The organism is Terrihabitans rhizophilus (genome assembly GCF_033898525.1).
In the GTDB taxonomy this organism is placed as follows: domain Bacteria; phylum Pseudomonadota; class Alphaproteobacteria; order Rhizobiales; family Methylopilaceae; genus Flaviflagellibacter; species Flaviflagellibacter rhizophilus.
In genome coordinates this window covers 54101-107544 of record NZ_JAXAFJ010000009.1, presented here as the reverse complement: position 1 = coordinate 107544, position 53444 = coordinate 54101, and the positions used below count along the sequence as shown (strand labels likewise).

Genomic DNA, 53444 nt, shown 5'->3' with positions numbered 1-53444 from the left:
CGAGCAGGCGCCGTTCACCGTCGCGCCCCCCGCTTTGCGGCTGCACGGCACCTACGCCGCGCTGCTGCTGTCGGAGCCGTCTCCCGAAGTGCAGGCCCTCGGGGCATCCTGCGTTTCCACTTTCGATGATTTTCGCGCCGCGCTGTCGCCGCAGGAGAGGGCGAAGCGGCTGCACGATGACCTGACCCAGGCGCAGCGCCAGAACCTCGATCGCTGGGGCTACCCCTATGTGTTCAACGCCTTCACCTTCCACATGACGCTTGGGGGTCCCTTGCCTGAAGATGTGGCCGAGACGGTGTGCGCCTCACTCGAGCGCCAGTATGAAGCCTCGGGGGCAAGGCACGCTTTGGCGTTCCGCTCGGTCGCTTTGTACCGGGAGCCGGAGGGCGGTGGCCCGTTGACCCTGATCGCCCGTGCCCCGCTCTCCGGAAAGCCGCCAGAGGCGGATGATCTTTGAGCCGCCCGAAAATCATCGCAAAGCCGGTTCAGTCCACAGCTATGCCCTTCCTTCGCATCCTCGCCTTTCTTCTGCTGGCGCTCGGCGCCGGGCCCGCACTCGCGCATCCCCACGTCTTCGTCACCGTGGTGACGACCGTGGAATACGCGGACGGCCTGCCCACTGGTGTCAGGCACGACTGGCGCTTCGACGACGTGTTCTCGTCCTACGCCGTCCAGGGGCTGGATACCGACGGGGACGGCAAGCTGTCGCGCGAGGAACTTGCGGATCTGGCCGATGTGAATGTGCAGTCGCTCAAGGAGTTCGACTACTTCACCTTCGCAAGGGTGGGCGGCAAGGATGTGCCGCTGGAGCCACCTGCGCCGGGCTACTGGCTCGATCACGACGGCACGGCGCTGACCCTGCATTTCGTTCTGCCGATGCCGAATGTGCCGCCCGAGGCACGAAACGGTCTGCGCATCGAGGTGTTCGACCCGACCTATTTCGTGGCCTTCGATTTCGCGGAGAAGGACCCGGTCCATCTGGCCGGCGCACCGGGCGGCTGCACCGTCACGGCCGAGGCGCCGAAGGAAGAGGCCGCCACCGACGCTTCCGGGCAGTTGACGGAGGACTTCTTCACCAATCTGAACTCCGGCAGCGGGTTTGGTGCCCGTTTCGCCAATCTGGTTCTAGTGCGTTGCGGCACTGGACCAGAGGCGGACGCTGCTGTTGCGGCGCCTCCCGCGGAAACCGGCGGCGGCGTGGGCGAAGTGGTGGCCGAATCACCGGCTCAAACTTCCTCTGACGCGCCCACCGATGTTGCGGCGCGTGTGGGGCAGGCGCAGTCGATCGCGTCAACTGCGCAGGGGGCAAACGATCCCGCAGCGGCGGCGCCTGCGAATGGCGCGCTCGGCGCCTTTGGCGTGGTGCGTCCGGACGGTGCTTCCAATGTCGCGACCACCGGCCTGTTCGGCTGGATCGCCCGTCAGCAATCCGCCTTCTACCAGATGATGTCGGGCGCGCTGTCCGAGTCCAAGCAGGACGGCTCGGCCCTGTTCCTGCTGGCGGGCCTCGCCTTTGCCTACGGGGTGTTCCACGCCGCCGGACCCGGTCACGGCAAGGCGGTGATATCCTCCTACCTCGTCGCCACGGGCGAAACCCTGCGGCGCGGGCTGATGATCTCGTTTGCGTCGGCCTTCGCGCAGGCACTCACAGCCATCCTCGTCGTAGGTGTGCTCGCCGGTGTGCTGGGCGTCACCAGCCGCGAGATGGGAGTTGCCGCCTGGTGGCTCGAACTTGGCAGCTACGTGCTGATCGCAGCCGTAGGTCTCAACCTCGTCGCGCGGCGCGGCCGTGCCTTGCTGGCCAGCCTGCGCGGTGAAACACCCGCGCATGGCGCCGGCTGCGACGATGGCTGCGGCCACCAGCACGCCCCCGGACCGGAAACGCTGTCGGGACCGTTCGACTGGCGGCGTGCGACGACGGCGGTGGTCGCCATCGGACTGCGTCCCTGCACGGGTGCGCTGCTCATCCTGGTCTTCGCCATGGCGCAGGGCATGGTCTGGGCCGGCATCGCCGCAACCTTTGCCATGGCTGTCGGAACGGCGCTGACGGTATCGGCCATCGCCATCTTCTCCGTCTCGGCGAAGGGGCTGGCGCTGCGGCTCGCGGCCGGAACTTCGGGCGAGGGGTCCGTGCTGGCGGCGCGCGGCATAGAGGCGCTGGCCGGTCTGGCGGTCCTTGCATTCGGCCTCCTGCTGATGATGGGACTGCTCTCCTCGGGATCACCTCTCGGCTAGGACGATAGGTCCGCAGCGAAGCAGATGGCGCCGGGCTCGTGAGGGCCCTAGATAGGGGCCAGATCTCCGCATCTTTGCCAGGACCCGATGCCCAAAGACCCGTCGCGCGCCGTTCGCCTGCCCCATGACCACGTGCCGGTGAAAGCCGGCAGGATCGGTGTCCTTGTCGTCAATCTCGGAACGCCGGATGGCACCACCTACTGGCCGATGCGGCGCTACTTGAAGGAGTTCCTGTCGGACCGCCGCGTGATCGAGACGCCGCGCTGGCTGTGGTGGCCGATCCTCAACCTCATCATCCTCACCAAGCGCCCCGGCCCCAAGGGCCGCGACTATGCGAGCATCTGGAACGATGAGCGGGACGAGGGGCCGCTGAAGACCATCACCCGCGCGCAAACCGAAAAGCTGGCAGCGCGGCTGGCGGATCTCGGCGACGACGTCGTTTTCGACTGGGCCATGCGCTACGGCAATCCCAGCATCGCGTCGCGCATCGACGCCCTGCACGCGCAGGGCTGCGAGCGGCTGCTGGTGGTGCCGATGTACCCGCAATATGCGGCGGCGACGACGGCGACGGTCTGCGACAAGGTGTTCGACAAGCTCAAGTCCATGCGCTGGCAGCCGATCCTGCGCGTGGCGCCGCCCTGGCACGACGATCCCGTCTACATCCATGCGGTGAAGGGCGGCATCGAGGAGCATCTGGCAACTTTGGACTGGACGCCCGACGTCATCCTGTCCTCGTTCCACGGCGTGCCGAAGAGCTACCTGCTGAAGGGTGACCCCTACCACTGCCATTGCGCCAAGACGTGGCGGCTGCTGCGCGAGGCCATGGGAATGGACGACAAGCAGTTGCGTTTGGGCTTCCAGTCGCGCTTCGGCACCGAGGAATGGCTGCGGCCCTACACCGACGAGACGGTGAAGGATCTCGCTCGGTCAGGCGTCAAGAACCTGGCAGTGGTCACGCCCGGCTTCACGTCCGATTGCCTTGAGACCATCGAGGAGATCGGCGTCGAGAATGCGGAGTATTTCCACGAGAACGGCGGCGTGAACTTCACCGCCATTCCCTGTCTCAACGACACCGACCGCGGGATGGACGTGCTCGAAACCGTTACGCGCCGCGAGCTGATGGGCTGGGTGTAGCGCCCGGGGCCGCGCGCTCGCTGCCGCGGAACAGCACGCCCTTCTCGGCGATCAGAACAAAGACCAGCGCCCCGATGCCGAACAGCGTGAACCCCACCGTCAGCGGCACGATGGTGCCGTTGAAGTGCTGGCCGACATAGAAGCCGAGCAGGGCGCCGCCGAGGGTCGAGATGAAGCCCTGCACGGAGGATGCGGTGCCTGCCACATGTCCGAGCGGCTGCATCGCCATGGCGCCGAAATTCGACACGACGAGGCCGAAGCAGAACATCGTGAGGGACTGCAGTATCGCGAACGTCCAGAGCGTATCCGCTCCTGCAAGCGCGAGTGCGGCATTCACCCCTGAGAACAGGATGTAGAACAGCAGCGCCGTGTGCGAGACCTTGTGGGTGCCGAAGCGTCCCACGATCTTCGAGTTCAGGAACGAGGACGCCGCCATGAACAGCGCGATCATGGCGAAGATCGTCGTGAATAGCCCTGATGCGTCGAACACGTCGGCGAACACCTGCTGGGCGGAATTGATGAAGCCAAACAGGCCGCCCATGATCATCGTCATGGCCAGATTGTAGCCCATCGCCGTCCGGTTGCTGAGCGACATGCCGAACGCCTGCGTCACGCCCTTGAACGAGATCGGCACCCGCTTCTCGACCGCAAGGGTCTCGGGCAGGCGAAGGACCATCCACGCCAGCACGCCCGCGCCGAACAGGGTCAGCACGCCGAAGATCCAGCGCCACGGCGCCACTAGCATGATCAACTGGCCGAGCGTGGGCGCGATGATTGGCACGGCCAGGAACACGATGAACGACAGCGACATCACCCGCGCCATCTGCCGCCCGGAATAGCAGTCGCGCACGATGGCAACGACGATGACGCGCGTGGATGCCGCGCCGATGCCCTGCACGGCACGGGCGATCATCATCATCTCCAGCGATGTGGAGAAGGACGCGACCACCGACGCGACGACATAGATGGCGATGCCGGTGCCCAGGACGAGCTTTCGTCCGAAACGGTCGGCCAGCGTGCCGTAGAAGATCTGGGCCGAGCCGAAGCCCAGCAGATAGGCGGTCACCACCCATTGCCGGTCGTTCTCGGTCGGGATCCGAAGGGCCTCGCCGATCGCAGGCAGGGCCGGCAGCATGGAATCGATGGCGAGCGCGTTCATCGCCATCAGTGCGGCGATCAAGGTGACGAATTCACGAAAGCCCATGCCGGGATGGGGATCGGGCGCAGAAGGCTGGGTCATGTTGGGCCTGGGCTTGCAGGTACCGGACAGAGCGCCGGCCACCGGGATTGAACCCGTTGGTGGCAGGGCTGACGGTGGCTGGATCGTCCCTTGCTCTACACCAAGCCCGCTCAGACGGAAATGCCTCTTTCTGTGGAGGCTTCGACCCCTGGGTGTCCGGATTCTGGACAATTGGATCGTTCGCGGGAATGGTCTTTTCGCAGGTGTGAAGGCAGTGTTGCACCTCGAGTCGAGGTTCATGTGATCGGTGCGTCTCTTTCATCGAAGGCCAGCGCAGACAGGCGATCGCTCGTTGCCCTGACGCGGTCGCTGGTCTTCGCGGCGTGCGTCGTGATGCTGGGCCTGGAGGCCTGGTGGGCTCTAAGCCAGCGCAACGAGGCCGTGACGCACATCGACGTCTCGATGGCAAACCTCTCGCGCTCACTCGCGCAACATGCCGAAGACACCTTTGAAATGGCGGAACTGGCTCTCACCGGGCTTAGCGACGCGCTTGCGAGCAACGGGAAGACGCCCGAGTTCTACGCGAACCTGACGAAGTCCCTGCGCAATCAGGTCGCCGTTTCGCCGCGCCTCGCCGGGCTGTTCGTATACGGGCCCGACGGATCGTGGCTTGCGAGTTCGGTCCCGCAGATGCCGACGAACGCGAACAACAGCGATCGTGTCTATTTCCGGCACCATCAGGCGAACAACGATGATCGCCTCTATATTGGCGATCCAGTCCAGAGCCGCTCGTCGGGACAGTGGATCATCACACTGACCCGCCGCATCAGCAACCCGGATGGCTCTTTCGGCGGTGTCATCCTTGCCAGCATCAACGCCCGCTTCTTTGCCGATTTCTATCGCGCCTTCGACGTCGGTCGCGGGGGCGCCGTTACGCTGTTCAGCACCGACGGGACAATTCTGTCACGGTCACCCTTCTCGGATGGCTTCGTGGGCATGAACCGGGCGGAGACCGAGCTATTCCGGATCTATCTACCGAACGCACCCGCCGGCTCGTACACCTACACCTCTGCGTTGGATAGCATCGAGCGCGTCAGCGGATATACGCGCGGTAAGCGCTACCCGCTCCTGGTCGTTGCGGCCGTCAGCCGAAGCGAGGCGCTTGCCTTGTGGCGCGAGGCTTTCGCCCTGCGCACCGGGACGGTGCTGATCTTCGTGCTGAGCTTGACCTGGCTCGGCTTCAGGCTGGCCGCTCAGATCGCACGTCGCCAGGAGGCCGAGGAGCGGTTGAAGCACCTTGCCTCCACCGACGCACTCACTGAGCTTGCAAACCGTCGGTCGTTCGATTCCACGCTTCAGAGCGAATGGAGCCGGGCGGCGCGCGAGGGCGGGCCGCTCTCGCTTCTCCTGATCGACGTGGATCATTTCAAGCTGTTCAACGACGGATATGGGCATCAGGCCGGCGATCTTGCTTTGCAGGAGGTTGGCCGGCAGACCCGCCGCGCGGCCCGACGGCCCGCCGATCTTGCCGCTCGATATGGCGGGGAAGAGCTGGCGATCATCTTGCCCCATACCGATGCTCAGGGTGCGGCCCAGGTGGCGGAGTTCGTTCGCAGCGGCGTGGAAGGGCTTGGCATGCCGCACAGCCAGAACCGGCCTTCGGGGGTGGTCACCGTCAGCATCGGATGCGCCACGATCCGTCCGCCGCGGGACAACCCGAACATGACCCACAGCGCTCTGGTCAGCATGGCCGACCGCGCCCTCTACGAGGCTAAGCTCGGCGGCCGGAACCGCGTCGTGGTGTCCAAGCAACTCATGGCGCTTTCCACGCCTGAACATGCGTGACGGCGGCAGGTGGTCGCGATTCAACGGAGAATTGTGGCCGCCGCACGAGGGTTATCAGTCGAGCTCAGTGCGGCGGCCGAATTCTGCCTCAGCCCCCAAGGCAAGACAGCATCTTCAATGTACACGCAGTTTTTGCGTGCTGACCACTACTTTTCCGGAAGAAGTGCGTTGATCGTCACGCCACGGGTGGGTTGCTAGGCTCTTCTATCGGTCTGGAGCCCTCCCGCACATCATGACGCCGGTTCCACGCTCTGGAGCCCGGACCAGCAGGGAGCGCAGGCGCGCTGTGATCAACGGGGACGACCTGAAACGCGAGCTGGCGGCGTTCGACGCATTGGGCATCGCCGGCGCGGACTACCCGCCGGGTGATGGACTTGCGGCGGGAATCCGCTCGTTCGACTGGTCCCGCACCCCGCTCGGACCCATTCAGGGCTGGCCCCAAAGTCTCAAGACGGTGACGAGCATGCTGCTGCTCTCGCCCGTGCCCATCGTGCTGCTCTGGGGCGAGAAGGGCATCATGATCTACAACGATGCCTACTCGGTGTTCGCCGGAGGCCGTCATCCCCGCCTGCTCGGCTCCGAGGTACGGCAGGGCTGGCCCGAAGTCGCCGACTTCAACGATCATGTCATGAAGGTCGGCCTTGCCGGAGGCACGCTGTCCTACAAGAACCAGGAGCTTGAGCTACACCGCAGCGGCGTCCCGGAACGGGTCTGGATGAACCTCGACTATTCGCCGGTGCTGGACGAGAGCGGTTGTCCCGCCGGCGTCATCGCCATCGTGGTGGAAACAACGGAGCACGTGCTGGCCGAGCGGCAGGTGCGGGACGCCGAGGCCAGGTTGCGCTTCCTGGACTTCCTGGGAAAGAGCACCGCAGACAGCGCAGATGCCGACACCATCCTCGCCGTGACGACCCGCCTGCTGGGCGAGCATATGGGTGTCTCCATCTGCGCCTATGCGGACATGGACCGCGAAGGCGACGGTTTCACCATCCGCGGCGACTGGAGCGCGCAGGGCTCCGCCAGCATCGTTGGCCATTACAGTCTGGCGGATTTCGGGGAGCTTGCCGTGTCCCGGCTAAACTCGGGACGTCCTCTCATCGTCAACGACAATCGTCGGGAACTCCCAGCCGAGGCTGCGGCCACGTTCCAGTCCATCGGGGTTACGGCGACGATCTGCATGCCGCTGGTGCGGGATGGCCGGTTGACAGCCCTGATGGCGGTGCATGACCGCGAGGCAAGGGAGTGGACCAACAGCGAACTGGCCCTCGTCACCGAGGTCACGGAGCGCTCTTGGGCGCACATCCAGCGTGCTCGCTCGGAGTCTGAAGTGCGGCTCGGGGAGCAGCGTTTCCGCCAGAAGCTGGAGCAGGAGGTGGCCGAGCGCACCGCAGCTCTGCGGCAGGCGGAGAAAGCGCTTCTTCAGTCGCAGAAGATGGAAGCCATCGGCAATCTGACCGGTGGTATCGCGCACGACTTCAACAACTTGCTGACAGTGGTGCTCGGCAGTCTTGATCTACTGCGCAGGCGCGTGCCGGATGATCCCCGTATCGTGCGCCTGGTGGACAACGCAGCGGAGGGCGCGAAGCGGGGAAGTGCGCTGACCACGCGCATGCTGGCCTTCGCGCGGCGCCAGGATCTGCGCTCGGAGGTGATCCGGCTGCACGATCTGCTCAGCGGCATGAGCAATCTTATGGAGCGTTCGCTCGGACCATCCATCCTGGTGCGCATCGAGGTCCCGCCGGCGGTCAGGCCCGTTGTCGCGGATCCGAACCAGCTCGAATCAGCCTTGCTGAACCTCGCGGTGAACGCGCGCGATGCCATGGACGGAAGCGGCGAGATCATCATCCGAGCGGTGAACGATGACGACCCGCCCGCCAGAACCGGTCTGGCTTGTGGTCGTTATGTGTGCCTCTCCATGACCGACACGGGACACGGCATGGACGATTCAGTTCTCGGCAAGGCGACGGAACCGTTCTTCACGACCAAGGGCGTCGGAAAGGGAACCGGGCTCGGGCTGTCGATGGTGCATGGATTCGCACAGCAATCGGGCGGGGCGCTTGCCCTGCAAAGCAGCCCTGATCGCGGCACCACGGTCGAAATCTGGCTGCCTGCTGCCGACGCCGAACCGGTTCAGCCGGGCGAGTTGGATGACAGCCGGTCAGACACCGCCGAAAAGATCGGGCTCTCGATCCTCGTCGTCGATGACGACGCCATGGTTCTCGCAAGCACGGTCGCCATGCTTGAGGATCTCGGACACCGCATCCGGGCGGTGCCATCGGCAGAACAGGGGCTGAGCGTGCTCGGGGAGGGCAGCTTCGACCTCGTCATCACGGATCATGCAATGCCGGGCATGAGTGGCACCCAGTTCGCTATCGCCATCCGCAACACCTATCCGGATCTTCCGGTGCTTCTGGTGACCGGGTATGCGGAACTCGAACAGGAGCGGCTCGGCGATTTGCCGCGACTGAACAAGCCCTATTCCCGTGATGATCTGCAAAAGGCGGTCGCGGCGGCCATCGGCCAGTAAGACCGCCGCGCCGCTGAGGGAACGACGCGGCGGCCCGCCTGAGACCAAGCCTTCCGCACCACCAAGCCTCAAGGTGCAGACAGGACAGCAGGTCCGCCAGCTATGATGGTGTAGCGGCTGTGTGTTGAGGCGGGCTTGCGGAATTCCGCGCAGTTTTAGCGAGAGGTCGGAAGTCGGACAGCTCGAAGCGCCTCTGGCCTCCTGGGCTCCGTCAGGGCAGGAGCAGGCGCAGTGGAAAACCGTGCGGCCTGTTGTTCAGGGCAATCTTCTGCCGTGGCTTGCTTCCGTGCCGCTGGCGCCCTCGAACCCGAAACGCCTGCGCTGCCAGAAATGGCCCGACTTGCGATAGATCGCGAGGATGTTGCCCTTCACCGAACGCCTCAGGCTGCGTTGCGACCGCGCCATCCGGCGGCCCTCCTCCAGGTGACTGCCACCTGCAAGATCGCCTCGCTCGATGATGGGATTAGGGTCGAGCGAATAGATGCGCAGACCAAGCTCCCAGTAATGCTTGGTGTCCTCGTCGATCTGGCGGAAAATCTGTTTGCGGCTGAGGAAGCGCTCCGCACCTTTCCGGGTGATCAGATAGGCGACCATCCCCGCCGTCGGACTTGCCGGGTTGATGATGTCGAACTCACCCGCATGATAGCGCTCGCGCGCGGGCCGGCCGCTAAAATCGAAAAGCTTCAAGAGATCCCAGGACAAAGGTGCCGCGATCGCGGTGCGGATTTGTTCCGGAAAGAAGGCCGGCTCCAGGATGCCGAAGTCATCTTCAAGGATTAAGCCAAGCGGCGCTCCTGATGCCAGAAACTCTCGCATCGCCCTTCGATGCGAGGCGTAGGCGGCGATTTCGCCGGATGTGAGCGGACGCTTCAGGAGCCAGCTGTTCAAGCGCTCCGAATACAAGGAGGCATGATCGGGGTGCCCCGCGCGCTCGCCGTCGACAAAGCGGAGCGGCCAGTTCAATGCTCCCAGCTGCGCTCTCGCGGAATTACGCCTCGGACCATCTGCGGCATCGATCGTGATGACGAAAGCAGGGGGGAGTTCTGTGGATGCGCGCATAGCGTCACCACGGCACATGCATGATCTGAACGCGCGGCAATCCAATCGGCGTCACGCCGACATCCCGGGCCAACCGCCCGAAAGCCTCTGTCTCGATGAGATCATCATAGGGTTGTTCGGGAAACCGCAGCCCGCCCCTATGCAGCGCGGCATCCACAAGCAGCATGGTCCCGCCCACGCTGTCCAGCGGTACCCGGTCCGAATGGCGAAGGTCGCTGAGGTGCCTGCGATGCCAGTAGTGCGACGGCGGCTGGAACAACCCGTCGTAGATCATGCGGTAATACCTGTAATCCCGGATGACCGGCATTGTCAGGAATGAGTTCTGGTCAAAGCTTGGGCCGTCCGGGATCGTGACGCAGTCCGGAACCACGATACGCGCCTTCGCTTCGAGCAAGGTGGAGACGATATCCTCGGGGAAGCGCCAGACATCCACATCGATCCACAGCGCCCAATCATCTGTATCATCCACCCCGCGGTCGATCAGCGCATTGCGGGCCTTCGCCAGAGCGGCACGCCTCACGCGCTGAACCTTCCGGTGCGACCGGCGCGATCGATCGATCTTGAGACCCGATGGGGACTGGAAGACGATCACGTCGCGAAAGTCCGCCTTCAGCCGCACGGCTGCACTGGAGAGCCTGGCGAAGCTGTCGTCCTTGCTGTCTCCTTCGCAGAAGACGAGCTTGATCCTGTCCTTCGGCCAGTCGAGAGCCTCCACGGATCGAATGAACCGCTCGATGTGCTGGGAGGCGTCGCGAACCGGAACCAGGATCGAGATGTTGTTTCCGGTGGGCAGGTCCCGGCTCAATGCCTCCGCGCAGATTGCCGCTCTGACTTGAGCCGGGTCGACCCCCTTCTTCCCCTCCGTCAATGCGGCCCGGGCGCGGTAAACGCGCTTCAAGACGCTGTTCTTTTTCGTTCCCAGCCAGCTGCGTTTCCCGGGATTCCACCAGGTTCCGGCCCAGTGATGAACGGCGAGGCATGTGGATCGATCTCCATCGCTCCATGCTCCGTGCACATCGACCGGATTGAAGAGCATCGGGCCTTCAACCCTGATGTCGGCTGGACGGGGATAGGCGATCTGACACGCTGTCAGCAGGCAAGGACCCGTCGAATCCAGTACGTCGCGCGCATGCCGCGCATCGCGCATGCGTTCCAGCAGGAAGGGCCAGAACGGATGCCCTGCGGGGCTCGCCATGACACCATTGAAGAGAAAATAGGGCAGCCCTCGCGGCTCGCTGGATGGTTTCCAGTGCGTCCGCGGCTCCTCCGCAAGGACCACGCGGGTCTCAGCTTCGAGAGACGCTAAAGATTGGCGGCATTCGGTGTCGATGTCGGCGTAAAGTCCCCCGAAATGATGCAGCAGCATGTAGCGCGCGGCATCGGCACGCTGGACGCCCTGACTGTAGCTGCAGAACAATTCCAGGAAGCCGGGATATTCCGCAGCCACAAACTCCAGCAGATCGCGGTCACTCCACAGCCGGTACTCCCAGCCCGGATTGAGGTGGCGCCAAGTCTTGGACCACGCCTGGAAGCGTTCCGGAACCTCGTGCGTCTTCCAGGTTTGATGGATAATTCGCGGTATCATGAGCGCGTTTTCTCGACCCCTCGAGTACCCTGATATACGTTGGTCAAGTGTCCCGCACCCTCATCCTTGTGCCCGATCCGATAGATGCGCCGCTGTCAGGATCTGAGTTGCGTAATCGCATGATGGCCGAGTCGGTATCCTCATGCGGCCCGGTTCTTGTCGTCAGCCTGTACGGCAAACCCTCGCTGGCGGGGGGAATTCGCATGGAACCGCTGGGCCGCCGTTCGGCGCAGGAACATTGGGGAAGCCGCCAAGGCGGCATGTTTGCACTGGCCCCGGATGAGCGCGCGCGGCTTTCGGCTCTCGTGGATGAATTCTGTCCCAATACCGTGATTCTCGAGCACGTCGCCCTGGCGGGCCTTCTGGAGGCCGCACCGCCGGCTGGCATGTCCGTCATCTTCGACATGCACAACATCGAGTCGGATCTCGCTCGTCGGATGGCGGAGGCGGAGCCCGTCTGGCGTTTTGGACGCCGGCGGAGAATGCTCGACGTTGCCGGGCGGCTCGCTGCTGCCGAGCAGCGTATCAAGGGCGCGGCAAGCGCCATTTGGGTCTGCTCGCGGCAGGATCAGGATAGATGGAAGGCGCTCACGGGGCAGGATGCGTATGTCGTCCCCAACGCCATTCCGCCACTGGCGGAAGCCATGCCCCTACGGCCTCGGAACGGGACCATAGGCCCAAGCCTGATCTTCGTCGGTCACCTTCGTTACGCGCCAAATCGGAGGGCGGTGCAGGAACTCTGCAGTCAGGTTCTGCCAGCGCTGCGCCGAGCCGGTGCCGATACCCATCTAACGATCGCAGGGCGCGATCCGGGACGCCGCGTGAAGCGGCTCGCGAAACCGGACGTGCGTATCGTGCCCAATGCTACCGAGCTCTCGGCACTTCTTTCCGAGGCGGACATCACCGTTATCCCCCTCCGTGAAGGTGGCGGGACCCGCATCAAGATTTTGGAAGCCATAGCATCCGGCGTCCTCGTGGTGGCCACCGATCTCGCGGTGGAAGGCCTGGAGCTTGAACACGGCCGTCACTTCATCCGAGCCGAGACGGGGCAGCAAATGGCCGACGCTGTGATGGGACTGATTGCAGATCCGGATCGTGCGCAGGACATGCGGGACGAGGCCCGCGCCTTCATCATGCAACGCTACTCGCAAGCAGCTGTGACGAACACGATCAGGAGAGGGCTGGCGGCTGCTTCACGAAGATCGGACGCGCCTGCGCCAGCTTAAGGAAAATGGTGGGCGATACTGGGATTGAACAAGTGACCCCTTCGATGTCAACGAAGGCTCAGTCGGTTTGCCGGGATTAGCTGGGATTTACCGGGATCGGCTCCGCTCTTGGAGAATCAAGGGTTTGAGGCCAATGCGGGCTTTCCGTGGGTTGCGCGTGTTTACCCTAGATTACCCCCGGCTGCTTCCGATATGCTTCCGGAACGAAGCGGAAGCAGGGAATGGCGAGCCTCACCAAGCGCACGATCGACGCGGCGAAAGCCGACACCAAGGAGTACTTCCTGTGGTGCGGCGCCACGCCGGGATTTGGGCTGCGCGTGTATCCGAGTGGCAGCAAGATATTCATCGCCCAGGTGCGGGTAGGTCGCGCCACACGTCGCGTGAAGATTGGGGCGTATGGGCCGTTCACGGTCGATCAAGCTCGGGACCAAGCCAAGGACATCATCCGAGCCGCGGCAGAAGGTCGTGATCCTCAACGAGAGAAGACGGAGGCGAAGCAGGCGCTGACCGTTGGAGAGCTCTGCGACCGCTACCTCGAAGCCGCTCGAGCTGGCCTAGTGATGACGCGCTTTCGGAAGGCGAAGCGCCCCTCGACCATCGCGATCGATGAGGGGCGCGTCTCGCGTCACATCAAGCCGCTCATTGGGACGATTGTTGCCCGAGACCTCAGCTCAGCGGATGTCCAGCGGATGGCTGACGACATCACCAGAGGAAAAACAGCAGGCACGTTCAAGACTGAGGGGCGGGGGAAAGCCGTGGTGGCTGGCGGACCTTCTACGGCGGCACGCGTGGTTGAGCTGCTTGGGGGCATCTACTCCTGGGCCGAAAAGCGGGAGCACGTCTCCGGCATCAAGCCTGTCCGCAACATTGAGACCGCTCGCTCGGATGCGAAAGACAGGGTCTTAAGCGCTGCAGAGTTGAAGGCGCTCGGGCAGGCTGCGGCGCGTGCGGATGCGCTCAACGCGAAGGCTGCGGACGCTCTGCGCCTGATCGCCTTGACGGGTTTACGGCGTGAGGAGGCGTGCGGCTTGAAGTGGTCCGAAGTTGACCTGGCGGGCCAATGTCTTCGTCTGGACGCTACCAAGACGGGAAGGTCCCTGCGGCCTCTAGGGCGAGCTGCGTTAGCAGTTCTCGAGGATTTCAAGAACGGCACCGATTGGGTGTTTCCCAACCGGACCAATTCAGGCAGTGCCGAACTAAAACGCAAAATCGCGGCTATCTTCGATGATGCCGGCCTTGCGGATGCTCGTTCACATGACCTTCGTCGAACCTTCGCCAGCTTCGCAGCGGAGGAGGGATATGGAGACGGGACGATCGGTGAGATGCTCGGCCATGCGCGACGTGGCGTTACGGCCAAGCATTACATCCGTCGACCCGACGCTGCTTTGATTCAGGCGGCCGACAAGATTTCCGCCCGCATTGCTTCGCTGCTCACGTGGGAGCGAGAAGCGGCCAGCATTCGGGAGCTGCGTGGGACTGCAGGTTGATAGCCATTCACTAGACGCGCCTGAACCTCTGAGGCCTTCCAGTACAAACATCAACCGGTTGCTTTTGTCCGTCTGCCGCCGGCACGATCGGCTGCGACATCTGCCCACGTACAATCTCCATCATCTAATTCTCTTCTGAACTCCAACGCCGAACGAGCGGTTCTCCAACCTCGTCCAGTAGAGGCTCCTGATCAAAGATCAACCGCTCGGTGGCTATGTGGGCCCCCATCTCGGTTGGCGACATTGGGGGTGGTGAGACCTTTCTCCCATGTTCGATGTGCAGCACGTTCGGGAAGCTCGTCTCTCCTCCGACATATAGGTGCACTGATAGAACCTGGTCGATGGCTGACCTAATCAGCCTTCGCGTGTCAGCCTCATCCATCTTCCTCTCGGCTGAGAGCTTCTGTGAGTATCGGATCGTAGCCCCAAGGCTGGTGAGAAGATAAACGCTTGCTGGACCTCCAAAAATCTGGCCGAGCAGATCCTCACGATCGAAGCTGCGATTGAGGCGATCCTCGATCTCCTCACTTACAGGACGGTGTGATCCTTGCGCCGCGGCTTCTAAGCGTCCCCGCAAGCTATCCGTCACTCGGAACGTGAAATTCCCGCGTTTTCCCGTCGCTGGGCGCCCACGAGGTCGCTTCGGTGCAGCATCCTTGTCCATCCGATCCCTCTACATCCAATTACCTCGCACGCTATATAACGTGCGATTATTCTTGACAAGGCGAGATGCAGCCCCCCACATATGTACCATTAATAGCGTGCGAAATAGTTCTCGTGGAGGAGGTGGTTCATGGCGGCAAGCTCACAGCTGTTGGCGGCAGCGCCGAACGAGCGTCTGTTTAGACGGACAGAAGCTTCTCATTTCATCCGAGCTACTTGGAACATGCCCTGTTCTCCGGGAACATTGGCCAAGTACGCGGTCATTGGTGGTGGCCCAGCCTTTCTGAAGGCCGGTAACGTGCCGCTTTATCCGGAGAGCGCACTCCGGGAATGGGCTGAGGGGCGGATGTCACGCCTGGTCCGCTCGACGTCGGAACTTCAGCCGGCGGGCGCCTGATCGATGGTCGCCACAAAAGCAACGACCCCCGCAGCCTGGCAGGGCTTCGAGGGTCGGGAATTGGTCGTCTTTGGCAAGCGCGACTGTTCCGAAGCTACACTCGACAGCCGCACTCTTCAAGTCTCGCACCTCGCTCGCAGGTTCGGATGGCCGCCCCATCGGGCCTCGCTGATGGCCTCTCTCGCGTTCGGGGAGGTGCGGGCATGACGCTCTTCGCTTCCGACGAACTGGAACTCGAACATCTGTTGCTTGAGCTTCCTTCACGCGAGGAGCTTCATGCTCTTCGTGAAGCGGGGCTTCCAAGGCAGATGGAACTGGACATGCGCTTCCTCGTGAAGGTGGCGATGATCCGTTACCAGCCGGAGGCCCGGTTTAACTTCGATGGCAATGGCGTCCGTGCGTTCGTCCTTCCGGTGCGCGACGCATATGAGGCTGTGATCGATCTTGCCGCTTGGCGGATTGACCGTCCTGACAAGGTCGCGCGGCTGGAGGGCCGTGCTTCCTGCCTCGGCGAGGGCCTGCTGGAGGCACCAGAGACCTACTTCGGCGGCCGACCCCTGTCGGTCTACCGCGATGCAATGGGATGGCTTCGAGCGGCAGGGCAGGGCGTCGTCATCATTGACCGCGCTAATGCATGGCGGCGCTTCCTCGAAGTCCCAAGCATTGCCGGAGAGGACACACAGCACGGGCTCGAGCTCCAGACGCTGCTGACGCCTCCCGTACCGAGCTGTCGGGTTCTTGTCCCCGCCTCATACGGAAGGTTGGCTGCATGACGGCGGGATATATCGACCTCCGCGACCTGCCCCACGTCAACGGCACGGGGCGCAAGCCGTCCCGGCCTCACGGTGACCCGCGCCTCGCTGCTCCCCCTGAGAATACAGGGGAACAAAAGGGGGCGAGGCCTATCACGGCCACGCCCTTCGTCTGGCGCGAACCGGCCCAGATCCCGGCCCGTCGCTGGATCTACGGACAGCACTTCATCCGGGATTTCGTGACCGCCACCATCGCCCCCGGCGGCCTGGGCAAGTCCTCGCTGGAGCTTGTCGAGGCGTTGGCAATCGTCACGGGGCGGCCTCTGCTCGGGGTCTATCCTAACGAGCGCACGGCGGTGTGGCTCTGGAACGGGGAGGATCCCCGCGACGAGCTGGACCGGCGCATTGCTGCGGCCTGCCTGCACCATGGCGTGACCCCGGCCGAACTTGAGGGGCGTTTGTTCGTGGACAGCGGCCGAGATACGGAAATCGTTCTTGCAGAGGAGACGAGGAACGGCACGCAAATCATCATGCCCGTCTTTGCCGCCATGGTGGACACGATCCGCGCCAACGGCATCGGGCTCGTCATCATTGACCCGTTTGTGTCGTCGCATCGGGTCTCGGAGAACGACAACCGCAGCATAGACCAGGTGGTGAAGGCGTGGGCGCGCATCGCCGGCATATGCGGGTGCTGCATCGAGCTCGTACACCATGCCCGCAAGACCGGCGGCGCAGAGGTAACGGTGGAGGCCAGCCGCGGTGCCGTAGCCCTGACAGACGCTGCCCGCTCTGCCCGTGCGCTCAACGGCATGACGAAAGAAGAAGCGGCGAGCGCCGGCGTCGAGAAGCCCCGCGCATATTTCCGTGTCGACAACGGCAAGGCGAACCTCTCAGCGCCGCCCGACAAGGCCGCGTGGTTCCACCTCGCATCGGTAGACCTCGACAATGGCCGCACCCCGAACGCGCCCGGCGACAACGTGGGCGCCGTCGAGTCCTGGACGTGGCCCGATCCGCTGGACGGCATGACCGTGGCCGACCTCGACAAGGTGCGGGCCTTCGTCGGCACAGAACCGAAGTGGCGCGAGAGCCCGCAGTCCCCCGAGTGGGTGGGCCACGCCATCGCGCAGGTGCTGGGCATGGACACGGAAGCCAAGCACGAGAAATCCCGGATCAAGAGCATGCTTGCCGTCTGGCGCGGCTCGGGTGCGCTCAAGGTAATCGAGGCTTTGGACAGCAAGCGGAATGCCCGCAATTTCGTGGTGTCCGGGGATGCTTGAGACCCTTGCCACACCTGCCACACCCGAGGTGAGGCAACGGTGGGGTAGTGAGGCGTCCACACCTGCCTCACCACACCCCCTTATTGGGGTGGGGCGAGGTGGTGGGGCAAGGCAAAGGCAATGCAGTGAGGTGGGGCGACCTGCAGAAGGGAACGGCCAATGAGTAGGACCAAGGCGAAGACCGAGAAGCCCCAGAGCCCGGCTCATGCCCCGATGGTCATGGACGCCGCCAAGCGCGCGGAGATCCAGCGCATCGAGACCGACGCAACCCGTCGCCTGAGAGACAGAGGCCCTCTCGGCGCTCCCGCTGCAGTGTCCGATACCGACAAGCCCGGGACGGTAACGCCCGACGACTACTTGACGCATGAGGGGTGGCTTGCCCGCGTGGCAGACACCTGCGGGACCGGATCAATCCCGCTCGCTCGCTCCATCATGTCGGAAACGGCGGCGATCCTTGCGCCCCGTTTGGGTGAGGTCGACCCCGGCAAGAACGTGACGCTGGCCCTTGCTGGTCTCCACGGAATCGCCCCGACGAACGAAGCCGAAGCCATGCTTGCGGCGCAGATGATTGGCGTTCACACGCTCGCCATGGACCTGCTGATGCGGGCCAAGCGCACCGACAGGACGGACCATATCGAGAAGTACGGCAATCTGGCCGTGAAGCTGACACGAACCTACGCGGCGCAGATGGAGACCCTGCAGAAGGGCCGGCGCGGCGGCGAACAGACAGTGAGGGTTGAGCATGTCCACGTCCACAATGGCGGTCAGGCCATCGTCGGCAACGTCCAGCACGGGGGAGGGGGGCAAGCAAGAAGCGACGGCCAACCCCACGGACCTATCGAGCCGGCGGCTCTGGCATATGCGCCAGGCGTGCCGCTGCGGAGCGAAGACGAGGGCAGGGACGCCGTGCCAGTCGCCAGCAGTACGGGGCAAGATCCGGTGCCGGATGCACGGCGGGGCAAAAGGAAGCGGGGCACCGAGGGGTGAGCGCAATGGCGCCTATCGCCATGGCTTCCACACTGCAGAGGCCAAGCACGTTCGCACACTGGCGGCCGACCTGCTGCGCGCCTGTCGGGAGGTGACGTGATGAAAACCCGCGAAGAGCTGCTGGAGGCGCTTCAATCCACCTATGAAGCAGCCATGGCCAACGAGCAGCCAGCGGCGGCGGTCGCAGCCATTCGGGAGATGGTCCAGATACTGGGCGTTCGCATCGAGCGCGTCGAAACCACGGTGACGGTCGAGACGATGACGGATGACGAGCTAATGGCAGTCGCTCGAAGAAGCCGGCCGGTCCATTGAGCCGGCAGATGTAGCTTTAAGGGGCTGCTGGTGTGGTGTTCGAAGCAACGATCCTGGCCTCGCACACTTCGCCTGCTTTCTGGACCCAGCCTTGATCCTTGGCCTGCTGAACGGTGGCCTCCGGCGCCATCCCGCTCCACTTTCGCACAGCGCTAGCGCCGGCCAACTGGAATATCTCGTGAGCGTAGCAAGTGCAGTACTCGCCAAGAATGCCAACGGCTGCAGCGTCTAAGCCCGCTGCAGCCGGATCGGCCATTTGAGTTTTCATGCAGGCGCCGGACGCCGAGGTGACAAATGCCTTATGGAACGTCCCACCGGGAGCGTTCTGGCGATGCTCATCCCACGTCGTCCAAGCGGTCTTGGTCGCAAAGTAGGCCAGCACAGAAACAGCCGCGACCAGCGCGGTCTTTACCTTCGGTCCCATGGTCTCGCTTCCCCCTTCAGCAGCGTATCAGCGCGGGAGGGGTTTTGAGAACAGGGCAGGGGCCTAGGCGTCGGCAGCGCGCCGCATCGTGAGACGATAGGGGATGGTGATGGTCGGCACGAGGCGAACCACGCCGGCAGCGTCCGGACAAGTAACGGGATATGTCATGTTGAGGACCGTCGCGCTTTCCATCGTGGCTTCCCCGAAGTGAGCAGCCTGCGATTTCAGCTTGTCGGGGGCTGCCTGCATAATGCTGCCCTTATCGCTGTAGGCAGCTTTCAGCATCTGCGGCAGGCTCATAGCCTCCTCACGATCTGGGGGCTTCAGGCCGATGCTTTTCGCCTCTTCCTCGGAGTAGCGCACCTCCTCACCCGTCTCGAGGGTGAAGACCGCGCCAGTGACGACTACGGTGCCAGAGAACTTGGCGCGAGATTCGGTCCGCGCCATCAGCGACCGCCCTTATGCAACACCTCGGCTACGCCTTCAGGCATGAGCTTGTGAAGGCTCACGCGGCGATCAAAGGCGACCTTGCCTAGCGCGTCATGTTGAGCGGGCGTCAATCGCAAGGTGGGGCCAGCGGTCTTCGGTCTGGCGGGGGCCTCTGCACCTTTTCGGGGCGTTGTCTCTGCTGCTTGAGGCATATCGCTAACTCGACTCATCTGCATGGCAACAGGATTGCACGTGGTGACAGGGTGTCCAACCGGAGCGCCAGTGCCGGGGAGCGGGATGCGCACACAAGCCGGCTCGATGCACTGGAAGTAAACAAGGGTAAGCTTCAGGCATGCAGATCTAAGAACAGCTCATATATACCACGTATAATGACGATGCTATTATCAGACTCTTAAACGAGGTCCGCAATCATGCGTCGTTTTTCGGAAGCGTTCTACTTCAAGGCTCCGCCTGGTTTCACTTCGACGTTGTCGAGGGCCGCTCAGCACGAACATACGACATCGGCCGAGTACATTCGCAGAGCGACGATCTCCGCTCTTCGAAAAGATGGTTGGGAGATCATCCAACCGGGAGTGGATAAGGCAGGCGAACACGGACGAGCTCCGCTTCCTATGCTTTGCCAGGCGGAGGGCTGAACATGGCACTCGCATCTCTCGTCGTCCCTATGCCGCACATCCCGCAGCAGCGCGGCCCCAACTTCCTCGATGCCCTTGGCGCAAGTTTTGAAAAGAAGCGGGCGGAGGCCAAGGACCAGGCGACCATTGAGGCCGTACTTGCGGAAGCCTATCCCGGTCAGACGCAGGCGCCGCAGCAGCAGTCCGGGGGCTTTCTTGCCCGCCTGTTGAGTGGCGGCCAGCAGCAGCCGCAGGTTCCACAGCAGCAGGGCGGCGGCGTGGCCCTTCCCGGCATGGTGGGCCGATCCATCTCGACCCCCGCATCTCCGCAGGTCGCCGCCGCGGTTCTCCCGACAGGGGGCGGCGCGCGCTCCAATACGCTCCCGCAGAACGGCAGTGCCGATCCCTATTTCCAGAACGTCGCCATGGCTGAAAGCGGAGGCGACAATGCCGCTCGCAACTCACGATCCTCGGCAGCCGGCAAGTTCCAGATGACGGGCGGCACATGGTCGGGCCTCATGCAGAACTATCCGCAGCTCGGGCTTACCCCCGATGGCCGCGACGATCCCGCGCAGCAGGACGTGGCCATGCAGGCGCTCACCTCGGAGAACATCGGGGCGCTGCGTAATGCCGGCATCGATCCGACCCCCGGCGCGAAGTACGCGGCGCACCTATTGGGCGGTCCCACGGCTCCCAAGGTCTGGCAGGCGCCGGATAATGCGCCCATGTCCTCGCTCGTGAGCCCCGAAGTCATCAAGGCCAACCCGTTCTTGGGCAAGATGAACGCGGGCTTGTTTCGCCGGTTCGCTGATGCCAAGGCTGGCGGCGGGCGCCATGCCGATCCCGAGACGACCGCGAGCGTTGGAGGTGGATCTGCGCCGTTCGCACAGGCTCAACCGCTCCTCGGTGGGGGACTCAGCGTCAATGCGGCACGCGCACTGCTCATGAACCCCGGCACGCGCGACATGGGCATGAAGCTCCTGACGAAGCAGGCCGAACCACAGGAGTTCGGGTTCCAGGTGATCGACGGCAATCTGCTGCGCCTGGACCCGAGGACCGGGACGGCAACCTCGCTTGGGAACTATGGGAAGGGCGAGAAGCCTCCGGAACAGCCCGCAGTCGTGCGCGAGTTCCAGTTCGCCAAAGAGAACGGCTATCAGGGCACGTTCGTGGAGTACCAGCAGGGCCTCAAGGGCGGCATGTCCCTCCGAACGAACCCTGATGGAAGTGTGGAGTTCGTGCAGGGCGCAGGCGGCGGACGACCTCTGACAGAGGCGCAGTCGAAAGATACGGTCTACCTGACGCGCGCAGCCGGGGCGCTCCCGATCCTCGACCAGTACGGAGAGAAGCTCGCCAACTTCACGGAGAACGCCGGGGGGCAGGTGCCCGTTGTCGGCAACTACCTGAAGACGCCGGAATACCAGCAGGCCGAGCAGGCCGGCACCGAGTTCCTGCAGGCCATCCTTCGCAAGGACACGGGCGCGGCCATCACCCCGCAGGAGACCGCCGAATACGGCAAGGTCTACCTCCCGCGCCCTGGTGACAGTCAGGCCGTGCTTGTCCAGAAACGGGCATCGCGGCAGCGGGCCGCGCAGGCGATCAAGCTGGGCCTGCCGCCGCAATCCATCCTTGCGATGGAAACGGCAGGCTTCGACACATCGTTCTCGGGCGTCGCTCCATCTCCGACGCAAGCCCCAGCAGGCCCGCAGGCCGCACCCAATGGGTCGGTGGCGGCTCCCCCTGCAGCAGTCGAATTCCTCCGGTCTAATCCCGGTCAACGTGCTGCGTTCGATGCCAAATATGGCACGGGTGCTGCCGCAAGCGTGTTGGGGCAGTGATGGCGAACGTCTTCGATCAATTCGACGCGGCGCCGGCCGCGCCGGCGAAGCCTGCAGGCAACCCGTTCGACCAGTTCGACGCGCCGCAGGATGAAAGCTCGTGGCTCGACACTGCGGCCGACGTGGGCATGTCCGTGCTTTCTGGTGCCGGCAAGGGCCTTGCTGCGGTGCCGGGCATTGCGGGTGACATTGCAGGCTTAGGCGATTGGGCGGCGAACAACGTCTCTTCGCGCGTGCGGGGTGTCCTCGGCTTGGGGCCTCGCCAGGCGTCGGAACCTTCCCCGGGCCAAGCCTTCATGCCGCCGACTACAGAGGCCATCGTTGGCGGGCTCGAGAGTGCCGGTGTGGAGTTCTACGAGCCTAAAACCCGCGCCGGAAGATATGCCGAGACAGCGGCCGAGTTCGTGCCCGGCGCCATGGTCGGCGGGGGCTCCAGCGTGCGGCAAGTGGTAGGATCGGGCTTGAAATACGGCGCGTTGCCCGGTCTTGCATCCGAAGGCGCGGGGCAGGCTACCGGAGGGACAGCCCTTGAGCCAGTGGCCCGAGCTGGCAGCGCTATCCTCGCAGGTGGTGGCGCTGCGCTCGCATCGCGCCCATCTAATGCAGAGGCTGCCATTGGCGACATCGTGAGAGGGGTGCCGGCGGCACAAGTGCGTCAGGCTGCGCTTCTCATGCAGGAAGCCCGAGCGATGGGTGCGCCCCTCACGCTCCCCGAGGCCATCCAACAGGTGACGAACAACGGCACCCGTGCGGGCTCGCTGCAGCGTGTCGTGGAGCAATCCCGAGGTGGTGCGGCGCCCATGGCGGCTTTCATGGCAGAGCGCCCCGGCCAGGTGCAGCGCGTCGCAAATGAGATGATCGACGGCATTGCGCCGGTGTCGGCCGCGCCTTCGAGCGTGGCGCCTGCAGTGCAGGAAGCGGCGCAGGGCGTTCTTACGGACCGCCGACAGGCCATCAATCGCCTGGCGCAGCCGTTCTATGAGGGCGCACGCGATGTGCCCCTAGATCCGCGTTCGGCTGCTGCCCTCAATACCAATCCGAGCTATGCCGCTGCCCGTGACTCGGCACTGGACAACCCCGAGTTGGCCCCGCTCTTCCAAGGCCTCGACCCCAACAGCGTCGGCGCGGTGAATGAGGGCGTGAAGCGCCTAGACCAGGGCGTGGAAGCCAGCCGGCAGACGGCCATGAACCCCGGTGGTGATAATCAGCTCGCCATGGTTCGGCAGCGTGCCCGCTCGGAAGCGGATCTGGCCGCGTCGGATGCTTCCCCGGACTACCGGCAGGCGCGGGACATTGTGAGGACCGGACGCGAGCAGCTTCTAGACCCGCTGGAAAACGGCGTGGTGGGTGCGCTCGCACGCTCCCCGGCGTTCAGCGAGCAGGCCAACATCATCTTGAGCCCCAACCCGCTGCCGGGCAGTGCCGGCGAGGTGGCAATGGCAATCCAGCAGGTGGCCCGCAGAAGTCCCGAGGCTGCGCGCCAACTCGTGAGCCAACGTCTGCGCCAGGTCTTCAATGAGGCCACGCAGAACACGCATAGCGGTCCGAACCAGGCCGGCGGCGCCAAGTTCAACGCGGTCATTCGAGGCAACGGGCAGCAGGCCGAAAACCTGAGAGCCGTGGTCGAGGGCCTCAATGGGCCGGGAAGCTGGATCCATTTCCAGAAGACGCTCGACGTATTCGAAGCCATGGGCAGGCGTCAGGCCCCCGGATCGGCCACTACGTTCAACACGCAGATTTCGCAGGAGTTGAGCGGCGGCAGGCTCGTCGGTCAGGCGGCATCCCTTGCGGCTTCTCCTACGAAGCTCGCGGGGCAGGCCCGTGAGATGTACGAGAATTGGCGGTTTGGTCGGAATACGGAAGAACTGGCGCGACTGATCACGAGCCCAAGGGCGCCAGCCCTTTTGAGGAAGATTGCGGAGCTAGGCCCGACAAAAGCGGGGCAGTCCCTAGCGGCGGCGTTCCTCTCCCTCAATGCGGTACGGCAGGGTGGGGAAAGCGCGAGTGGTGCCGACCGCCTCCGGGTCACGGTCCAGCCCTAGGGCCTCACGGCGCTCGGCTTCCTGGGCCTGCACGCTCTTGGCGAGGTTCCTAGGATAAGGAACAGGAACCTCTCTTTTTAGGGGTTTCGGGCCTCCGAACAGCCGATAGCGGAGATGCGCGAACCAGACCGTGAGCAGGCCGGTTGCCAGCGCAGCCAGGCAGAAGCCAACGAGCAAAGCCGCAGGCTGCGGCGGGTCGCCGTAAATGCCCGCGTATGTGACGGCGCCCATGATGCCGAGTTGCAGGGCGATCCAGAGAAGCCAGCGCATGGGAGGTCCCGACCCGGTTGAGCTTGAACCATAGGCCGAGCATTGCATGGACGGCAACGCTGGCGGATTGCCCCGGAAACCGTTGATCATGCGAATATCTAATTGCGGACAGATCGTCTTAAATAACGCTCAGCCCGACGATTTAATTTGGATGAAGGCTCCGTACCGACTCAGCTAGCCGGACCCATGTCCCAAGCCTCATAAGGTGAAGTCTGGAGATCGAATGAACAAGAAGCCTCGCCCCTTGATGAAATCCTCCTTGGCCAGTGGCGAGCCTGAGCAGCCAGTTTCCGCCATATCTGGCGAGAACTCGGTTACGTCCATTACAGCTACTCATCCAAAGCCGCAGCCTGCCGTGGACAAGCTCACGGTCTATGTGCCCCGCGCCGCGTCCAAGCGCCTGAAACAGATGGCCCTCGATCATGATAAGCGCGTGAACGACTTCCTGTGCGAAGGCGTCAACCTGATGCTGGCAAAGTATGGCGAGCCGAGCCTAGAGGACTTCGAGAAGTGATAGAAGCGACCGGCCTTGCCTGGGAGCTTCTGAGCACCTTCGTATGGAACCTGCTGCTTGTTTCTGCGGTCGCTCTTACGGTCGGTGCCGCAGCCTTCGTGCTGTACTGGCTGGTGAGACGTCGGGCTGGCACAACGAGAAACGCGCTCTTCTTCGCCCTTCGTACAAGCGTTCTGGTCTGCATTGCGTGGTTCGTTATTCCCGCAGCCTGGTATGCCCTCGTCGGCAAATAAGGGCGCGGAGTTGAACGGGGCTAGAGGATTTCGAGAAGTGACGCCTTGTACGAGGGACTGAACTACGACTTGGTCGGCGCTGCATGGCTGGCCGCAGCATTCATCATTGCATGGGCGTTCTGGGGGCGGCGCCAGCCGAGGCCCTTGGTGGCGACCTTGAAGGGCGGGCTGCTGCTATTCGGCCTTTCGCTTGTGGCGCTCATCATGGCTTGGATCGTGTTCCTCTACGGCGTCTTGATCTACATGGGCAGCGGCGATCCGGGGTTCTCTGGCAAGTAGCGGAAACTGTCGGAAAGCGTGCAGTGCATTGAGCCTTGAGGGTGGCGGCTATCTCCCCGGCCGTGGCGCACCCGTACCCGAAGCTCACAACTAGCGAAATCCAACTCCGAGAGCGCCAAGCCCGTCTAGCGTGTGAGCTTGCGGCAAGGATTGGGGTAGCCAGTGCCGAGCGCGTCCGGGTTTCATCAGAGACGGCACGGCGCGCTGAGGCTCGGATCGAGAACGGCCGGCGCGAACCGCCGACGCGGAAGAACCCTTAGCAAAACTTAACCTGCAGCCACGCATACCGTAAACCGCTTACCGCTTGCGCGTTGGCGTGCCGTGTTTATAAATTCTCACGAGAGTTCATAAAGAGCTGCTGGGAAAGTGGCCGATCCAATGTGGATTGGCCCCAACCGGCTCAATTCTGAGCCCGTCGAGCGGAGCGGTCATGGTCACGTCAAAGCGGGTCGAACGTCTGCAGCGCCAGGTGAAGGCGAAAGAGACGGCCCGCTCGGAGGTCGCGCTAAAGGCGGTCGGCTATATCCGCGTCAGCTCGGAAGAGCAGGCGGCATCCGGCTATGGCCTCGCCACGCAAGAACAGGCCATTCGCGCCTTTGCGGAAAGCCAGGGCTATGAGTTGGCGGAAGTCATCAGCGATCCCGGCATCTCAGGCGCCACGCCCCCGAGCGAGCGGCCCGGCTATGGCCGCGTCAAGGACCTTGCCGAGGCCGGCGCCTTCGCGGTTCTGCTAGTCTGGAAATTCGACCGTCTGGCTCGCCAGATTGTCTATGCCGTCACGGCAGCGAATGACCTTCACGAGCGTCTAGGCGTGCAGCTCCGGTCCGTGACCGAACCAATCGACACCGCGACGCCGATGGGCCGCACCGTGTTCGCCATCCTCGCCGGCATGGCAGAGCAGGAAAGGGCGGTCATCACCGAGCGCACCTTCCTCGGCCGGCGTGAGAAGGCCACCCGTGGCGGCTATGCTGGCGGCGCCGCGCCGCTCGGCTATCGAAAGGACAGCAAGGGCAGCCTTGCCGTGGACGATGCTCAGGCCGTGACCGTGCGCAGGATTTTCGCAGCTCGGGCCGAAAGGCAGGGGCTTCAGCAGATTGCCGACGCGCTCAATTCTGAACTGGTCCCTACGGCCCGTGGCGGGAAGTGGTGGCCGGCGACCGTCCGCTATGTTCTCGACAATCCGAAGTACCGCGGGCAGGTCGAATACCTGTTTCAGTATGGAGGGCGAGAGGTGCATGTCCTGAAGGAGGGCACCCACGTCTCAATTATCTGAGCGCCTAAGTTTCATAGCTCCGCATCTTACGGTCTCAGTACCCACCACCCATTAGCAGGTTGCCCGTCACCATGGTCTGAGGTGATCTAAAGGGCCGCCGAGATCCCCAGGTGCCCCCGAGCGCCGTCCCTCGCAGAGTTTTCTGCAACGAAGCGCAGGCCCAATCGCACTTCAGTACGCCATGCAACCTCGCAGCTTCGCTCTAGCGAGCCGTCATTGATGTGCAATGTCACCGCGTTGGGTATGCCGACAGTGGACGGCACCTCGATCAAAGCGCCCGTAGCCGACAGGTTGCGAACGACGCAATCGAAGGTCGAATACATGCCATGCGTCACAAGCTGCGCGCCCTTGTAAACGCGTCGCCGGGCCGCACGGCGCTTGTTGCTGTCGTGGTAGGCATCCGTCATCCCTGGATTAGAGCACGGGCGGCTTAACGGGTTTTCTCCGGCGGAGGTCCGACCTTTATTCAAAAAAGCTGCTTCGAGCCGGGGGCCGGCAGTCCCGAGACTGGCAAGCATGACGCCTTGTTAGCGGCTGAGATTTCAGCCCGTTATCCGCCGCTAGAAAACGGCAGGGGGCATCCAAATCTGGATCCACCCTACGGCCGCGATCTCGGCCCGTTATCCGCGTTTTCTTTAACTGGCCCGTCCCGCATTCACCGGCGCCTGGATCTCTTGGCTTTCGCTACCGACACCGCGCGAATCTCGGCGGAGAATAGCTCATCCTCCGAAAAGCGGCGCAGCATGGCTTCGACTTCTACCCCATCTAGTCTCCGCAAGGCATTGACGAGATACAGCCGACTGGGTCCGTGCTTTTGCTCACTCATCAACGCAGAAACGCGCGTCAACTCAGCAGATGTGGCGGCGGCGCTCAAGGCCAGAGCTAGACCTTCTTTGGCCCAGTTCGTGGAGCCGTCGGTGGTCTCAGGCTCATCGACATAGAGCTGCGCAATGAAATCCCACGCGAAATGGGCCTCTGGAACAGCTAGCGCACGCGCGATCCCCGCTCTCGTTGTATTAGAGTAAGGCAGGCCAAGATGCTTCACGAGGTACGGTAGTGCCGGGATGAACTTCGCCTTGCTGTTCACCATGCACCAAATTGAGTTGACCTCTATTCCGACCTTCTTGAGGTCAGCTAGGATTGGCCGTTCCTCTTCGGCGGCGGCGGCTGCTCGGGCGGCCTGGTCCTCTTCCTCTTGTTTGACGCGCTCAACGTAGGCCGGATCGGCCTCCAACTGGCTCTGGAGCTCTGCGGCGGTGATACCCTTTCGTTTCCTGCTCTTCTTTTCTTCGTTTCCGGTCATGCCGACTCCAGTGTCTTGATGGCGCTGGTGTCCACCTCGCGCTCCGCATGCCAGGTGTCATAAGCGGCCTGCATGCGCAGCCAGAGGCCCGGCCCGTTGCCGAACAGCTTGCCGAGGCGGGCAGCCATGTCGAGTGTGACGAAGCGCTCTCCCACAAGGATCGCGTGCAAAGGCTGCCGCGACGTATCCATCAACTTACCGGGCCGTCATCAGCGGCGGCCCGGTTCGGATGAGGACTGACGGACCTTCAACCCAAGAACAGCCATGTAGCCAAGGAGTGGAGCAAGAATGAGCATGCCCCATGCGGGTTCATAAAAGGCGGTGACGGATGAGTTCAGAAGCAAGCTTACTTCCACGTACAGCAACACGTTCAGCGCATAATAGGCCACTTTCGAAGACCCGAGCTTCCAAGCGTCAACGAACGGGTAAAAGGCCCGTGCGCCTGCAAACGTAACAACGGCCATTGTCAGCAGGGCCATGAAGGGAAGAGCCAACGAAATCCACTTTCCCAGCACAAGCAAGGAAGCGGCGGACATGATGATAAACCCGCCAATCAGGATCTTGGGTGCGCTCTGGCTCATGGCGTCTTCAAATCGTGATCGAACTATAGCATGCCGCGCAACCTGCGGAATTGTAAGCCCACACCCTTAGCTCTGCGTCCGGTCCCGGAACCGCACCCCAGCGCCGCCCCCGTTCTCGGGAATGAACTCGACGCCCCGCTGCTCATAGGCCCGCCTGAGGCCCGACGACTTTGCTGGCCGCGCCTTGGCCGCTGCGCTCGGGAAGACCGGGAAGACCCCTGAAGAAATCGAGCGCCTGATGATTGCCGCCGGCCGCGACATGCAGGGTGAGTTTATGATGGCCGACGCCATGGGCAACGCCGGACAGCGCGCGCTTTCCACGGTGGCCCGCACGCCTAACGATGCACGGCAGCCGGTGGTGGAGCGCCTCTTGGCACGGAAGGAAGGGCAAGGGGCACGCCTCGGCGCCTATGTGGACGAGGCTTTCGACGCCGGATCGACGGCACGGCAATCGGCGGCCGAGCTGCGCCAGTGGGGGCAGGATGCGTCCCGGCCCTTCTATGAGAAGGCGCTTGCTCAACCGGCGGTTCAAGACGAACGTCTGGGGCAGTTCTTCGCCGATCCGATTATGAAGCGCGGCCTGCGCGAAGGGCTTGAGGTCCAGCGCCTGGAAAGCCTCGCGCGTGGGGAGAAGTTCGACCCGTTCGACTATGTGGATGGGTTCGATGAGGCCGGTGACCCATCGTGCAGGCGGTGCCAAACATGCGCACCATCAACATCACGAAGAAGGGCATCGACAACGTTCTGGAAGGCTACCGAGACGGCACTACGGGCCGGCTGATGCTGGACGAGCGTGGCCGGGCCATTGACGAGGTGCGCCGCGCATTCCTGTCGCAGGTCGATGAACTGAACCCAGACTACAAGACGGCACGCGGGCTGTACGCTGGCCCGGCGCAAATCTCAGATGCGCAGCAGCGCGGGACCATGGCGGTGACTCGTGGGCGCGCGGCCGAAAATGTGGACGAGTTCAGCCGCATGCAACCGCCCGCACAGCAGGGGTTCCGCATTGGGTACGCCGACAAGTTGAACGAGAGCATTGAGCGTGCCGCGCCGGGCGTGAACAAGGCGCGCGGGCTCACCAGCCAGAAAACCGGGGCCGAGCTGGGGGCGTTCGCATCTCCCGGCCGCGCTGACCGTCTCGGGCGTCAGGTCGAGCGCGAGAACACCATGTTCGCCACAAGCAACACGGCGCTAGGAGGCTCGCGCACGGCGGACAACATTGCGGATGCTGCCGAGATGAACGGCTTTGATCCGGAAGTGCTGAACAACCTGTTCCAAGGCCGCCTGGTGGCCGCGACCCTGGCAGCCGGCCGGCGCATCCTGAATGAAGGCAAGGCCATGCCGCCTCGTGTCATAGAGCGTGTGGGCCGGGCGCTTGTCGAAACCCGGCCGGAAATGGCTCGCGCGATCCTGGAGGAGGCGCAGAAGGTGCGCGACATGAACGCCAGCCAGCGCGCCCTCGTCACGTCGATCCTGACGACATCTTCCGCTCAGGCGGCGGGGCGTGGCAGCGGCAACAGCAACCGCCTCAAGGTGACTATCCCTTAGCCCGCTCAAGAGCCCGGTCGAGCATCTGCAGCAGCGGTATTCCGGCCGATGCCGCACCTACGCAGAAGCTCAACCAGTCGAATGGATAGAAATACAGGTAGCCGATCCACCCGATGACCAGAATGGCCCATGCGAACGGCCACACCATCGGGGGCTTTGTGAACTCGTTCGGGTCGTGGTCGATAGTAGGCCGCCAGTCACCTAGAGTGCCCGCCTTTCAGTTGTTCGAACCGCTCGCCAGGGTTCTCGCCCAGAGATTTACAGGACACAGCGTGCTGCACAAAGAGAACGGAGATGTTCGCGCAGCTCTGTTCAATCGTGGACATCATCTCCTTCATGGCGATCTCGGCCTTAGCCATGATGGCCTTATCGCTGAGGCCAGCTGCCTTCGAAGCTTGATAGCCTCTCTGGAACATCACGTCTGACACTTCGCTGTAGGCGTCAGACCCTGCCTTGCCACTAGGGTTGGTCAGCATGCACTCAGAAACGGCGGCATTGTAGGCGGCACATATGAGGTGCTCGTGCCCCCAATTGTTCAACGCCGCTTGGGAATCAGCAGTGGTTTGCGCGAGCGCCGTTCCAGAGAGCAGAGCTAGGCAAATAAAACCGCAGCCAAGCTGCATCAGTACCCTCAATGCTGGTACTTCTTCCAAGGACAAGGCCAAGCCTTCGTCAACGCTTCTCGCACAAGGATCGGCCCCACATAGTGCCGCTTCTCGGGGGTGTTCTGAAGGTAGGTGCAGACGACGTCGATCACTTGCCCCATGACAATGCCGTCCGGTGTGCAGTAGTCGCGTTTGACGTGACCCCCTTGAGTGTCGGTGTCTTCAACAGCGATTGCATAGGCACCCACTAAAGCTCGGCCTGAACCGGAGCACTGTTGGTGTAGTCTGTTCCCGGTGTTCCAGTAATCGAGGGCATGGGCCGAGCCGGTCATCGCCAGCAGCGCGATAGCAGTTTTGAGCATCGGTCACCCTAATCATACGTCAGAGTGATCGTCTATTGATCGGCTCCTTCCAAAGTCATGACGGCTTGCGCCGCTTCCAGCATTCCTGTGACGCCGCTGCCAGTGCGGTAGGCCCAATCGACAAGGACCATCATGCGATCCTCGGCGGTGTCATCGAACCGGCAGAGCGGGCGGGAGGTTGTCTCTATCTCGTGCGCGATCAGCTGCTGAATCTCGTTCATTGCCTCGTTGAGCATGAACGCAACGTCAGTCCCCGCAGAGGTGACGCGCGGCTGTAAGCTGGCGCCGATAAATGCATCTCGGGCAATGCCAGCAGCCTCATAAAGGGCTGCGAGCTCATGAGTGCGGAGGCCAGCGAAGTGTCTTGCAGCAGGCAAACCGATGGCGTTGGCCGGAAGGGTCGTGTTCAGCATGATCAGGTCTCAACTAAAGGAGAGGAAAATTAGAGGTCGTCAGGCGACCGGATCGGAAATCAGCCGGTGCAGCAGGTTCTCGAGGAACTCGTCTTCATGGCAGCCGGTGGTGCCTTCCAAGAAAGCTCGGCAGCTTTCGGCCTGCTGCACATAGGCGGCTCGTGCTGCGGCATCGGCCGCATCGCGAGGGCGATGGGCGAACAGATCTAGGCAAGCCGCATCCCGCACCCTGAGCGATTGGCTAAACCGTTCGTCGGAAGCCCTGAAGGCAATCGTGGCGGGCCGGCTCTGTATCTCGGCTACGGCAGCCTCCAGGCTTGCTAGAGCGCGGGTGCGGGAGGCCTCCACATGCAGCGGATTGTAGAGGCCTGATCCGGTCAGATCCCGGTGGCACCTTTCGATTTTCTCCCGGATGCCGGCCCCATCGTGGTCGCAACGGGAGCCGAGCCTCACGTTGCTGCGGGGCATGCCGTTGGGCGTGAAGAACAATGGCGTCGTGACGGGTGATGCTTGGTCTGCGTCTATCGTGGCATCTTCGGCTACGTCGAACGCCTCCATAGCCGCGTCATATTCGGCCTGAGCAATCTTGTGCGCCTCAATCAGGACAGGCAGGGAAACGGTCACCTTACCTGAGCTTTCCGAGGCTAGTGCGGCGCCCGCGCCGGCTGCTGAGATCGCGGCTAAAGCGAATGACGAGCGCGCGAAAGACCTGCGTGTGATATTCTGCTGACCAGCTTGAGACATGGCTTAGCTCCATGGTTCGGGTTAGAGCCGAAGCGGAAGCGCCAACTTCCCTTCGGCTTGTTTCCGTGGTAGCACGGTATCCATGGCAAAGTCAACAACTGTGCTAGCAAAGAAAAGGGGCCCCGCTCCGACAGGCAAGGGCGAGCAGGTCGTGGTGCGGATGCAGCCACCGTTGCTTGAGCCGCTAGATGCCTGGATTGCTCAGCAACCTGACCCAAAACCCTCTAGGCCTGAGGCGGTGCGCCTCGCCGTCGCTAATTGGCTTTTAGGCATGGGGTTAATCCAAACCAGGAACGCGAAGGGTGATCACGACTCCTGATTGCACGATCCTCAACCTTCGCGGTTGAAACGGCAGATTAGTGACGGCTAGAATCCATCCGCGCGGGGATGATCCATGGCAATCACAATTCGGCGGTACCTGTTCGAGGAGAACGGGGACATCAAGTTCGTTCCCAGGCGGACAACTGACGCCCTTGTTCATGAGGACCACGCTCTTCCTCAGTACGCCAACACGCGGCAACGGATTGCCGAGATCGTGGTGGAGAACGAAAGCGGTCGGGCAGTCCAGATCTTGGATGCAGTGGGCCGCTACTGGAGCTTCTCAGAACGAGGCCAGCTTCAGGAAGACCTCCACAGGCCATGGGCCCTCAACTTTTCAGAGGAAAAGCCACATGGGAAAGTGGTCGACCTTCAGCCAGCGATAAAGCGCAGGGAGTGGGAGAGGGAGCACCGCTGGGACGTCATGGCGGAGGATTTAGACCGGATTGCAGGCCTGCTTAGACCTGACCTCGCGGACGATGGCGTGTATGTGAAGTCCATAGCGGGGGCCGCGCCGAAGAAGCCTCCCCTCACATCAGAGGCGAGATCTGCCCTGCGAGACATTCGGCCTCTTCTCTTTGATATCGAGCAGAAGCTTGCACGTTTATCGGAACCGGCGCTGAAGGGATTAGCGTTCGAAGCCCGTCAAGTAAGCCGAGACATCTTCGACCCTAGCTGCCTTTATGCTGGCCTCGCCGCCGAGGCTGATCGGCAACGCGAAATCAAGGCGCGTCATCGCACCGGCAAAGGCGTTTGGTACGCTGTGCTCCACGTCTTTGTCGAAGATGATGCTCGAAGCGGACGTGAGGTCGACACTGTCGTTGAGGCTTGCAAAGGTCAGAAGGCTGCAGCCGAAGCGGGGCAACGCTTGCTGGCGGCAAACGCCTACCGCTTCTCCGAACGCACGAGCCTTCAGGTGAGGCTCTACTCTGATCTGGAGTGGCCCTCTGAGGGGGCTGAGGCGCTCGGCAGCAGCCTCGAATACACCTGACCGCAATCCATCATTTCGGCTGCTAGGTGCCGACCATTTCCGTCAGCCCTGGTTAGCCTATAGCGTCGAGCACAGCCCAACTGGCGACGGTAGGCAGACTTTCGAACGCTGGCTTGGCGAACAGATAGCCCTGAACGAGCTTGATCCCGCAGGCGCGGATGCAGGCGAGCTCCTCGCGCGTTTCCACGCCTTCGGCGATCAGGGTGATGTCGAGCTGGCGCGCAATGGAGGCGAGGCCGGCCAGGATGGCCTGCTTTGCCGCGCTCTGGTCCACGTCGCGGATCAGGTGCATGTCGATCTTGATCATGTCGGGTTGAAATTCCGCAAGGAGCCCGAGCCCGGCATAACCCGCACCGAAGTCGTCAAGCGCGGTGATGAAGCCGAGGCGTTTGTACTCCGAGATGATGCGCTTGACGTGCTGGACGTCGAGCTTCTCGTTCTCGGTGAACTCGAACATGATGCGGCGGTGCGGAAAGCCAGCTTCTCGGGCCGCGGCCAGGGAGGCGCGGATGCAGGCGGCGGGCTCGTAGACGGCATTCGGCATGAAATTGATGGACAGCCGTGTGTCCTCGTTCGTAGGAAACAATTGTCCAGCGAGCCCGATGGCTTTCACGCGGCAGGCCTGGTCGAACTTGTAGAGCGCGTCCTCGGTGACTTGGCTGAGCACGCTGTACGCGCTCTCGCCTGAGGTGCCACGCACCAGTGCTTCATATCCCCATACAAAGCCCATCTGAACGTCCAGGATCGGCTGGAATGCCATGCTGAAGTCGAACGCAAGTGGCGTCCCGTCCTGGCAAGCTGCGCATGTAGATGTCATCGACGGCTCGACTTAATGTTCCAGAATCTGGAATGTCACATCGAAAGCCTTTCGAAGCCGTGCATTGCATGCCGGACCTTGAAAGGTTCGCCCGTTCCCGCACGTAGGAACCGTACTCAGGACCTCTCGGCCCGTGGGCCGCTTTTTCATGAGTGTGCGTGGAAGGTTGTGCATGCCTCGCCCGTCCCTGTCACGCTGATCGAGTTTGTAGGCAGAGATGCGCCGCCTATGTTGCTAGGCCGTCGAGCGCCCGTTCTCTTGCTGGGCTCCGCTAGCGATCTTCAGGTGAGGTCGTTGGCCTGGTTCAGCCAAGCGTTGCTCGACTGAGTTCCCACCTTCTCTCATCCCCTTTGACCAGCTGAAATGCGCGGGTCCAAAGTTCGAAGTCGGAGATCTCATACTCTTCGCAGGTGGCGCACTGAAAGATCGTCCCTTTGAAAGTGGCGCGTCACCGAAGGGCTAGAGCGGGCACGCCCTCGAGCGTCGAGTTTATGGGACCGCTCATCGAGGTTGGGATGTCAGCTCGCCAGCGCAGGCGAGCGCCGCACGGCCGAGCGGCGATCAAGACAGACTTCAGCCAAAACGTCTGACGGCATGGGGCGCCCGTAGCGGTAACCTTGCGCTTCGTCGCAACCGAGGTGCACGAGAGTAGCCTCCTGCTCCGCGGTTTCGACGCCTTCAGCGATCACCGTGAGGTTCAGGCTTCTGGCCATCTTGATAACCGCTTGGACGATCGCCGCATCTCCTGCCTTGATATCGATTTCGGCGACAAAACTTCGGTCGATTTTCAAACGTGTCAGCGGAAACTTCTGCAAAAGGCTCAACGAGGCAAAGCCGGTGCCGAAATCGTCGAAGGCAATGCCGACTCCCATCGCCCTGAGCTTCTCCAGGTCCGTTGTCGACTGATTGCTGTGCCGAAGTACCGTGTTCTCGGTGATCTCCAACTCGAGCTGATTTGCCGACAAATCATACTTCAGGAGAGCCGCCGACACGACATCACAAAGGCGCCCGGAGCGTAGCTGCGCCGCAAACAAGTTCACTCCTACGCGGGCGGACCGGAGCCCCTTGCGCTTCCAGCCGGCTGCTGTTGCGCAAGCCTTGTGCAAGATCCAATCGCCAACGTCTTCAGCAATTGCGCTCTCCTCAAGCACTTCTATGAAGGAGTGCGGGCTCAGAAGGCCTCGGCTTGGGTGACGCCACCGCAGGAGCGCTTCCGCACCGATCAGCTCATTGCTCCTCAAGGAGTGCTGGGGTTGAAACCAGAGCTCGAACTCGTCATGAGCCAGCGCCTGACGAAGTTCTGCGCCGAGGCGATGTCTCTCCTCTGAACTATTCTGCATTGCCCGCTCAAAGAATGTCCGTACGCCTCCTCCGCGACCCTTCGCGGCGTACAGCGCAAGGTCTGCGCAGGAGAGCAATTGCTCAACCTCGGATGCATCCTTCGGCGACATCCCGATGCCGATACTGGTGCCGACGTAGACCGCTTGCCCAGCGAGCTCCATCGGCGGATCGAGGCTTTCGAAAATCCGGCGGGTGACATCATCCACCTTCAGAGGGTCGGCGCAGCCGGAAAGCAAGACCGCGAACTCATCACCGCCCAAACGCGCCACAAATCCCAGCGGTCCAGCGGCGGCCGACAGCCTTGCTGCCACCACAGCCAGAAGCTGATCCCCGAACGAGTGACCGAGACTATCATTCACGTGCTTGAAGCCATCAAGATCGAGCAGCAGCAGCGAACACTGCACCCTCCCGACATCCGCTGCGAGAAGTTCAAGCAGCGCGTTGCGGTTTGGGAGTGCTGTAAGCGTGTCGCAGTGCGCGAGATGTTCGAGCCGCTTCTTCGCTTGATGCCGGTCAACGATGTCTCTGACCAGGGCACCGAACATGGGCTGACCCGCCTCGAACCACATCGAGAGTGACAATTCGACTGGGATCTCCCGCCCGTCAGCATGCAGCGCAAGAATCTCGACTGCATGCCCAGAAAGGCGTGCCCGGCCGCTCTGAACGGCACGGGCCAAGCCGGCCTCATGTGCCGTCCGATGTCCTGTGGGGATGATGATCGAGAGTGGCTTTCCGACAGCCTCCAGCGCGCTGTACCCGAAAAGGTGCTCGGCAGCGGTGTTCCAGGACACGATCAGGTTGTCAGGTCCAGCGCATATTGCGGCCGTCGCAGAACTCATGAGCATCTGCTCGTAGCGGCCGTTTTCTGATGTTACCGCTCGGCTTGTGCAACTCATCTCGCTGTTCACGGGCCCTCCAGAGCGCAATCTACACGCGAGCCGTTAAGCGCCTCTCGCAAACTTGCCCTTAATTTTACCGTTGCAGCCCCATGTTGGTGCACGCTCGTATGCGCCCTGTTCTAGTGGATCCTTGGGGTCCGCAGTTGCTCCTTAACGAGGCTGGACCAATCTCGCTCAACATCGACATCCATTCCGCCGAAGATGCTGCCCACCGAGTTGCTCGTGAACACGCATAAGCCGAGCCCTAAATCCACTTTGCATACGCAACAAAGTGCGGATGCTAGACCGTGTCCGCCTGGATCGTGGCGTCACCGCCCTCGGAATATCAGCCAGTTGAGTTCGCGTCCCTCTAAACCTTACGCGGACTCATCGGGAGGCGAGTCTAAGTCAGGCGCGCTGATCGAATTTCAGATCTCCGGACTTAACCAGACCGGTGATGTCGGAGGCGGGCTCTTCAGCGGGGAAGCTGAAGCTCGGCGGGCTGTCCTCGATGTCGCGACGGCCCGAAATCCGAGTGCCCGCCATGATCATCTCGCCAGTTGGCAATGCCACATCAGCCTGTGCGATCAGTTCGATCTCATCGCCCCTGTGTTCTGTTTCGTCTGCCATGCCGTTCTCCATCAAGGTAGTCCGTTCCGAGAAACAGGGGGCGCCCGCTGCTTGCTTCAACGCGGCGCCACGACTGGCCTAGGAGGCTGGGTACTGCCAGCGATCCAGCCTCGCACAAGTTCTGACGACTACAATGCGTCGGATAGCGCATGGACCGCCCGACATTACTGGGGAGCAATGGCGTGGCGGCCCGCGCCGTCGAGCAAGGGCTGGCTCGCCCGACAAGGGGAGCTGACAGCAAGCTAACGAAGCGCACCGACGTTTATTCCCGCACGCCGCAATCGCCCGGTGGCTTCTCAAGGGGCAGCAGAAAGCAGCAGCCTCTAGAGCGCACGCAGTACGAAGTAGACGAGCACGCCCACGAGCAACAGCGACAGGATTGTTGCCTTCGTCATCGAAGCTATTCTCCTTAGCCGACGCCCTTAGAAACCGATCCTCGAGCGTAGGCGTCTAAAGATCCTTTGACCGGCTATACCGAATAGGGACCCGAAAAGAAGCGGGCCTGAGATGCCAATGGCACCCCCGAGAGCGGCGATGCCGATGCCCCCGAACATGAGCCCGAAAACTGCGCCTACCAGCGCGCATGTCACGAATACCGTCGCATCCGGGTAGCGTCGAACGGCGGCCTTGAGCCGCTCGCCTGCTTCGAGCGATCCATCAGGAAGGACGCCTCGAAGGAGCACTTGAGGCTGGCGCTGCGCGGCCGCAATCCTTCAGGGTCATCGCGCGGCGGATCGCTTCCTTCTCGCCCTTGAGGCGCGCGATCTCTGGCGCGACGTTTCCGCCGCTCATCGACGAAACGGGCAGACCTAGGAAGATCACGCCTGCGGTATCGTTGGAGCGGGTCTGGTTCTGCTGGGCAGAGGCTTGCGCAAGGGCAGCCTCGATGCGTGGGGCTTCGCCGGCAAGCTGATCGCACCGCCAACTCTGATAGCCGACGTCGCTGATGTACGACGCTTGGATCGTCTCAGGTTTCTGAGCGCAAGCAGCTGTACCCAGCACCGCAACGGCGCCGATCAAAATATGGACTCTCATGACTTCCCCCAACCCGTCGCTACATCGCGCAGCCGGTGGTTGAGAGTCAAAGGCGCCATGCGACGAAAGTTGATGACACAGACCTGTGTTGCCGAAATGCCATTAGGCGCCCTCGGTGCAATGAAATCACGTGGTACTGCTGCCGGAGAAGCCTGTCCGAAGCTTCCGCGATCATTGATCGTAAACCGTCACGGGTCATCAGTTCAGAAAGATGGCGTTTCGTTCTTTCGGCGCTTCTTCCTTCGCGTTTCATCAACAGCATCTCCAGTTGACAAGCTAACGAGAGAAAAATACACGAGAAGGCGGCGGATATACTAGCCAGTATCAAGCAAGAAGCGGCGACGCCCACGAGGTAGGACCTTCGGCGACGAGCCTCACCGACATCGTGGCGGGCGCCGGCGGCCGCTGGGAGATGCCGCAGCCGATCTAAACCGGAGCCATCACTGTGATCTGGGATGCCGCCGGCAGCGGCGGAATGGCTGCTACGGAAATGTAGTGGCAGGGGCGAGCTTTCGCTCGCTACGGGTTCATAAGCTGGGGGGCGTTTCCCGCACAGTGTTCCATCACGGACTGCACTGCCCTGCACACCGCAAAGATGGGTAGCACAAGCCAAAGAGCCATCCACGGCCATCGCTTTATTCAAGGCTGGCAAAATCGCTTCTCGCAAACTTAACGAAAAAAAGCCCCGCCGAAGCGGGGCTTTCACGACTTGCTAGCTGCTTATTGGGGGATCGGGTCGGGGGTGGGGAAGCCGCCGAGAAGGGCGCCAAGGTTGTTGAACAGAGTGTCCTTGACCGGGTCGAGCGAAGCGCCCGCGCGATCACGCTCAAGGAGCGTCTGCGTGCCGAGATTGAGCTTCAGACCAGCCAGAACCTTGACGGAACCGAACTCGCCTTCAGCGCCAGCGCCAAGGTCTTCAAGGCCATCGGTCTCGCTGTGGATGTACTCAGCCGTGGCAAACATGCTGAGCGGGCTGTCGTTGAGACGGTATTCCGTGCCGCCGCCGATCGTGATCGTATCGAAGTCCAGCTCGAAGTCGGCGCCGCCGCCGAGGTCAGCGCTGATGCTGGCGGTGTTGTAGCCGCCCTTGACGAAGAGCTTCCAGTTTTCCGTCGCGAAGTAGCGTGCTTCAGCGTTCACGAAGAAGCCGTCGACGTCGTCGAGGCCCGGGATGTCGATGCCGAGATCGAGGTTCTGGTAGCCGGCCTGAGCGTAGAGCGTAAAGTTGCCGAAATAGGCCTGAGCTTCCGCACCGCCGTAGAACCGGTCGAAGTCAACGCCGAGCGGCCCGAGGATGTCAGCGCTGGTCAGGCCGTACTGGCCGAAGGCGCCGAGGAGGAAGCTGTCATTGCGCCAGAATGCATGGCCAGCGACGTCCGTGGTCTTGACGCTGTCGAGGATGTTGAGACCGGGCGCGATCTCCGGGAAGTCANTACTGGCCGAAGGCGCCGAGGAGGAAGCTGTCATTGCGCCAGAATGCATGGCCAGCGACGTCCGTGGTCTTGACGCTGTCGAGGATGTTGAGACCGGGCGCGATCTCCGGGAAGTCAAAGCTCTGGTAGTTGAACACCACGTCGCTCTGCACGCCGAAGCTGGCGAATTGGTAGGCGGCCGTAGCACGCACTTCCGCCTGGAAGTCGTCGAAGTCGAGTTCGTCGTCGCCACCGAGGCCACCGAAAGCGAGGTCGTCGCCTACGTCGAAGAAGCTGTAGCCGGCGCCGACAGACACGAAAGCGTCCCACGGATTCTCAGCAACGATGGCTGGGGCTTCGACGGGGTACGCGGGCATGTCAGCAGCATTTGCCGCGCCGCAGAACAGTGCAGCTGTGCTTGCCAGAAGTAGGGCCTTCGTCTTCATCTGTAGGTGCTCCCCAGCGGTTGTATTGTACTTTCGTCTAACTCCGATTCTGCGCGATGAATAGATGCTCGGTTAAGCCTGCTGCAGTCTGTGACTTTTGAGAGACTCGAATATCGGGATCGTAAGAGCACATGTCGCGATATGTCGGAGCTCGAACACCAAAGCCGATCATCTGCAGAGGCGGCTGCATACATCCTTGAGACGTGCGAGGGGCTCTGCCTCGTCGCTCAGCAGAACAGGCTGACGTTCATCCACTACCTTCTGACAATTGTCGTCGAAGCATGCCGGCTCGTGTCTGGACCGAAGCCTTTGCGGCCCGGACGAAAACGTGGACCAACGAGCTGAGGTGATGCGGCTTGGCGGCGAGCAAGGGCGCTTTGACGAGCATTGAAGGAGGGCGGGGCTGCCACGCTGCAAGTAGCAGCCCCTCGTTCTCGCCGCTATCGAGAACCCGACCAACCAATATCAGTTGAGTTCGGCCGGAGCAGATGCCCCAAGCCCCTGCTGCGACTTTAGTAGCAGAGTGCTCGGCCGAGTTACAGATGCAGTTGCTTCGGACGCGGCATTGCAGACTCGCTACCAATCGGGGCGATTGGCGGCATGAAAGTCGAGATCGCGCACCGCAGCTTCGTTCACATGGACGGCGGCAAGACGGTCGAACTAAAAGAGCATCTTCGCCAGCAGCCGGACAGCACCGCCCGGCATTGGAAATCGTGCTGCGCCCTCCTGCCGTCGCCGGATCCAGAAGCCTACGTGGTGCAGCTTCGTGCCGCGATCAGCAAAGCTCATGTCGAGACGGTGCCAGGGGCGTCGGGGGTTTGGCTGCGAGGACCGCACTACCAACTGACCGCCGCGCTCGAAAGCCTCGGCATCGGCTGGTCCGGCGCCTGACATCTAACCCTGATCCTCTTCATCATGCCCAGGACGATGGCGCATCCACCAGATGACCGTCATGCCGACGGTAAATGCTGCCCCTAAAGCGATGAGAAGATAGGGGTTCGTCACGTCCAGCATCCGTCCGCATCTCTGCCGGTTGCGGTTACACGTGCAGGACCATTCTAGACGCATGCAGAAGGGCAGATCTAGTATGACCCAGATGCAGGCCATTAGCCTCTGCCGCTGCTGAGCTTGATGATCAGCGATCGTCAGGTGCTGCGGGCTCGAACTGGGTCAATGCACTGTTGATGTGCCGGGTGTCCTCAAAGTCTCCGCCCGCGTCCAACCAAGCTAGCCACGCCTTCTTGTAACTCGCCTGTGCCTCCTCAAGCGTGTCGCCCCGGCCGTGGGTGGTCAGGTTAAGAGGGTGGAGCGCGGTCAGCCCCCACCACCAATATCCGCCACCACCATTGCCCCGGTCAAAGCGGATGCGCCCAATCGGCCAGCGATCATGCAGGACGACGTAGTCCGGGCCATCCGTGACGATGCCGGCGAAGATCGGATTGACCACTTCGAGAGGGACAAGGCTGAGCTTCATGGTCTCTCTGGCCATCGTTGACTCCGAAAAACGTTCCTATTTTGTTCTCACAATGAGGACGCCGAGTCGACTCTCCGATTATCCGTGGGTGAAGGTTCGGATCACCTGCGTGGTCTGCCCACGGCGCGGAGTGTACCGGCTGGTGCGCCTCGCGAGTTCAGCTTGCGAGGAGAGCGCTTCTGTCGAACACTGCCCGAGATGCAGTTGCACCCGGAAGTCGCTCATTTCGCCCGTCTTCTCGCGAGCATCGAGGAGCACCTGACCCGGTACGGTGACGAACATTGGTCGCCAATGGTTCGGCATTCGCGCGCTTCGATAGAAAGGTCGGACGCTTACGGCTTGGTTTGCTTCCTAAGGCTCTTTGGCGGCATGGGGTCTATAAACGACCTCCTTCTATGGAAAGAAGGCAGGATCGTACACGCCGCCACAGAACAGCTTCGAGAGATGTTGGCAGAGGCCTCCTCCATTGCCCATAAGCTGCAGCGCGAAGCAGAGAAACGACCTGAGTAGAAATCACCAGTCCCAACTGGTCTCAGAGAAGCGGACGTCAGAATGAAGCCTGAACGTGCTCTGGTTGAAACTTGGGTCCTGCGTAATGGGCGGGTGTGCGCTGAGGGCGACTCTGCAGAGATCTCGGCACTACTCAAAGGTAGCCTAGTCCACGTAGCTTATGCCGACGGAGGATGGCGGAGCCTGTACCAACATCGCGGGACCAACCGGTTCTGGGAGCTCACTTATCCCAACAGCCATATGCATGGAGGTGGACCTAGAAGATTGCGAGAGCTTGAGTTGGCCCATGCTGAGGAATGGGTCTAGCTCGCCTTGGAAACATTGCTTCTGGGCCGGCAAAGTCGCGTTGCGTCCGGCAGGGCAACCGGTGTGCATTCATCTGAGGAGATCCCCGCCGTGTCGCAGTACAGCGAGATCGATCCCATCCTTTTAAGCTGGGGAATGGCGAACGGCATTTCTTGGTACTTCAACCATCAGGGCGAGGAAGTTAGGTCATTCTACCTCGATGTTGGACGTCGAAGTCGGGTGCAAGTTGATGTCGGCGAGCCTGAGGCTGGACAGGTCAGGATCGGGGTCGGACAGAATGTCAGAGGAGTTTCCAGGCTGAACCGCGTGAGGAGCCTTACGGCGTCTTTCGCCGAGTTGTCTTCCGTCCTTGATGACGCGCTGACAATCGCCAGACACTGGGCAGCTGATAGCGACACACAGTAGCCCAGGCTTCTTGCCAGCGGGTCGGGCAGCAGAGCTGATGAACTCTTCGGGCGAGCTGTTAATAGCACCGGCCTTCACCCGGTTAGTCGAACCAAACTGGCACCGCAATATTCATTTGCTTGGCCATGCCGCGTGGAATAGGCGGCAAGCCTGCAGCGACGGATTGTCTGGCAACGGCCTCAGCCTCGCGATTGGCTCCCACCCGGCGTTTGATTTGGAAGTTGGCGGTCCGTCCGTCCGCAAGGATCGTGAACTGAAGGTCCAGGCGACCTTTGGCTGCTTTCAGTTCGGGGTTGTTTGCGCCGTTCCTGAGGAGGCTGCGCTGTATCTCCTTGGTGTAGGCAACAATCGCCTCGCGCCCTCTAGGATCTGACTTTGCGGCCGCTGAGCCTGCAGACCCGCAAACGGCGAGCGCCACCAGCGGCGCCGCCGCCCGTACCCAAGCTGTCATCTTTAGCCCCTGCAACCTGCGCGACAGAAGCTGACCTAAAGCCTGCCGTCAACGACAATGCTAGAGCTCATGGCACCTGTTCACGCTCGGGGTGCAGCCGCAGCCGGTGTTCAATCGGAGCGGCCGGTACGAGTTCACACAGATCGTGTTCGTGCCGCCTGGAGCGCGGCCCGGCCTCGGCCGCTACAACGTGACCATCTACGACCGCTGCAATCCGGTGCAGCAATGGTGGCCTTTGGTGTCCACCCGTTCGGCTGAAATCCTGATTGCCGAACCGCCGCGCTGAAGCCCCCTAGTGGCAGGGGCGAGCTTTCGGCCGCTACGGAGGTCGGTTTCGAGGACCACAGCGCTGGGGGATGGATTAAAGAGGAAGTCCGCTTTGCTGGCGGACGGGCAGCCCATTCAGATATCAAGCATGATCGTCGCTCCATACCCACGGGCATAGATTGTCGAACAGGATCGCACCCGGTACCGCTTCGATGGCCAGGCGTGAGGTTATCCCGTCCTCCCCGACGATTTGCAGCTGAATAACTGTCGGATCCTGATCTACGGAGTTCGCCCAGTTGAGAACGCTGCGTAGTGCGGCGTCGCGCGTTTGATAAAGCTTGTGCGCGCCGTCGCCATTGTCGACGGCCCAGAGCTCACCCTCGTACTTGATCAGAGCTGTAAGTCTCTGCATCGGCTGGCACTTTCTGGTGAGCAGACGTCGAAGAGCTGCGTTGAACGTGCTTCTGTTGAAAATCCTGCAGGTCGTCCGGCTCCTGGCGCACGGTCGCGAACCATGCGAGCAGAACGATGATCGAAAAGACAGCCCAACAGGCGATAACAAAGTAAGGATCCATACGGCCCCCAGAGCGTACGGGACCACGGCGAGCGGCCGCGGCCCCGTCAGCCCAACCGGTGGGTGTGGGCAACCGGTTCATCAAAGGGTGCAATCTTCGTCAGAAGACGAGCCCATCATTTGTTAAGAACGGTTCTGGCGGTGCGCTATGGTGCAGGGTTGCTGACTTGCCCGTATAGGATGAGCTGGTTGCTCTGTCCTGCCATCGTGGCTCTTGGGGTGGCCATTGGCATGAAAGCATCATTGTCTCAAATCAGCGAAGCACTACCCAATCAGGCGCGAGGCTGAGGTAACCTGGATCGAAGTCGCCCACCGCCTTCAAATCTTCCCACCTAAGAGCTTCCAGATCGCCCCGTTCCCACGAGATCAAGCCGCGGCTTCTAAGTTCCTGCAGAGTGCGGTTGATATGGATGGTGGATAAGCCCATCGCCTCGCCGAGCTGTTCCTGCGTCACAGGGAAGTGGCAGCGGCGATCATCTGCGAGACCTACCACCTCCAGGCGCGCGATTGTCTCGCAGAAGAGATGCGCGACCCTTGCGAGCGCATCGCGTTGCCCCAGGTTCACGACCCACTCTTTTGCAATGGCGCCCGCGATAAGCGTCTCACGCCAAAAGGCATGCGTGATTGCGGCGGATTGAGCACAAAGCCGGCGAGCGTCCTCGTGTTGGATGAGAAGGACCCTGGTCTTGGTCAGGGCCGTTAAAGACACGTCCATTTCGGCTACGTGCAGGCTCTGAAGGTCGGGAATGTCTCCCGGGATGTGGAACGACACGATCGATCGTCCACCCTCTCCAACGATCTTCGACACCGAGCAGAAACCCTCCAGGACCGCGACGCAATGCTGCGGCCTGTCTCCCTGTCTGGTGATCTCGTGGCCGGGTTCAAACGTGGCAATGCGTAACGGCAACTGATCCAGCGCTTGTCGCTCATCGTCGTTTAGCCGGATGAGGCGTTCAAGTTTGCGGATCAAAGGTCCGGCGCCATGAGCCAGGGACGTCATCATGCGCGCCTCTCCATTGCGAAGCGCTGCCTCACATTCCTCTAGAGGGTAGGCACTCGGCAGCAGGTCAAACTTATCATTTGTTAAAAACCCTTGTGGATAGTCCTGCAAACCCCGATGTGTAAGCGGCGGTGTTTGCCGTCATTTGGCGGCATGTCGCTCCCAGATCGGAGTCGACATGCCGCGCTTTTATTTCAACATCATCGACAACAGATTTCTTCCCGATCCTATCGGCGCGGAGTGCGCTGACATGGTTGTCGTACGGCGGTGTGCGGTTCGAGCTGCAGGAGAGATGCTGCGTGAATTTAGCGACGATGTTGCCGGTACGTCGGACTGGCAGATGATCGTCACGGACGAAGCCAGCCACCCCGTGCTCAATCTGAAGTTCTCGATCCACTAGTGGGAACTGTGGGACCAAGGCATCGCATGAGGGTCCGGAGCAGTGTTCGAAGACCGGCGGCCCACGACGTCATCTTGCTACGAGAATGGACGAGGCAGGATGCGGGTCGTTAAGCCGTTCGCGCTGTTCCTGGTGGGGCTTCTCGTCATCATCTGTACGATCGTCTGGATGGGCGCGCAGATTGATCGTCACATTAAGCAACTCTCGGACAAGCAAGCAGGATCTTCGCTCAGTTGAGGCTTCGCGGAGTTTTGCGGCAAAGCCGCAGAACTCGACAAGCACCTTGCCGAGAACCACGGCTGTACCGAGCGCCATTGGACATCGTGCGCGGCATCCATGCCGTCGCCTGATCGCTGACGCCTATGCGGTGCCGCTGCGTGCGGCCATTAAGTCGGAGCGCGTCGAGGTGGTTTCCGTCGCGCCGGCCAGACCCGGCGTCTGCCTGCGCTGCCAGCTGACTGCGGCGCTCGACGCGCTGGGCATCGGCTGGTCAGGCGCGTAGAAGAGTGCCCGCACTGAGCGCAGAAGATCCATGACCACCAAAGCAGACGAGTACCATCGCAAGGCGGCGGCGTGTCAGGAGCACGCCAAGCAGGCTTCTGTGACAGCCGACAAGGCTACTTGGCTTAGAATGGCTGCGGAGTGGCAACGGCTGGCGCTCCAGGCTCGTCCATCGCATGCCCCAGAGGATGATCAACGTCTCGAGGCGGCCAACTCATGTCCTCGGAGGTCTTAACTCAGGCGGCGTCTGGTCTGTTGATCCGCGGAGTGCGGTCAAGGCTTGGTCGATACGTGTGGCAGCGCGTTCCTCGGCTTGCAGGGCGTTGGGAGCAGTTGATGCACCACTGCCTCGGAGCGCCTGCAGGGCGTCGAGCATCATTGCCTGGGAGGCTGTCGTGCTTGGCTTTTCGTGATCCGCCATAGCTGCACCGCGCGACGACAATGAAGAGAGGTGCCGGAAGTATGCCGCCGCCCTGTAAGTGCTCACGGTTAGGGCGACAATTTCTTCCAGTGCATCCGGGGTGAGCGCACCGCCTTAGTAGTGGCAGGCCCTTTCCGGCACCGTCGATCCATGAACCAAGAAACTCACGTACGGTTCCAAGAACATCGTTTCTAACCTTCAGCTGCGCCCTGAGCGCTTGTGGCACTAGTCCGATGAGCTGAAATGTGGAGCACGAAGAGGATGAGGCCGGCGTCATCAGTGATATCGATCCGCCAGTCTTCGTCGACCCAGATCTGATCCGCATGCACCCGCAACAAATCGCCCGCACGCTTCGCGGCCTCAATGCGGACGGCCGTCGTATCTGCGAGCTCAAGTGGTTCGGTAGCGAGGACGTGCGTGTCGGTTCGGACCTGAAAGTGGAAGAGCGGCATTTCGTACCATACCGGATCGGCATCACCGGCCGGCGAGCGCTTAAACCATAGCGAGCTGGGCAGTCGCCGGATAGGGCCGTCCGCATTGGCGAGCCCACCGCTCAATCAAACTGCGGCTCGCCTAGGACTTCGGCCTCAGCGAGGTCGTTCGGCAGCCGGCCAGCCTTAAACAGTACCACAGGCTGATCGAACTCGCCGTCGTGATCGCCGGTCACCTGAAAGGCTACCGCACCGATCTTCGTCGCTGACATGCGTTCCGCAGCCTCCTTCGCCTTTTCTGCCGAGCGGTGCTTCTCGGGCGTGCTGCCAACTAGCCTCCGACCATCGACACGGAAGGACTGAGCAAAGAACAGGGTCTCGCTGGCCATCGTTGACTCCTCTGCGCGTTCCCACTTTGTTCCCATAATGAGGACGCCGAGTCGACTCTCCGATTATCCGTGGGTGAAGGTGCGCATCACCTGCGTGGTCTGCCTGCGGCGAGGGGTGTACCGGCTGGTGCGGCTGGCGGTGCAGTTCGGCGCGGACGCGCGTCTTATCGACGTGCTGCAGGAACTCGCGAAGGATTGCCGCTATGCGCGCAAGCCGTGGCAGCGTCCGCCAGGCAAGTACGACCCGAAGTGCGGCGCGCGCTTTGAGGATGTCGAAGCTGCGACACGGCCGGCAGAGGACGTGCCGCCTTAGATGAGGCCTAGTCCCTTTCCTACGAAGGCGCCTCCAACAACGAGCAGCCCGAGGCACGTCACGGGATAAAAAGTCTCAGCGAAGCCGTTGCGGAGGAACGCGGGGTTTTCACCGGACGAACCTGGTCGCCCGACGAAGATCATGAGAAGCCCAACGAGAAAACTGGCGGATCCGAACACCAAGCTCATACAAGCGCCCCTCTTTGTTCGCTCCGGATGTTCAGAGCCTGTGTTGATCAGCCCCAAGGTTTAAGCTCGGCGGGCGACGACGTCGAGGCGCCCGGGACCGCCAGAGCGAAGCCAGGAACCGCCAGAGCCCCGCCTCAACGACTTCGAAGAACAGCCACTTCACCACTGTCATGAACATAGCCGCTCCTCCCTGCGTTGCCGGATATGGGCGTGCGGAGCCGGGGAAGAAGATCGGTAGCCGATGGATAAAGCGACACCGTTGATCCTAGGATCGATCCTCGCGGTCCTCATCACAGGGGCTGTGCATTCATGGTGGCACTATGATCCGGGGCCGGAACTGTGCCGAGACATGCTCTCACCCACGCGCGAGTACTGCGTCGAGCTTATGCTAAGACAGCGCTAGGTCCGTCAGCCGCCTCAGCAGCAAGATAACCGCGCCGTAGCAGCGATGCACAGCAGCATGATCTGCCACTCGCGGCTCATGCAGAGTTCAGTCCGAAAGCTGAGGTCCCGGCTCAGGGACAACCCGCTCTACGGTGAGTGCCGCGGTCGCAGTGAGAACACGCTGACCATGATGGTTTCGAACTTCGACCACTATCGTTCGGAGTTCGCCTTGAGGAAGGCGTTCGCGCCCAATCTCGGCGGCTGCAACGGCAGCTTCCCGTTCCGCAGCGGCCAGATCCGCGAGGTTAGATCCTTCCTCGTCGGGAATGAACCTCGACCCGTCACGGACGTCAAAATAGAACTTCGGCATCGAGCATCCTGCGCTGTAGCTAGGTTTGTGGATCAGGTTCCGGAAGCCGCCGCTGGGATACGGGTGCTCGACTGCTCGGTTCTGCCAGGTTGGTCAGGCTCGGCAAAGTTTGCGACGGGCCGACCCAGGACGCGCTCGTAGTAAGCTTCAGGAACCCCGTACGCAGCCCCGGCGCGCTCTTTGAGTCCGACCCGGTTCAGCACGACGATCCGTCCACGCGTCGCCTTGATGAGGTACTCGCCCTCAAGCATGTGGATCGCGGTCGTGACGCCGGCACGCCGGACGCCCAGCATCACACTTAGAAACTCGTGCGTCAGATCCAATTCATGACCGATTCGATCGTGAGCCATGAGGATCCAGCGGGCTAGCCTCTTCTCTAGCGAGTTCCTGCCGTTGCTCAACGCGGTGTGGGCAAGCTGGACAGCAAATACCCGTTGCCACTTCGAGAATACCGCAGAGATCGCCGGGCGCTGGACCAAGAGGTCTTGAAGCTTGGCAAATTGCACGCGCTGGGCTGATCCTGCGCACTGGATCACGGTTCGCAACGGCCCGTGATCGACATCGTGCAGGATCGCCGTGCCGGACATGCCTTCGCGGCCGTAAAGGCCAACCTCGATTTTGTCGTCCTCATGGGGTGTCACGGCGAGGATTGAAGCGAGACCACCTTCGAGAAAGTAGACGAACGGCGGTATGGCGTCTTCGGCTTCGATCACAGCCCCGCGCGGCAGATCAACAGTTTGAAGGAGGGGACGAAGAAGGCTTCGATCTTCTACCGTCAATGCTGCGAGGATGTGGTTGCTAGTCTGAAAGTCCACGATTGACGTCCCGCCCCACGGATCCGACCAAAGCTATCCTGACCGCTCGCCCACCGCTACCACGCTATAACGAGTTCAGCATCTCGGCGTCGTCCAGCGCCGACCCGTTCACGCGCGGGCTGACCATCCAGTGCTCCATCTCGTCGGCCGGGTAGGGGCGCAGCAACTCGCGCACGTCGGAATCCGGCGCCAGCCATTCCTCGTAAGTGTCCGGCTTCAGGATCACCGGCATGCGCTCGTGCAGATTGGCGATGGTCTCGTTCGCTCGCGTGGTGATGATCGTGAAGGTGCGCAGCCACTGCTCGGTGGCCGGATCCTTCCAGTTCTCCCAAAGCCCTGCGAAGCCGAAGAGCCGGCGGTCTTTCATGGCGATAGCGTGCGGCTGCTTTGAGCCTACTTTCGTACCGGTCCACTCGTAGAAGGCATCGGCAGGTACGATGCAGCGGCGTTTTTCAAAGGCTGAGCGGAATGCAGGCGCGGTGGCGACCGTCTCGGCCCGGGCGTTGATCGTCTTCCAGCCGATCTTTCGGTCCTTGGCCCAGTAGGGCACCAAGCCCCAAGTCAGCAGGTCCATTGATAGCTCAGCCGTTTCGGGATGCTGCCGCACGACGGCGATCTCCTGACCGGGCGCGGCGTTGAAGCGAGCACGGACGTTAGGCAGCGGGTTCGAGGTGCGGAACGCCTGCGCCATCTCCGAGGCTGGGGATTTCTGAACGAATCGGCCGCACATGGGATCACTGCGCCTTGGAAACGACTAGCCCCTCGTCCGGCAGGACGAGGAGAAAATAGGCGTTCGCGATCGGGTGACCCTCGTCCGCCACCGTATAGTACGAGCCTCTGTGAGCGAGAGCAGCCTTGATCCTAGCGAGGATCTTGGGATCAAGACCTCTGAAACATCCCCAGTCGCCCTCGCTGATGCTACTGTCGATCCAATCCTTAGGGGCCGGCGTGGCCATCCAGCGTTGGCCAGCTACGTTTTTCGGTAGCGTCTCAAGATAGGCCAGACCACCCTGTCTCACGGTGTCGATCGTCTTCTGATTGAGATCGAACACACCAGCCCCGCAGTCCTGCATGACACTCAAACGCAGGTCCGAACGCCAGTACCGTTCTCCGAGAACGAATGCCTCCGGAATGCCGCGCCGATCCCCGCGCTCCTGACGCTTCTCCATGAAGAGGATGCTCGCCGCGACGAAGCTCGCCACAATCGCTAAGCCCGCCAGTCTCGCCAAGAAGGTCCAGCCGCAGCCCATCCGCATCAGCGTGCAATCCGATCTAGCCGCGCAGCTAGGCTGGGATCTTCCATGATCTCAACTATGGCGAGGAGGATGGCGTCCCGATCCTGGCCGCTCGCGAGGGCCGCCCGCACGGCAAGAAGCGCGTTGGCCAGCGGAATAGTGTCAGTCGGCAGCGTGCCCATACTCGCGTCTTCTCCGTCCATTATGGACAGGCGGCATCGTGCCCTAGCTTCGGGCAACGTGCATCGGTTCGCCTTCATGATCCTTACGACAGCACCAGGTACGCCACCCGCTTCAGCAGCAGGGTCACCGCTCCGGTGGCCCGATGCACAGCAGCATGATCTGCCACTCGCGGGTCACCGAGCGCCCTTCCGCCAGTCCCAAGGCATGACGAACGTCCCGGCCCACATGCCGCGCCTGGCAGCCTTAGCCTCACGCTCGGCATCAGCGTAGGCACCCTTGCTGTACTGCGGGTAGTCCACAGCAAGGCCTTTCTCCACCATCATACGTGCGACGTCACGGCCTCCCGCGGCGCAGCGGGCGACAGTGCGGCCATAGCGGTCGGTGTCCACTGCCTCGCATGATGTCGGTCTTGCCGACGCCAGCATATCGTCCAAGGTATCAGCCGCGGCCTTACCGCAGCGCCAGGAGCGCTGCACGGCGTGGTTCCGGTCCTGCAGGCCGGCGCAACTCTGGCCTGCCTCCGGTGCGTCTACGCCCCAGAGGCGGATGCGCTGGCCGTGGATCTCGATGGTGTCACCGTCGACCGTACTGGCCCGGCCTACGATGTCAGCCGACAGGACAGGGGTGGTGAAAAACAGGGCTGCGACAAGGATCGCGGGCGCGTATGTCACCGTGCGAACTCCGGGTATGGATCAAGACCAACGCTGACGATTCGCGCTGACAAGTAGTTTTGCCATCGAGCGCGCCGGGAGCGGGAGAAGGTGCAGGCGCACGGAGCCACTTCCCGCCTAGTGCTTCCGATATGCTTCCGGAAGCAGCCGTCTCGAACCAGTGCTTGGAACGTCAAGCCGCTAAGTGGCTGGCAAACATGAAGGAAAATGGTGGGCGATACTGGGATTGAACCAGTGACCCCTTCGATGTCAACGAAGTGCTCTCCCGCTGAGCTAATCGCCCATTTTCCATTTCTGGCGCTTCAGGCAATGCGGGTCGCCCGAAGTGCGGCGGATATAGCGGAGTGATCGGGGCTCCGCAAGCGGCTTCAGGCCGCCAGCATCTTCTGCACCTCGTTGACGAGGTCGCGCAGGTGGAAAGGCTTCGACAGAACCTTGGCGTCCTTGGGCGTGTTCGAGTCCGGGTTCAGGGCCACGGCCGCGAATCCGGTGATGAACATGATGCGGATATCGGGGTCCAACTCGGCCGCGCGGCGGGCGAGTTCGATGCCGTCCATCTCCGGCATCACGATGTCGGTCAGCAGCAGTTCGAACGGCTCTTCCCGCAGGCGCTCATAGGCCGAGAGCCCGTTGTCGAACGAGGCCACGGAATAGCCCGCGTTTTCCAGCGCCTTGGCCAGGAACCGGCGCATGTCATTGTCGTCTTCGGCAAGGATGATCTTGTTCATGAAAAACGCTGCTGGTGGGACAGGGGGCCGCGGCGGTTTCTTCCCACAGTCAGCGCCGGGGGTAAACAGCCCTTCCGCGCTTGTGGACAGAACGTGTGGATGCGTGACATCCTCGCGTCAGACACATAATGCGGCAGGCCATCCGGCGTTTCCGAGCACAGCGTTCCATGCACGAGCCGCCATCAGAGCCATCCTCGCCATTTGAGATCATCGAACCCCGGGAGCTTGTTGCCCCGGTGGTGCTGAACTCGCCGCATTCCGGTGCGCATTATCCCCCGCATTTTCTCGCGAGCACCCGTCTCGATCCTCTCAGCCTGAGGCGTTCGGAAGATGCCTTCGTCGATGAGCTATTCCGCCCCGCGGCGGAACTCGGCGTGCCGCTGATGCGGGCGCTGTTTCCCCGCGCGTTCCTGGATCTCAACCGCGAGGCTTACGAACTCGATCCCCGGATGTTCGACGGCCGCCTGCCATCCTATGCCAATACGCGCTCCCTGCGGGTCGCGGGCGGGCTCGGCACGATCGCGCGCATCGTGGGTGATTCGCAGGAGATCTACGCCGGAAGGCTCCCGGTGCAGGAAGCCCTTCATCGCATCGAGACCTTCTACCAGCCCTATCACCAGGCTTTGGCCCGCCTCCTCGGGCGCATTCGGTCGCAGTTCGGAACGGTCATCCTGATCGACTGCCACTCCATGCCCTCGACCGGTTCGCAGCGGGAGGAGCGGCATCGCGCCGACATCGTGCTGGGTGATCGCTACGGCACCAGCTGTTCGCCGGCGCTCACCGGCTTTGCCGAAGTCACCATGAAGGGGCTCGGCCTCAGCGTGTCGCGCAATGCGCCCTATGCCGGCGGCTACATCACCGAATTCTATGGCCGCCCGGTCGCCGGCACGCACGCCTTGCAGATCGAGATCAATCGCGCGCTGTACATGGACGAGAAGCGCCACGAGCGCATTGCGGGCTTCGATGCGCTTGCGGCCAAGCTGCAGACCTTTGCCGAGCAGCTCATCGCGTTCTCGCGCCACGAGATCGACGGTCGCCGCGTGGCTGCCGAGTAGCAGGCGACTTCTGCCGGTCGTGATGCTGTCTTAGGACGCCGGTGCTGGAATAGGGGATCATCGGGATGACCGCCGTCGACTTCGAAGGCTTTGTCGAGCGTCTTGCGACTGTGGCGGGAGAGGCGGTCATGCCGTTCTTCCGCACCATGATCGGCGTGGAGGACAAAGGCGGGCTCGGCAAGTTCGATCCCGTGACGGCGGCCGACCGCGCTGGCGAGAGCGCGATGCGCCAGCTCATCAAGTCCACCTTTCCAGGCCACGGCATCGTAGGCGAGGAGTTCGGCAGCGAGAACGAGAGCGCCGAATATGTCTGGGTGCTCGACCCCATCGACGGGACACGCGGCTT

At 62.2% G+C, this 53444-nt stretch carries 62 protein-coding genes and 1 tRNA gene (2 of these 63 running past the window's edge); 27 read left to right on the top strand and 36 right to left on the bottom strand.

What is annotated here, in order from left to right:
* From SCD90_RS13960 to hemH, 3 genes are all read left to right on the top strand, one after another.
* Positions 1-457, top strand: partial view of a DUF1045 domain-containing protein gene (locus tag SCD90_RS13960; protein WP_319845304.1) — the 3' portion only. It extends 260 nt beyond the left edge of the window; 457 of the gene's 717 nt are visible here — the last part of the coding sequence; its start codon lies off the left edge, out of view; its stop codon occupies positions 455-457.
* Positions 454-2235, top strand: a complete 1782-nt coding sequence (locus tag SCD90_RS13955) for a HoxN/HupN/NixA family nickel/cobalt transporter (RefSeq protein ID WP_319845302.1) — start codon at positions 454-456, stop codon at positions 2233-2235. The genes SCD90_RS13960 and SCD90_RS13955 overlap by 4 nt, the downstream gene beginning before the upstream one ends.
* Before the next feature lie 87 nt (positions 2236-2322).
* Positions 2323-3369 carry a ferrochelatase gene (gene hemH / locus SCD90_RS13950; protein ID WP_319845301.1) on the top strand — a complete coding sequence of 349 codons (1047 nt, stop codon included), beginning with the start codon at positions 2323-2325 and terminating at the stop codon, positions 3367-3369.
* Here hemH and SCD90_RS13945 read toward each other — a convergent pair.
* The gene (locus SCD90_RS13945; RefSeq protein WP_319845300.1) at positions 3338-4609 is read right to left on the bottom strand and encodes a multidrug effflux MFS transporter; all 1272 of its coding nucleotides are present in this window, start codon (positions 4607-4609) and stop codon (positions 3338-3340) included. The two genes, hemH and SCD90_RS13945, sit on opposite strands and share 32 nt — an antisense overlap.
* 240 nt (positions 4610-4849) lie before the next feature.
* Between SCD90_RS13945 and SCD90_RS13940 the strand changes: the two genes are divergently transcribed.
* Both SCD90_RS13940 and SCD90_RS13935 read left to right on the top strand, forming a co-directional pair.
* Complete coding sequence (locus SCD90_RS13940) at positions 4850-6394, top strand: sensor domain-containing diguanylate cyclase (RefSeq protein WP_319845299.1); 1545 nt, start codon at positions 4850-4852, stop codon at positions 6392-6394.
* 286 nt (positions 6395-6680) lie between these two features.
* The gene (locus tag SCD90_RS13935; protein ID WP_319845298.1) at positions 6681-8921 is read left to right on the top strand and encodes an ATP-binding protein; all 2241 of its coding nucleotides are present in this window, start codon (positions 6681-6683) and stop codon (positions 8919-8921) included.
* 255 nt (positions 8922-9176) lie between these two features.
* Here the strand turns inward: SCD90_RS13935 and SCD90_RS13930 are convergent, their stop codons facing one another.
* Complete coding sequence (locus SCD90_RS13930) at positions 9177-9980, bottom strand: glycosyltransferase family 25 protein (protein WP_319845297.1); 804 nt, start codon at positions 9978-9980, stop codon at positions 9177-9179.
* Between the two features lie 4 nt (positions 9981-9984).
* The gene (locus tag SCD90_RS13925; protein ID WP_319845296.1) at positions 9985-11565 is read right to left on the bottom strand and encodes a glycosyltransferase; all 1581 of its coding nucleotides are present in this window, start codon (positions 11563-11565) and stop codon (positions 9985-9987) included.
* 107 nt (positions 11566-11672) lie between these two features.
* Between SCD90_RS13925 and SCD90_RS13920 the strand changes: the two genes are divergently transcribed.
* The 4 genes from SCD90_RS13920 to SCD90_RS13905 all read left to right on the top strand — a co-directional run bounded on the left by SCD90_RS13920 (position 11673) and on the right by SCD90_RS13905 (position 17367).
* Positions 11673-12791 carry a glycosyltransferase gene (locus SCD90_RS13920; RefSeq protein WP_319845295.1) on the top strand — a complete coding sequence of 373 codons (1119 nt, stop codon included), beginning with the start codon at positions 11673-11675 and terminating at the stop codon, positions 12789-12791.
* A 221-nt stretch (positions 12792-13012) separates the two neighbouring features.
* Positions 13013-14278, top strand: a complete 1266-nt coding sequence (locus tag SCD90_RS13915; protein ID WP_319845294.1) for a tyrosine-type recombinase/integrase — start codon at positions 13013-13015, stop codon at positions 14276-14278.
* 1263 nt (positions 14279-15541) lie between these two features.
* The gene (locus SCD90_RS13910) at positions 15542-16111 is read left to right on the top strand and encodes a hypothetical protein (protein WP_319845293.1); all 570 of its coding nucleotides are present in this window, start codon (positions 15542-15544) and stop codon (positions 16109-16111) included.
* On the top strand, positions 16108-17367 hold the full coding sequence (locus SCD90_RS13905; protein WP_319845292.1) for an AAA family ATPase: 1260 nt from the start codon (positions 16108-16110) through the stop codon (positions 17365-17367). Before SCD90_RS13910 ends, SCD90_RS13905 begins: the two co-directional genes overlap by 4 nt.
* 408 nt (positions 17368-17775) lie before the next feature.
* Here the strand turns inward: SCD90_RS13905 and SCD90_RS13900 are convergent, their stop codons facing one another.
* Positions 17776-18111: a hypothetical protein gene (locus tag SCD90_RS13900; protein ID WP_319845291.1), complete on the bottom strand. Its 336-nt coding sequence runs from the start codon at positions 18109-18111 to the stop codon at positions 17776-17778.
* Here SCD90_RS13900 and SCD90_RS13895 point away from each other — a divergent pair.
* The gene (locus SCD90_RS13895) at positions 18110-18454 is read left to right on the top strand and encodes an HGGxSTG domain-containing protein (RefSeq protein WP_319845290.1); all 345 of its coding nucleotides are present in this window, start codon (positions 18110-18112) and stop codon (positions 18452-18454) included. The genes SCD90_RS13900 and SCD90_RS13895 overlap by 2 nt on opposite strands.
* Positions 18454-18666 (top strand): hypothetical protein, encoded by a 213-nt coding sequence (locus SCD90_RS13890; protein WP_319845289.1) that lies wholly within the window; start codon positions 18454-18456, stop codon positions 18664-18666. The genes SCD90_RS13895 and SCD90_RS13890 overlap by 1 nt, the downstream gene beginning before the upstream one ends.
* A 16-nt stretch (positions 18667-18682) precedes the next feature.
* On the opposite strand, the gene SCD90_RS13885 is transcribed toward SCD90_RS13890, so the two are convergent.
* Positions 18683-19090 (bottom strand): hypothetical protein, encoded by a 408-nt coding sequence (locus SCD90_RS13885; RefSeq protein ID WP_319845288.1) that lies wholly within the window; start codon positions 19088-19090, stop codon positions 18683-18685.
* Positions 19091-19153: 63 nt separating this feature from the next.
* Entirely contained in the window at positions 19154-19537 is a 384-nt protein-coding gene (locus SCD90_RS13880) for a hypothetical protein (protein WP_319845287.1), read from the bottom strand.
* A gap of 640 nt (positions 19538-20177) precedes the next feature.
* Between SCD90_RS13880 and SCD90_RS13875 the strand changes: the two genes are divergently transcribed.
* Together SCD90_RS13875 and SCD90_RS13870 are read left to right on the top strand one after the other, a co-directional pair.
* Entirely contained in the window at positions 20178-21992 is a 1815-nt protein-coding gene (locus tag SCD90_RS13875; RefSeq protein ID WP_319845286.1) for a lysozyme family protein, read from the top strand.
* Complete coding sequence (locus SCD90_RS13870; RefSeq protein ID WP_319845285.1) at positions 21992-24034, top strand: hypothetical protein; 2043 nt, start codon at positions 21992-21994, stop codon at positions 24032-24034. Before SCD90_RS13875 ends, SCD90_RS13870 begins: the two co-directional genes overlap by 1 nt.
* Here the strand turns inward: SCD90_RS13870 and SCD90_RS13865 are convergent.
* The gene (locus tag SCD90_RS13865) at positions 23942-24394 is read right to left on the bottom strand and encodes a hypothetical protein (RefSeq protein ID WP_319845284.1); all 453 of its coding nucleotides are present in this window, start codon (positions 24392-24394) and stop codon (positions 23942-23944) included. The two genes, SCD90_RS13870 and SCD90_RS13865, sit on opposite strands and share 93 nt — an antisense overlap.
* A gap of 133 nt (positions 24395-24527) precedes the next feature.
* On the opposite strand from SCD90_RS13865, the gene SCD90_RS13860 reads away from it, so the two are divergent.
* The 3 genes from SCD90_RS13860 to SCD90_RS13850 all read left to right on the top strand — a co-directional run bounded on the left by SCD90_RS13860 (position 24528) and on the right by SCD90_RS13850 (position 26603).
* Positions 24528-24818 (top strand): ribbon-helix-helix domain-containing protein, encoded by a 291-nt coding sequence (locus SCD90_RS13860; RefSeq protein ID WP_319845283.1) that lies wholly within the window; start codon positions 24528-24530, stop codon positions 24816-24818.
* Positions 24819-25096: 278 nt separating this feature from the next.
* Entirely contained in the window at positions 25097-25330 is a 234-nt protein-coding gene (locus tag SCD90_RS13855; protein WP_319845282.1) for a hypothetical protein, read from the top strand.
* Positions 25331-25760: 430 nt separating this feature from the next.
* A complete protein-coding gene (locus SCD90_RS13850) occupies positions 25761-26603 on the top strand; it encodes a recombinase family protein (RefSeq protein WP_319845281.1) in 843 nt (280 codons plus the stop codon).
* A gap of 86 nt (positions 26604-26689) precedes the next feature.
* Here SCD90_RS13850 and SCD90_RS13845 read toward each other — a convergent pair whose 3' ends face one another.
* The 4 genes from SCD90_RS13845 to SCD90_RS13830 form a co-directional block, all read right to left on the bottom strand.
* Positions 26690-27010, bottom strand: coding sequence for a PilZ domain-containing protein (locus tag SCD90_RS13845; protein WP_319845280.1), 321 nt, complete (start codon positions 27008-27010; stop codon positions 26690-26692).
* A gap of 248 nt (positions 27011-27258) precedes the next feature.
* Positions 27259-27906, bottom strand: a complete 648-nt coding sequence (locus tag SCD90_RS13840) for a hypothetical protein (RefSeq protein ID WP_319845279.1) — start codon at positions 27904-27906, stop codon at positions 27259-27261.
* Positions 27903-28097: a HigA family addiction module antitoxin gene (locus SCD90_RS13835; protein WP_319845278.1), complete on the bottom strand. Its 195-nt coding sequence runs from the start codon at positions 28095-28097 to the stop codon at positions 27903-27905. Before SCD90_RS13835 ends, SCD90_RS13840 begins: the two co-directional genes overlap by 4 nt.
* An 18-nt stretch (positions 28098-28115) precedes the next feature.
* Positions 28116-28487: a hypothetical protein gene (locus tag SCD90_RS13830; protein WP_319845277.1), complete on the bottom strand. Its 372-nt coding sequence runs from the start codon at positions 28485-28487 to the stop codon at positions 28116-28118.
* Positions 28488-28671: 184 nt separating this feature from the next.
* Between SCD90_RS13830 and SCD90_RS13825 the strand changes: the two genes are divergently transcribed.
* Together SCD90_RS13825 and SCD90_RS13820 are read left to right on the top strand one after the other, a co-directional pair.
* A complete protein-coding gene (locus SCD90_RS13825; RefSeq protein WP_319845276.1) occupies positions 28672-29268 on the top strand; it encodes a hypothetical protein in 597 nt (198 codons plus the stop codon).
* On the top strand, positions 29190-30035 hold the full coding sequence (locus SCD90_RS13820) for a hypothetical protein (RefSeq protein WP_319845275.1): 846 nt from the start codon (positions 29190-29192) through the stop codon (positions 30033-30035). The genes SCD90_RS13825 and SCD90_RS13820 overlap by 79 nt, the downstream gene beginning before the upstream one ends.
* Here SCD90_RS13820 and SCD90_RS13815 read toward each other — a convergent pair.
* From SCD90_RS13815 to SCD90_RS13795, 5 genes are read right to left on the bottom strand one after another with little or no spacing between them, the layout of a single operon-like run.
* The gene (locus SCD90_RS13815; protein ID WP_319845274.1) at positions 30025-30183 is read right to left on the bottom strand and encodes a hypothetical protein; all 159 of its coding nucleotides are present in this window, start codon (positions 30181-30183) and stop codon (positions 30025-30027) included. The genes SCD90_RS13820 and SCD90_RS13815 overlap by 11 nt on opposite strands.
* A 49-nt stretch (positions 30184-30232) precedes the next feature.
* On the bottom strand, positions 30233-30658 hold the full coding sequence (locus SCD90_RS13810) for a hypothetical protein (RefSeq protein ID WP_319845273.1): 426 nt from the start codon (positions 30656-30658) through the stop codon (positions 30233-30235).
* Positions 30659-30666: 8 nt separating this feature from the next.
* A complete protein-coding gene (locus tag SCD90_RS13805; protein WP_319845272.1) occupies positions 30667-31002 on the bottom strand; it encodes a Rap1a/Tai family immunity protein in 336 nt (111 codons plus the stop codon).
* A gap of 32 nt (positions 31003-31034) precedes the next feature.
* Positions 31035-31415 carry a hypothetical protein gene (locus SCD90_RS13800; RefSeq protein ID WP_319845271.1) on the bottom strand — a complete coding sequence of 127 codons (381 nt, stop codon included), beginning with the start codon at positions 31413-31415 and terminating at the stop codon, positions 31035-31037.
* Positions 31416-31454: 39 nt separating this feature from the next.
* Positions 31455-32039, bottom strand: a complete 585-nt coding sequence (locus tag SCD90_RS13795; RefSeq protein ID WP_319845270.1) for a hypothetical protein — start codon at positions 32037-32039, stop codon at positions 31455-31457.
* Between the two features lie 514 nt (positions 32040-32553).
* On the opposite strand from SCD90_RS13795, the gene SCD90_RS13790 reads away from it, so the two are divergent.
* Positions 32554-33468 carry a hypothetical protein gene (locus tag SCD90_RS13790; RefSeq protein ID WP_319845269.1) on the top strand — a complete coding sequence of 305 codons (915 nt, stop codon included), beginning with the start codon at positions 32554-32556 and terminating at the stop codon, positions 33466-33468.
* Positions 33469-33520: 52 nt separating this feature from the next.
* Here the strand turns inward: SCD90_RS13790 and SCD90_RS13785 are convergent, their stop codons facing one another.
* The 4 genes from SCD90_RS13785 to SCD90_RS13770 all read right to left on the bottom strand — a co-directional run bounded on the left by SCD90_RS13785 (position 33521) and on the right by SCD90_RS13770 (position 38154).
* Positions 33521-34285, bottom strand: coding sequence for an EAL domain-containing protein (locus SCD90_RS13785; RefSeq protein WP_319845268.1), 765 nt, complete (start codon positions 34283-34285; stop codon positions 33521-33523).
* Between the two features lie 518 nt (positions 34286-34803).
* Positions 34804-36534, bottom strand: a complete 1731-nt coding sequence (locus SCD90_RS13780; protein ID WP_319845267.1) for a putative bifunctional diguanylate cyclase/phosphodiesterase — start codon at positions 36532-36534, stop codon at positions 34804-34806.
* Between the two features lie 378 nt (positions 36535-36912).
* Positions 36913-37146, bottom strand: coding sequence for a hypothetical protein (locus SCD90_RS13775; protein ID WP_319845266.1), 234 nt, complete (start codon positions 37144-37146; stop codon positions 36913-36915).
* A gap of 645 nt (positions 37147-37791) precedes the next feature.
* The gene (locus tag SCD90_RS13770; protein WP_319845265.1) at positions 37792-38154 is read right to left on the bottom strand and encodes a hypothetical protein; all 363 of its coding nucleotides are present in this window, start codon (positions 38152-38154) and stop codon (positions 37792-37794) included.
* Between the two features lie 2473 nt (positions 38155-40627).
* Between SCD90_RS13770 and SCD90_RS13765 the strand changes: the two genes are divergently transcribed.
* A complete protein-coding gene (locus SCD90_RS13765; protein WP_319845264.1) occupies positions 40628-40918 on the top strand; it encodes a hypothetical protein in 291 nt (96 codons plus the stop codon).
* Positions 40919-41162: 244 nt separating this feature from the next.
* On the opposite strand, the gene SCD90_RS13760 is transcribed toward SCD90_RS13765, so the two are convergent.
* Positions 41163-41516 carry a hypothetical protein gene (locus tag SCD90_RS13760; protein ID WP_319845263.1) on the bottom strand — a complete coding sequence of 118 codons (354 nt, stop codon included), beginning with the start codon at positions 41514-41516 and terminating at the stop codon, positions 41163-41165.
* Between the two features lie 63 nt (positions 41517-41579).
* On the bottom strand, positions 41580-41783 hold the full coding sequence (locus tag SCD90_RS13755) for a hypothetical protein (RefSeq protein ID WP_319845262.1): 204 nt from the start codon (positions 41781-41783) through the stop codon (positions 41580-41582).
* Between SCD90_RS13755 and SCD90_RS16685 the strand changes: the two genes are divergently transcribed.
* Together SCD90_RS16685 and SCD90_RS16680 are read left to right on the top strand one after the other, a co-directional pair.
* Positions 41700-42011 carry a DUF6966 domain-containing protein gene (locus SCD90_RS16685; RefSeq protein WP_425265695.1) on the top strand — a complete coding sequence of 104 codons (312 nt, stop codon included), beginning with the start codon at positions 41700-41702 and terminating at the stop codon, positions 42009-42011. The genes SCD90_RS13755 and SCD90_RS16685 overlap by 84 nt on opposite strands.
* A gap of 42 nt (positions 42012-42053) precedes the next feature.
* Entirely contained in the window at positions 42054-42317 is a 264-nt protein-coding gene (locus SCD90_RS16680) for an Imm27 family immunity protein (protein WP_425265694.1), read from the top strand.
* 487 nt (positions 42318-42804) lie between these two features.
* On the opposite strand, the gene SCD90_RS13750 is transcribed toward SCD90_RS16680, so the two are convergent.
* Positions 42805-43173, bottom strand: coding sequence for an energy transducer TonB family protein (locus SCD90_RS13750; protein WP_319845261.1), 369 nt, complete (start codon positions 43171-43173; stop codon positions 42805-42807).
* 106 nt (positions 43174-43279) lie between these two features.
* Here SCD90_RS13750 and SCD90_RS13745 point away from each other — a divergent pair, with 106 nt between their 5' ends.
* Positions 43280-43459 (top strand): hypothetical protein, encoded by a 180-nt coding sequence (locus SCD90_RS13745; protein WP_319845260.1) that lies wholly within the window; start codon positions 43280-43282, stop codon positions 43457-43459.
* 123 nt (positions 43460-43582) lie between these two features.
* Here SCD90_RS13745 and SCD90_RS13740 read toward each other — a convergent pair whose 3' ends face one another.
* Both SCD90_RS13740 and SCD90_RS13735 read right to left on the bottom strand, forming a co-directional pair.
* Complete coding sequence (locus tag SCD90_RS13740) at positions 43583-43852, bottom strand: hypothetical protein (protein ID WP_319845259.1); 270 nt, start codon at positions 43850-43852, stop codon at positions 43583-43585.
* A 415-nt stretch (positions 43853-44267) separates the two neighbouring features.
* On the bottom strand, positions 44268-45017 hold the full coding sequence (locus SCD90_RS13735) for a Crp/Fnr family transcriptional regulator (protein ID WP_319845258.1): 750 nt from the start codon (positions 45015-45017) through the stop codon (positions 44268-44270).
* Between the two features lie 175 nt (positions 45018-45192).
* Between SCD90_RS13735 and SCD90_RS13730 the strand changes: the two genes are divergently transcribed.
* Positions 45193-45414, top strand: coding sequence for a DUF6894 family protein (locus SCD90_RS13730; protein ID WP_319845257.1), 222 nt, complete (start codon positions 45193-45195; stop codon positions 45412-45414).
* A 69-nt stretch (positions 45415-45483) separates the two neighbouring features.
* On the opposite strand, the gene SCD90_RS13725 is transcribed toward SCD90_RS13730, so the two are convergent.
* The 3 genes from SCD90_RS13725 to SCD90_RS13715 form a co-directional block, all read right to left on the bottom strand.
* Positions 45484-45729, bottom strand: a complete 246-nt coding sequence (locus SCD90_RS13725) for a hypothetical protein (RefSeq protein ID WP_319845256.1) — start codon at positions 45727-45729, stop codon at positions 45484-45486.
* A gap of 798 nt (positions 45730-46527) precedes the next feature.
* Complete coding sequence (locus SCD90_RS16675) at positions 46528-46788, bottom strand: DUF6894 family protein (RefSeq protein WP_425265700.1); 261 nt, start codon at positions 46786-46788, stop codon at positions 46528-46530.
* A 101-nt stretch (positions 46789-46889) separates the two neighbouring features.
* Positions 46890-47156, bottom strand: coding sequence for a hypothetical protein (locus SCD90_RS13715; RefSeq protein WP_319845254.1), 267 nt, complete (start codon positions 47154-47156; stop codon positions 46890-46892).
* Positions 47157-47193: 37 nt separating this feature from the next.
* Here SCD90_RS13715 and SCD90_RS13710 point away from each other — a divergent pair, with 37 nt between their 5' ends.
* Positions 47194-47469 (top strand): hypothetical protein, encoded by a 276-nt coding sequence (locus SCD90_RS13710; protein ID WP_319845253.1) that lies wholly within the window; start codon positions 47194-47196, stop codon positions 47467-47469.
* A gap of 678 nt (positions 47470-48147) precedes the next feature.
* Here the strand turns inward: SCD90_RS13710 and SCD90_RS16670 are convergent.
* The 8 genes from SCD90_RS16670 to cpdR all read right to left on the bottom strand — a co-directional run bounded on the left by SCD90_RS16670 (position 48148) and on the right by cpdR (position 52043).
* On the bottom strand, positions 48148-48411 hold the full coding sequence (locus SCD90_RS16670) for a DUF6894 family protein (RefSeq protein ID WP_425265693.1): 264 nt from the start codon (positions 48409-48411) through the stop codon (positions 48148-48150).
* 32 nt (positions 48412-48443) lie between these two features.
* Positions 48444-49226 (bottom strand): Crp/Fnr family transcriptional regulator, encoded by a 783-nt coding sequence (locus SCD90_RS13705; RefSeq protein ID WP_319845252.1) that lies wholly within the window; start codon positions 49224-49226, stop codon positions 48444-48446.
* 64 nt (positions 49227-49290) lie between these two features.
* Positions 49291-49956 (bottom strand): SOS response-associated peptidase, encoded by a 666-nt coding sequence (locus SCD90_RS13700; RefSeq protein WP_319845251.1) that lies wholly within the window; start codon positions 49954-49956, stop codon positions 49291-49293.
* A gap of 4 nt (positions 49957-49960) precedes the next feature.
* On the bottom strand, positions 49961-50482 hold the full coding sequence (locus tag SCD90_RS13695) for a hypothetical protein (RefSeq protein WP_319845250.1): 522 nt from the start codon (positions 50480-50482) through the stop codon (positions 49961-49963).
* On the bottom strand, positions 50482-50643 hold the full coding sequence (locus tag SCD90_RS13690; protein ID WP_319845249.1) for a hypothetical protein: 162 nt from the start codon (positions 50641-50643) through the stop codon (positions 50482-50484). The genes SCD90_RS13695 and SCD90_RS13690 overlap by 1 nt, the downstream gene beginning before the upstream one ends.
* 174 nt (positions 50644-50817) lie before the next feature.
* The gene (locus SCD90_RS13685; RefSeq protein WP_319845248.1) at positions 50818-51315 is read right to left on the bottom strand and encodes a thermonuclease family protein; all 498 of its coding nucleotides are present in this window, start codon (positions 51313-51315) and stop codon (positions 50818-50820) included.
* Positions 51316-51523: 208 nt separating this feature from the next.
* Positions 51524-51598: transfer RNA gene (locus tag SCD90_RS13680), tRNA-Val, on the bottom strand.
* 85 nt (positions 51599-51683) lie between these two features.
* The gene (gene cpdR / locus SCD90_RS13675; RefSeq protein WP_319845247.1) at positions 51684-52043 is read right to left on the bottom strand and encodes a cell cycle two-component system response regulator CpdR; all 360 of its coding nucleotides are present in this window, start codon (positions 52041-52043) and stop codon (positions 51684-51686) included.
* 167 nt (positions 52044-52210) lie between these two features.
* Here cpdR and SCD90_RS13670 point away from each other — a divergent pair, with 167 nt between their 5' ends.
* Complete coding sequence (locus SCD90_RS13670; RefSeq protein WP_319845246.1) at positions 52211-53098, top strand: N-formylglutamate amidohydrolase; 888 nt, start codon at positions 52211-52213, stop codon at positions 53096-53098.
* Positions 53099-53163: 65 nt separating this feature from the next.
* Positions 53164-53444, top strand: partial view of a histidinol-phosphatase gene (gene hisN / locus SCD90_RS13665; protein WP_319845245.1) — the 5' end (the start) only. It continues 511 nt past the right edge of the window; 281 of the gene's 792 nt are visible here — the first part of the coding sequence; the start codon lies at positions 53164-53166; its stop codon lies beyond the right edge, outside the window.

What these genes read in the sequence shown, in the direction of transcription:
- cpdR (WP_319845247.1), bottom strand. Translation starts at nt 52,043, where the DNA reads ATGAACAAGATCATCCTTGCCGAAGACGACAATGACATGCGCCGGTTC.
- SCD90_RS13840 (WP_319845279.1), bottom strand. Translation starts at nt 27,906, where the DNA reads ATGACCGGAAACGAAGAAAAGAAGAGCAGGAAACGAAAGGGTATCACC.
- SCD90_RS13905 (WP_319845292.1), top strand. Translation starts at nt 16,108, where the DNA reads ATGACGGCGGGATATATCGACCTCCGCGACCTGCCCCACGTCAACGGC.
- SCD90_RS13875 (WP_319845286.1), top strand. Translation starts at nt 20,178, where the DNA reads ATGGCACTCGCATCTCTCGTCGTCCCTATGCCGCACATCCCGCAGCAG.
- SCD90_RS13725 (WP_319845256.1), bottom strand. Translation starts at nt 45,729, where the DNA reads ATGGCGCTCGGTACAGCCGTGGTTCTCGGCAAGGTGCTTGTCGAGTTC.
- SCD90_RS13765 (WP_319845264.1), top strand. Translation starts at nt 40,628, where the DNA reads ATGAAAGTCGAGATCGCGCACCGCAGCTTCGTTCACATGGACGGCGGC.
- SCD90_RS13915 (WP_319845294.1), top strand. Translation starts at nt 13,013, where the DNA reads ATGGCGAGCCTCACCAAGCGCACGATCGACGCGGCGAAAGCCGACACC.
- SCD90_RS13810 (WP_319845273.1), bottom strand. Translation starts at nt 30,658, where the DNA reads ATGCAGCTTGGCTGCGGTTTTATTTGCCTAGCTCTGCTCTCTGGAACG.
- SCD90_RS13860 (WP_319845283.1), top strand. Translation starts at nt 24,528, where the DNA reads ATGAACAAGAAGCCTCGCCCCTTGATGAAATCCTCCTTGGCCAGTGGC.
- SCD90_RS13750 (WP_319845261.1), bottom strand. Translation starts at nt 43,173, where the DNA reads ATGACAGCTTGGGTACGGGCGGCGGCGCCGCTGGTGGCGCTCGCCGTT.
- SCD90_RS16680 (WP_425265694.1), top strand. Translation starts at nt 42,054, where the DNA reads ATGAAGCCTGAACGTGCTCTGGTTGAAACTTGGGTCCTGCGTAATGGG.
- SCD90_RS13885 (WP_319845288.1), bottom strand. Translation starts at nt 19,090, where the DNA reads ATGGGACCGAAGGTAAAGACCGCGCTGGTCGCGGCTGTTTCTGTGCTG.
- SCD90_RS13945 (WP_319845300.1), bottom strand. Translation starts at nt 4,609, where the DNA reads ATGACCCAGCCTTCTGCGCCCGATCCCCATCCCGGCATGGGCTTTCGT.
- SCD90_RS13690 (WP_319845249.1), bottom strand. Translation starts at nt 50,643, where the DNA reads ATGGGCACGCTGCCGACTGACACTATTCCGCTGGCCAACGCGCTTCTT.
- SCD90_RS13760 (WP_319845263.1), bottom strand. Translation starts at nt 41,516, where the DNA reads ATGGCCAGAGAGACCATGAAGCTCAGCCTTGTCCCTCTCGAAGTGGTC.
- SCD90_RS13790 (WP_319845269.1), top strand. Translation starts at nt 32,554, where the DNA reads ATGGCAATCACAATTCGGCGGTACCTGTTCGAGGAGAACGGGGACATC.
- SCD90_RS13755 (WP_319845262.1), bottom strand. Translation starts at nt 41,783, where the DNA reads ATGTTCGTCACCGTACCGGGTCAGGTGCTCCTCGATGCTCGCGAGAAG.
- SCD90_RS13710 (WP_319845253.1), top strand. Translation starts at nt 47,194, where the DNA reads ATGAGGACGCCGAGTCGACTCTCCGATTATCCGTGGGTGAAGGTGCGC.
- SCD90_RS16685 (WP_425265695.1), top strand. Translation starts at nt 41,700, where the DNA reads ATGCAGTTGCACCCGGAAGTCGCTCATTTCGCCCGTCTTCTCGCGAGC.
- SCD90_RS13880 (WP_319845287.1), bottom strand. Translation starts at nt 19,537, where the DNA reads ATGGCGCGGACCGAATCTCGCGCCAAGTTCTCTGGCACCGTAGTCGTC.
- SCD90_RS13865 (WP_319845284.1), bottom strand. Translation starts at nt 24,394, where the DNA reads ATGATCAACGGTTTCCGGGGCAATCCGCCAGCGTTGCCGTCCATGCAA.
- SCD90_RS13910 (WP_319845293.1), top strand. Translation starts at nt 15,542, where the DNA reads ATGACGCTCTTCGCTTCCGACGAACTGGAACTCGAACATCTGTTGCTT.
- SCD90_RS13735 (WP_319845258.1), bottom strand. Translation starts at nt 45,017, where the DNA reads ATGATGACGTCCCTGGCTCATGGCGCCGGACCTTTGATCCGCAAACTT.
- SCD90_RS16670 (WP_425265693.1), bottom strand. Translation starts at nt 48,411, where the DNA reads ATGCCGAAGTTCTATTTTGACGTCCGTGACGGGTCGAGGTTCATTCCC.
- SCD90_RS13670 (WP_319845246.1), top strand. Translation starts at nt 52,211, where the DNA reads ATGCACGAGCCGCCATCAGAGCCATCCTCGCCATTTGAGATCATCGAA.
- SCD90_RS13775 (WP_319845266.1), bottom strand. Translation starts at nt 37,146, where the DNA reads ATGGAGAACGGCATGGCAGACGAAACAGAACACAGGGGCGATGAGATC.
- SCD90_RS13900 (WP_319845291.1), bottom strand. Translation starts at nt 18,111, where the DNA reads ATGCTCAACCCTCACTGTCTGTTCGCCGCCGCGCCGGCCCTTCTGCAG.
- SCD90_RS13820 (WP_319845275.1), top strand. Translation starts at nt 29,190, where the DNA reads ATGCGCACCATCAACATCACGAAGAAGGGCATCGACAACGTTCTGGAA.
- SCD90_RS13805 (WP_319845272.1), bottom strand. Translation starts at nt 31,002, where the DNA reads ATGCTCAAAACTGCTATCGCGCTGCTGGCGATGACCGGCTCGGCCCAT.
- SCD90_RS13740 (WP_319845259.1), bottom strand. Translation starts at nt 43,852, where the DNA reads ATGCAGAGACTTACAGCTCTGATCAAGTACGAGGGTGAGCTCTGGGCC.
- SCD90_RS13895 (WP_319845290.1), top strand. Translation starts at nt 18,110, where the DNA reads ATGTCCACGTCCACAATGGCGGTCAGGCCATCGTCGGCAACGTCCAGC.
- SCD90_RS13830 (WP_319845277.1), bottom strand. Translation starts at nt 28,487, where the DNA reads ATGAGCCAGAGCGCACCCAAGATCCTGATTGGCGGGTTTATCATCATG.
- SCD90_RS13870 (WP_319845285.1), top strand. Translation starts at nt 21,992, where the DNA reads ATGGCGAACGTCTTCGATCAATTCGACGCGGCGCCGGCCGCGCCGGCG.
- SCD90_RS13890 (WP_319845289.1), top strand. Translation starts at nt 18,454, where the DNA reads ATGAAAACCCGCGAAGAGCTGCTGGAGGCGCTTCAATCCACCTATGAA.
- SCD90_RS13800 (WP_319845271.1), bottom strand. Translation starts at nt 31,415, where the DNA reads ATGCTGAACACGACCCTTCCGGCCAACGCCATCGGTTTGCCTGCTGCA.
- SCD90_RS13715 (WP_319845254.1), bottom strand. Translation starts at nt 47,156, where the DNA reads ATGGCCAGCGAGACCCTGTTCTTTGCTCAGTCCTTCCGTGTCGATGGT.
- SCD90_RS13845 (WP_319845280.1), bottom strand. Translation starts at nt 27,010, where the DNA reads ATGACGGATGCCTACCACGACAGCAACAAGCGCCGTGCGGCCCGGCGA.
- SCD90_RS13785 (WP_319845268.1), bottom strand. Translation starts at nt 34,285, where the DNA reads ATGACATCTACATGCGCAGCTTGCCAGGACGGGACGCCACTTGCGTTC.
- SCD90_RS13700 (WP_319845251.1), bottom strand. Translation starts at nt 49,956, where the DNA reads ATGTGCGGCCGATTCGTTCAGAAATCCCCAGCCTCGGAGATGGCGCAG.
- SCD90_RS16675 (WP_425265700.1), bottom strand. Translation starts at nt 46,788, where the DNA reads ATGCCGCTCTTCCACTTTCAGGTCCGAACCGACACGCACGTCCTCGCT.
- SCD90_RS13850 (WP_319845281.1), top strand. Translation starts at nt 25,761, where the DNA reads ATGGTCACGTCAAAGCGGGTCGAACGTCTGCAGCGCCAGGTGAAGGCG.
- SCD90_RS13815 (WP_319845274.1), bottom strand. Translation starts at nt 30,183, where the DNA reads ATGGTGTGGCCGTTCGCATGGGCCATTCTGGTCATCGGGTGGATCGGC.
- SCD90_RS13730 (WP_319845257.1), top strand. Translation starts at nt 45,193, where the DNA reads ATGCCGCGCTTTTATTTCAACATCATCGACAACAGATTTCTTCCCGAT.
- SCD90_RS13925 (WP_319845296.1), bottom strand. Translation starts at nt 11,565, where the DNA reads ATGATACCGCGAATTATCCATCAAACCTGGAAGACGCACGAGGTTCCG.
- SCD90_RS13835 (WP_319845278.1), bottom strand. Translation starts at nt 28,097, where the DNA reads ATGGATACGTCGCGGCAGCCTTTGCACGCGATCCTTGTGGGAGAGCGC.
- SCD90_RS13695 (WP_319845250.1), bottom strand. Translation starts at nt 50,482, where the DNA reads ATGCGGATGGGCTGCGGCTGGACCTTCTTGGCGAGACTGGCGGGCTTA.
- SCD90_RS13930 (WP_319845297.1), bottom strand. Translation starts at nt 9,980, where the DNA reads ATGCGCGCATCCACAGAACTCCCCCCTGCTTTCGTCATCACGATCGAT.
- hemH (WP_319845301.1), top strand. Translation starts at nt 2,323, where the DNA reads ATGCCCAAAGACCCGTCGCGCGCCGTTCGCCTGCCCCATGACCACGTG.